General features: G+C 73.5%; 54 protein-coding genes, 1 tRNA gene and 1 pseudogene (2 of these 56 running past the window's edge). 30 read left to right on the top strand and 26 right to left on the bottom strand.

Annotation, left to right across the window (positions count from 1 at the left end):
- From tmk to B5D80_RS09695, 6 genes are all read left to right on the top strand, one after another.
- On the top strand, positions 1–116 hold the 3' portion of the coding sequence (gene tmk / locus B5D80_RS09670) for a dTMP kinase (protein ID WP_425437184.1). Its footprint begins 1,996 nt before the window's first position; the window shows 116 of its 2,112 coding nt (coding positions 1,997–2,112); its start codon lies off the left edge, out of view; the stop codon is at positions 114–116.
- Complete coding sequence (locus B5D80_RS09675) at positions 116–1,408, top strand: DNA polymerase III subunit delta' (RefSeq protein ID WP_088643475.1); 1,293 nt, start codon at positions 116–118, stop codon at positions 1,406–1,408. The genes tmk and B5D80_RS09675 overlap by 1 nt, the downstream gene beginning before the upstream one ends.
- A 108-nt stretch (positions 1,409–1,516) precedes the next feature.
- Positions 1,517–1,846, top strand: coding sequence for a YbaB/EbfC family nucleoid-associated protein (locus tag B5D80_RS09680; protein WP_088643476.1), 330 nt, complete (start codon positions 1,517–1,519; stop codon positions 1,844–1,846).
- A 1-nt stretch (position 1,847) separates the two neighbouring features.
- Positions 1,848–2,153: a hypothetical protein gene (locus B5D80_RS09685; protein ID WP_088643477.1), complete on the top strand. Its 306-nt coding sequence runs from the start codon at positions 1,848–1,850 to the stop codon at positions 2,151–2,153.
- Entirely contained in the window at positions 2,153–2,809 is a 657-nt protein-coding gene (locus B5D80_RS09690) for a hypothetical protein (protein ID WP_088643478.1), read from the top strand. The genes B5D80_RS09685 and B5D80_RS09690 overlap by 1 nt, the downstream gene beginning before the upstream one ends.
- A 75-nt stretch (positions 2,810–2,884) precedes the next feature.
- Positions 2,885–3,745 carry a PSP1 domain-containing protein gene (locus B5D80_RS09695; protein ID WP_088643479.1) on the top strand — a complete coding sequence of 287 codons (861 nt, stop codon included), beginning with the start codon at positions 2,885–2,887 and terminating at the stop codon, positions 3,743–3,745.
- Between the two features lie 157 nt (positions 3,746–3,902).
- On the opposite strand, the gene B5D80_RS09700 is transcribed toward B5D80_RS09695, so the two are convergent.
- On the bottom strand, positions 3,903–5,666 hold the full coding sequence (locus B5D80_RS09700) for a metallophosphoesterase family protein (protein ID WP_245854399.1): 1,764 nt from the start codon (positions 5,664–5,666) through the stop codon (positions 3,903–3,905).
- Positions 5,667–5,777: 111 nt separating this feature from the next.
- Between B5D80_RS09700 and B5D80_RS09705 the strand changes: the two genes are divergently transcribed.
- Positions 5,778–5,851: transfer RNA gene (locus B5D80_RS09705), tRNA-Thr, on the top strand.
- A gap of 131 nt (positions 5,852–5,982) precedes the next feature.
- On the opposite strand, the gene B5D80_RS09710 is transcribed toward B5D80_RS09705, so the two are convergent.
- Positions 5,983–6,186: a hypothetical protein gene (locus B5D80_RS09710; protein WP_088643480.1), complete on the bottom strand. Its 204-nt coding sequence runs from the start codon at positions 6,184–6,186 to the stop codon at positions 5,983–5,985.
- A gap of 252 nt (positions 6,187–6,438) precedes the next feature.
- On the opposite strand from B5D80_RS09710, the gene B5D80_RS09715 reads away from it, so the two are divergent.
- From B5D80_RS09715 to B5D80_RS09740, 6 genes are all read left to right on the top strand, one after another.
- Positions 6,439–6,765 (top strand): PadR family transcriptional regulator, encoded by a 327-nt coding sequence (locus B5D80_RS09715; protein ID WP_088643481.1) that lies wholly within the window; start codon positions 6,439–6,441, stop codon positions 6,763–6,765.
- Positions 6,762–7,118 (top strand): DUF1048 domain-containing protein, encoded by a 357-nt coding sequence (locus B5D80_RS09720; protein ID WP_088643482.1) that lies wholly within the window; start codon positions 6,762–6,764, stop codon positions 7,116–7,118. Before B5D80_RS09715 ends, B5D80_RS09720 begins: the two co-directional genes overlap by 4 nt.
- A gap of 1 nt (position 7,119) precedes the next feature.
- The gene (locus tag B5D80_RS09725) at positions 7,120–7,425 is read left to right on the top strand and encodes a DUF1048 domain-containing protein (protein WP_088643483.1); all 306 of its coding nucleotides are present in this window, start codon (positions 7,120–7,122) and stop codon (positions 7,423–7,425) included.
- 313 nt (positions 7,426–7,738) lie between these two features.
- Entirely contained in the window at positions 7,739–8,500 is a 762-nt protein-coding gene (locus B5D80_RS09730; RefSeq protein WP_088643484.1) for an ABC transporter ATP-binding protein, read from the top strand.
- A gap of 2 nt (positions 8,501–8,502) precedes the next feature.
- A complete protein-coding gene (locus B5D80_RS09735; RefSeq protein WP_281253449.1) occupies positions 8,503–9,264 on the top strand; it encodes an ABC transporter permease in 762 nt (253 codons plus the stop codon).
- Positions 9,265–9,509: 245 nt separating this feature from the next.
- Positions 9,510–10,097: an HAD family hydrolase gene (locus B5D80_RS09740; protein WP_281253450.1), complete on the top strand. Its 588-nt coding sequence runs from the start codon at positions 9,510–9,512 to the stop codon at positions 10,095–10,097.
- 30 nt (positions 10,098–10,127) lie between these two features.
- On the opposite strand, the gene B5D80_RS09745 is transcribed toward B5D80_RS09740, so the two are convergent.
- Entirely contained in the window at positions 10,128–10,748 is a 621-nt protein-coding gene (locus tag B5D80_RS09745) for a pyridoxamine 5'-phosphate oxidase family protein (protein WP_088643485.1), read from the bottom strand.
- A gap of 147 nt (positions 10,749–10,895) precedes the next feature.
- Here B5D80_RS09745 and B5D80_RS09750 point away from each other — a divergent pair, with 147 nt between their 5' ends.
- Genes B5D80_RS09750 through B5D80_RS09760 form a run of 3 tightly spaced genes read left to right on the top strand, consistent with a single transcriptional unit; the run spans position 10,896 to position 13,073 of the window.
- Positions 10,896–11,402, top strand: a complete 507-nt coding sequence (locus B5D80_RS09750) for a DUF2231 domain-containing protein (RefSeq protein WP_088643486.1) — start codon at positions 10,896–10,898, stop codon at positions 11,400–11,402.
- Between the two features lie 50 nt (positions 11,403–11,452).
- Complete coding sequence (locus B5D80_RS09755) at positions 11,453–11,938, top strand: Hsp20/alpha crystallin family protein (RefSeq protein WP_357757853.1); 486 nt, start codon at positions 11,453–11,455, stop codon at positions 11,936–11,938.
- Positions 11,939–11,945: 7 nt separating this feature from the next.
- Complete coding sequence (locus tag B5D80_RS09760) at positions 11,946–13,073, top strand: glycosyltransferase family 9 protein (RefSeq protein ID WP_088643564.1); 1,128 nt, start codon at positions 11,946–11,948, stop codon at positions 13,071–13,073.
- A 65-nt stretch (positions 13,074–13,138) separates the two neighbouring features.
- Here the strand turns inward: B5D80_RS09760 and B5D80_RS09765 are convergent, their stop codons facing one another.
- Both B5D80_RS09765 and rfaE2 read right to left on the bottom strand, forming a co-directional pair.
- Complete coding sequence (locus tag B5D80_RS09765) at positions 13,139–14,011, bottom strand: glycosyltransferase family 2 protein (RefSeq protein ID WP_088643488.1); 873 nt, start codon at positions 14,009–14,011, stop codon at positions 13,139–13,141.
- Positions 14,008–15,891 carry a D-glycero-beta-D-manno-heptose 1-phosphate adenylyltransferase gene (gene rfaE2 / locus B5D80_RS09770; RefSeq protein ID WP_088643565.1) on the bottom strand — a complete coding sequence of 628 codons (1,884 nt, stop codon included), beginning with the start codon at positions 15,889–15,891 and terminating at the stop codon, positions 14,008–14,010. The genes B5D80_RS09765 and rfaE2 overlap by 4 nt, the downstream gene beginning before the upstream one ends.
- A gap of 121 nt (positions 15,892–16,012) precedes the next feature.
- Here rfaE2 and B5D80_RS09775 point away from each other — a divergent pair, with 121 nt between their 5' ends.
- The gene (locus B5D80_RS09775) at positions 16,013–16,561 is read left to right on the top strand and encodes a type 1 glutamine amidotransferase domain-containing protein (protein WP_088643489.1); all 549 of its coding nucleotides are present in this window, start codon (positions 16,013–16,015) and stop codon (positions 16,559–16,561) included.
- 109 nt (positions 16,562–16,670) lie between these two features.
- Complete coding sequence (locus B5D80_RS09780; RefSeq protein WP_088643490.1) at positions 16,671–18,344, top strand: MDR family MFS transporter; 1,674 nt, start codon at positions 16,671–16,673, stop codon at positions 18,342–18,344.
- A gap of 189 nt (positions 18,345–18,533) precedes the next feature.
- Here the strand turns inward: B5D80_RS09780 and B5D80_RS09785 are convergent, their stop codons facing one another.
- On the bottom strand, positions 18,534–19,025 hold the full coding sequence (locus B5D80_RS09785) for an NUDIX domain-containing protein (protein WP_088643491.1): 492 nt from the start codon (positions 19,023–19,025) through the stop codon (positions 18,534–18,536).
- Between the two features lie 84 nt (positions 19,026–19,109).
- Between B5D80_RS09785 and B5D80_RS09790 the strand changes: the two genes are divergently transcribed.
- Positions 19,110–20,759: a fatty acid--CoA ligase gene (locus B5D80_RS09790; RefSeq protein ID WP_088643492.1), complete on the top strand. Its 1,650-nt coding sequence runs from the start codon at positions 19,110–19,112 to the stop codon at positions 20,757–20,759.
- Positions 20,760–20,939: 180 nt separating this feature from the next.
- Here B5D80_RS09790 and B5D80_RS09795 read toward each other — a convergent pair whose 3' ends face one another.
- From B5D80_RS09795 to B5D80_RS09810, 4 genes are read right to left on the bottom strand one after another with little or no spacing between them, the layout of a single operon-like run.
- Positions 20,940–21,953: an NADPH:quinone reductase gene (locus tag B5D80_RS09795; RefSeq protein WP_088643493.1), complete on the bottom strand. Its 1,014-nt coding sequence runs from the start codon at positions 21,951–21,953 to the stop codon at positions 20,940–20,942.
- Between the two features lie 9 nt (positions 21,954–21,962).
- A complete protein-coding gene (locus tag B5D80_RS09800) occupies positions 21,963–23,099 on the bottom strand; it encodes a glutathione-independent formaldehyde dehydrogenase (protein WP_088643494.1) in 1,137 nt (378 codons plus the stop codon).
- Positions 23,100–23,140: 41 nt separating this feature from the next.
- The gene (locus tag B5D80_RS09805) at positions 23,141–23,797 is read right to left on the bottom strand and encodes an HAD family hydrolase (RefSeq protein WP_088643495.1); all 657 of its coding nucleotides are present in this window, start codon (positions 23,795–23,797) and stop codon (positions 23,141–23,143) included.
- A gap of 52 nt (positions 23,798–23,849) precedes the next feature.
- Positions 23,850–24,041: a hypothetical protein gene (locus tag B5D80_RS09810; RefSeq protein WP_088643496.1), complete on the bottom strand. Its 192-nt coding sequence runs from the start codon at positions 24,039–24,041 to the stop codon at positions 23,850–23,852.
- Between the two features lie 423 nt (positions 24,042–24,464).
- On the opposite strand from B5D80_RS09810, the gene B5D80_RS09820 reads away from it, so the two are divergent.
- Complete coding sequence (locus B5D80_RS09820) at positions 24,465–24,749, top strand: hypothetical protein (protein WP_088643498.1); 285 nt, start codon at positions 24,465–24,467, stop codon at positions 24,747–24,749.
- Here B5D80_RS09820 and B5D80_RS09825 read toward each other — a convergent pair.
- The 7 genes from B5D80_RS09825 to B5D80_RS09850 form a co-directional block, all read right to left on the bottom strand.
- A complete protein-coding gene (locus tag B5D80_RS09825; protein ID WP_088643499.1) occupies positions 24,740–26,527 on the bottom strand; it encodes an ABC transporter ATP-binding protein in 1,788 nt (595 codons plus the stop codon). The two genes, B5D80_RS09820 and B5D80_RS09825, sit on opposite strands and share 10 nt — an antisense overlap.
- A 3-nt stretch (positions 26,528–26,530) precedes the next feature.
- On the bottom strand, positions 26,531–28,435 hold the full coding sequence (locus B5D80_RS09830; RefSeq protein ID WP_088643500.1) for an ABC transporter ATP-binding protein: 1,905 nt from the start codon (positions 28,433–28,435) through the stop codon (positions 26,531–26,533).
- Between the two features lie 5 nt (positions 28,436–28,440).
- Complete coding sequence (locus B5D80_RS09835; protein ID WP_088643501.1) at positions 28,441–29,415, bottom strand: sulfotransferase family protein; 975 nt, start codon at positions 29,413–29,415, stop codon at positions 28,441–28,443.
- Entirely contained in the window at positions 29,412–32,894 is a 3,483-nt protein-coding gene (locus B5D80_RS09840) for an AMP-binding protein (RefSeq protein ID WP_144081628.1), read from the bottom strand. The genes B5D80_RS09835 and B5D80_RS09840 overlap by 4 nt, the downstream gene beginning before the upstream one ends.
- On the bottom strand, positions 32,891–34,675 hold the full coding sequence (locus B5D80_RS32870) for a hypothetical protein (RefSeq protein WP_144081629.1): 1,785 nt from the start codon (positions 34,673–34,675) through the stop codon (positions 32,891–32,893). Before B5D80_RS32870 ends, B5D80_RS09840 begins: the two co-directional genes overlap by 4 nt.
- Positions 34,676–34,987: 312 nt before the next feature.
- Positions 34,988–35,812: an SCO6745 family protein gene (locus B5D80_RS09845; RefSeq protein WP_088643566.1), complete on the bottom strand. Its 825-nt coding sequence runs from the start codon at positions 35,810–35,812 to the stop codon at positions 34,988–34,990.
- 140 nt (positions 35,813–35,952) lie between these two features.
- Positions 35,953–36,600: an FKBP-type peptidyl-prolyl cis-trans isomerase gene (locus B5D80_RS09850; RefSeq protein ID WP_088643503.1), complete on the bottom strand. Its 648-nt coding sequence runs from the start codon at positions 36,598–36,600 to the stop codon at positions 35,953–35,955.
- Positions 36,601–36,789: 189 nt separating this feature from the next.
- Here B5D80_RS09850 and B5D80_RS09855 point away from each other — a divergent pair, with 189 nt between their 5' ends.
- Positions 36,790–37,182: a PPOX class F420-dependent oxidoreductase gene (locus B5D80_RS09855; RefSeq protein ID WP_088643504.1), complete on the top strand. Its 393-nt coding sequence runs from the start codon at positions 36,790–36,792 to the stop codon at positions 37,180–37,182.
- Between the two features lie 63 nt (positions 37,183–37,245).
- Here B5D80_RS09855 and ku read toward each other — a convergent pair whose 3' ends face one another.
- A complete protein-coding gene (gene ku / locus B5D80_RS09860; protein ID WP_088643505.1) occupies positions 37,246–38,274 on the bottom strand; it encodes a non-homologous end joining protein Ku in 1,029 nt (342 codons plus the stop codon).
- 86 nt (positions 38,275–38,360) lie between these two features.
- Between ku and ligD (B5D80_RS09865) the strand changes: the two genes are divergently transcribed.
- Positions 38,361–39,299 carry a non-homologous end-joining DNA ligase gene (gene ligD, locus B5D80_RS09865; protein ID WP_088643506.1) on the top strand — a complete coding sequence of 313 codons (939 nt, stop codon included), beginning with the start codon at positions 38,361–38,363 and terminating at the stop codon, positions 39,297–39,299.
- Positions 39,292–40,203 (top strand): non-homologous end-joining DNA ligase, encoded by a 912-nt coding sequence (gene ligD, locus B5D80_RS09870; RefSeq protein WP_088643507.1) that lies wholly within the window; start codon positions 39,292–39,294, stop codon positions 40,201–40,203. The genes ligD (B5D80_RS09865) and ligD (B5D80_RS09870) overlap by 8 nt, the downstream gene beginning before the upstream one ends.
- A 55-nt stretch (positions 40,204–40,258) precedes the next feature.
- Here ligD (B5D80_RS09870) and B5D80_RS09875 read toward each other — a convergent pair whose 3' ends face one another.
- Together B5D80_RS09875 and B5D80_RS09880 are read right to left on the bottom strand one after the other, a co-directional pair.
- Entirely contained in the window at positions 40,259–42,604 is a 2,346-nt protein-coding gene (locus B5D80_RS09875) for an esterase-like activity of phytase family protein (protein ID WP_169733048.1), read from the bottom strand.
- A gap of 168 nt (positions 42,605–42,772) precedes the next feature.
- Positions 42,773–43,054, bottom strand: coding sequence for an SCO0607 family lipoprotein (locus B5D80_RS09880; RefSeq protein ID WP_088643509.1), 282 nt, complete (start codon positions 43,052–43,054; stop codon positions 42,773–42,775).
- Between the two features lie 100 nt (positions 43,055–43,154).
- On the opposite strand from B5D80_RS09880, the gene B5D80_RS09885 reads away from it, so the two are divergent.
- Positions 43,155–43,910, top strand: coding sequence for a TIGR03089 family protein (locus B5D80_RS09885; RefSeq protein ID WP_088643510.1), 756 nt, complete (start codon positions 43,155–43,157; stop codon positions 43,908–43,910).
- 159 nt (positions 43,911–44,069) lie between these two features.
- Here B5D80_RS09885 and B5D80_RS09890 read toward each other — a convergent pair whose 3' ends face one another.
- Entirely contained in the window at positions 44,070–44,366 is a 297-nt protein-coding gene (locus B5D80_RS09890) for a hypothetical protein (RefSeq protein WP_088643511.1), read from the bottom strand.
- Positions 44,367–44,575: 209 nt separating this feature from the next.
- A complete protein-coding gene (locus tag B5D80_RS09895) occupies positions 44,576–46,255 on the bottom strand; it encodes a DNA repair helicase XPB (RefSeq protein ID WP_088643512.1) in 1,680 nt (559 codons plus the stop codon).
- Between the two features lie 173 nt (positions 46,256–46,428).
- Between B5D80_RS09895 and B5D80_RS09900 the strand changes: the two genes are divergently transcribed.
- Together B5D80_RS09900 and B5D80_RS09905 are read left to right on the top strand one after the other, a co-directional pair.
- Positions 46,429–47,316, top strand: a complete 888-nt coding sequence (locus B5D80_RS09900; RefSeq protein WP_088643513.1) for a L,D-transpeptidase family protein — start codon at positions 46,429–46,431, stop codon at positions 47,314–47,316.
- Between the two features lie 143 nt (positions 47,317–47,459).
- Positions 47,460–47,711, top strand: a complete 252-nt coding sequence (locus tag B5D80_RS09905; protein WP_088643514.1) for a hypothetical protein — start codon at positions 47,460–47,462, stop codon at positions 47,709–47,711.
- A 31-nt stretch (positions 47,712–47,742) separates the two neighbouring features.
- Here B5D80_RS09905 and B5D80_RS09910 read toward each other — a convergent pair whose 3' ends face one another.
- Complete coding sequence (locus B5D80_RS09910) at positions 47,743–50,208, bottom strand: helicase-associated domain-containing protein (RefSeq protein ID WP_088643515.1); 2,466 nt, start codon at positions 50,206–50,208, stop codon at positions 47,743–47,745.
- Positions 50,209–50,291: 83 nt separating this feature from the next.
- On the opposite strand from B5D80_RS09910, the gene B5D80_RS09915 reads away from it, so the two are divergent.
- A complete protein-coding gene (locus tag B5D80_RS09915; RefSeq protein ID WP_088643516.1) occupies positions 50,292–50,915 on the top strand; it encodes an HAD family hydrolase in 624 nt (207 codons plus the stop codon).
- A gap of 29 nt (positions 50,916–50,944) precedes the next feature.
- Positions 50,945–51,331 carry a cold-shock protein gene (locus tag B5D80_RS09920; protein ID WP_088643517.1) on the top strand — a complete coding sequence of 129 codons (387 nt, stop codon included), beginning with the start codon at positions 50,945–50,947 and terminating at the stop codon, positions 51,329–51,331.
- Here the strand turns inward: B5D80_RS09920 and B5D80_RS09925 are convergent.
- On the bottom strand, positions 51,292–52,128 hold the full coding sequence (locus B5D80_RS09925) for a 1,4-dihydroxy-6-naphtoate synthase (protein ID WP_088643518.1): 837 nt from the start codon (positions 52,126–52,128) through the stop codon (positions 51,292–51,294). The genes B5D80_RS09920 and B5D80_RS09925 overlap by 40 nt on opposite strands.
- A 479-nt stretch (positions 52,129–52,607) precedes the next feature.
- Between B5D80_RS09925 and B5D80_RS35085 the strand changes: the two are divergent.
- Both B5D80_RS35085 and B5D80_RS34250 read left to right on the top strand, forming a co-directional pair.
- Positions 52,608–52,796 (top strand): annotated as a pseudogene (locus B5D80_RS35085) (helix-turn-helix transcriptional regulator); the annotation flags it as partial.
- 577 nt (positions 52,797–53,373) lie between these two features.
- Positions 53,374–53,526, top strand: coding sequence for a hypothetical protein (locus B5D80_RS34250; RefSeq protein ID WP_169733047.1), 153 nt, complete (start codon positions 53,374–53,376; stop codon positions 53,524–53,526).
- 66 nt (positions 53,527–53,592) lie between these two features.
- On the opposite strand, the gene B5D80_RS09935 is transcribed toward B5D80_RS34250, so the two are convergent.
- Together B5D80_RS09935 and B5D80_RS09940 are read right to left on the bottom strand one after the other, a co-directional pair.
- Positions 53,593–54,243, bottom strand: coding sequence for a futalosine hydrolase (locus B5D80_RS09935; protein WP_088643519.1), 651 nt, complete (start codon positions 54,241–54,243; stop codon positions 53,593–53,595).
- On the bottom strand, positions 54,240–55,731 hold the 3' portion of the coding sequence (locus tag B5D80_RS09940) for an MFS transporter (RefSeq protein WP_245854401.1). The gene runs 266 nt beyond the window's last position; only the last 1,492 of its 1,758 coding nucleotides appear in the window; its start codon lies beyond the right edge, outside the window — the gene reads right to left on this strand; it ends in the stop codon at positions 54,240–54,242. The genes B5D80_RS09935 and B5D80_RS09940 overlap by 4 nt, the downstream gene beginning before the upstream one ends.

The raw sequence follows: 55,731 nt of genomic DNA on the forward strand, positions 1-55,731 counted from the left end.
AGCTTCTGGTGGACCCGGCCGGCATCGTGCACCCGCGCCCCGCGCACGGGCCGGACACCTCGGTCCAGCCCGAGTTATCCGACACGGAGCTGGTGGGGATGGAGCACCGGACCTGATGCCGGACGTCTTCGCCGATCTGGTCGGCCAGGACGACGCGGTCGACACCCTGCGCCGGGCCGCCGCGTCGGCCGCCGCCGTGCTGCGCGCCGCGCACCTCCCGGCACCCTCCGCCACCGCCGTCGACTCGGACGACGACCTGGCCGCCCTGGCCGAGGCCGACGAGGGTGCCGCCGACGGGGGGACCGCCACGGCCGTCGACCCGGGTGCCGGGATGACGCACGCCTGGATCTTCACCGGCCCGCCCGGTTCCGGTCGTTCGGTGGCCGCCCGCGCCTTCGCCGCCGCCCTCCAGTGCGTGCACGGCACCGGCTGCGGCACCTGCCCCGGCTGCCACACCACGCTCGCCGGCACGCACGCCGACGTCCGGCTGGTGGCCCCCGAGGGGCTCTCCATCGGCGTCGGCGAGATGCGCGCCCTGGTGCTGCGGGCGGCGAGCACCCCGTCCGGCGGACGCTGGCAGGTGGTGATCATCGAGGACGCCGACCGGCTCACCGAGGCGGCCGGCAACGCGCTGCTCAAGGCGGTCGAGGAGCCGCCACCGCGGACGGTCTTCCTGCTCTGCGCCCCGTCCACCCACCCGGAGGACGTGTCGGTGACGATCCGGTCGCGGTGTCGGGTCGTACCGCTGCGGCAGCCCTCGGCGGCGGCGGTCGCCGAGGTGCTGGCCGCGCGTGACGGCATCGCGCCCGACGTGGCGCAGTGGGCGGCCGCCGCCGCGCAGGGGCACGTGGGGCGGGCCCGGCGGCTGGCCCGCGACCCCGAGGCGCGTCAGCGCCGGGACGCGGTACTGGCGGTGCCGCGCCGGCTGACCGGGGTGGGCACCGCGCTGGACGCGGCGTCGGCGCTGATCGAGGCGGCCGAGGCGGAGGCGGCGGCCTCGGTCGCGGAGTCCGACGCGGCCGAGCGGGCCGCGTTGCAGACCGCGCTGGGCGCGGGCGGCACCGGCCGGGGCGCGGCGGGCGCGACGCGGGGCTCCGCCGGCCAGCTCAAGGACCTGGAGAAGCGGCAGAAGTCGCGGGCCACCCGGGCCCAGCGCGACGCCCTGGACCGGGCCCTGGTGGACCTGGCCGGCTTCTACCGGGACGCGCTCACCTCGGCGTTGCGCGCGCCGGTCGCACCGGTGCACACCGACACCGCCGCGCTGGCCGAGGCGGGCGGGCAGAAGTGGGCCCCGGAGGGTGCGCTGCGCCGGTTGGAGGCGGTGCTGGAGTGCCGGGCCGCGATCGAGGCGAACGTCAAACCCCGCATCGCCGTGGAGGCGATGATGCTCTCGCTCTGGCGCGGCTGACCCCCGATTCCCGCCCATCGACACGTGTTGACGGGGTGCGGTACGGTCCCGGTGGGCCGCGGTGATCGTGGTGGCACGCAGGGTGAGGTCTACCTGGGGGGAGATCGGATGCCGCGCGGCGAGATCGACGAGGCGTGGATCGAGGAGGCGGTGCGGCGGTACCGCCGGATCGAGTCCCTCCAGGCCGAGTTCGACCGGGCGGTGGAGACCGTCGAGGTGACCGTCCGTTCGCCCGACGGGCTGGTCGAGGTGGTGGTGACCGCCGGTGGGCGGATCACCGACGTGCGCTTCCTCGGGCCGCTGCACAACCGCCACCCCCGGGACGTGGCCGGCTCGGTGCAGGCCGCCGTCACGGCCGCCGCCGACGCCGCCCAGTGGGCCCGGGAGAAGCTGCACAACGAGACGTTCACCGCCTACCGTCCGCTCGCGGGGGCGTGAGATGGACCCACTGCGCGCCCTCGCCGACCGCCTCGACGAGGCGAGCGCCACCCTCACCGCGCTGTCCCGTACGGTCACCGCCACCGACCCGCCGCACCCGGCGTTCGGCGCGCACGCCGCCGGCCGTCCCGGCGAGGTCGGCCGGGCCCTGCACCGGCAGTGGACGACCGCGACCGACGGGCGGGCCCGCGAGGCGGGTGCCGCCGCCGCCCGGCTGGCCGCCGCCGCGTCGGCCGTCCGCAGCGCCGCCGACCGCTACACGTCCACGGACGAGGCGGCCCGCCGCCGGCTGGCCGGGGAGGCGTGATGGACCCGCTGGACCGGCTCGCCGAGCCCGGCCTGGACCTGCTCGCCCGGGTCGACACGCTGCTCGCCGCCGGTGCGCCCGAGGCGCATCCGGTCTGGCCGCTGCTGCGCCGGATGCAACTGCTGCCGGGGGAGGCCCTGCGCGCCTTCCTCGACCTGCATCCCGCGCCGCTGGCGACCGCCGGCCACGCCGTGCGCCGTCTCGTGCGGGGGTACGACGACGCGTGCGCCGCCCTCACCGACCCGGGCATCTGGTCGGGCCCGGCCGGTGCGTCCTACGACGAGGCCCGTACCGCCCTGCTGCGCCACCTGGACGAGGGCCCGGAGAGCCTGGTGGGCCGGCTGGAGTCCACCGCCGGTTACGCCGACGCGCTCGCCGACTGGGTGGAGGGCAGCCGGTTGGCGGTGGCCCGGGTGCTGGCCGAGGTGCTCGGCTCCACCGAGGCGGTCCGGGTCCGGGCGGCCGCCGGGGCGGGTGCCGGGCCCGCCGGGGCGGCTGCGGCGGCCGAGATCGCCACCCGGGTGCTCTCGGTGCTCGGGGTGGCCTACGACGGGGCGGAGACGTTGCTGCGTCAGTGGTCGCCCAGCCTCGCCGAGTCCACCTGGCGGCCGACCGGCGGGCCGTCGTACCACGGCGGCCCGGTGCGGATCGGCTGATGGACCGACCGCCCCGGCAGGGGGCCCGCCCGTCGCGCCCGGACCGGTTCCGTCGATCCGTCGTAGGCTGATGGCATGGGCATGCTCTGCGCGGTCAGCTTCAACCGGTACGGGCGGCTCTACTACCTCGACCCGGGGGAGTTCAGCCCGCAGGTCGGTGACCGGGTGCTCGTCCCCACCGACGACGGCCCCGAGGTGGCGGAGTGCGTCTGGGCGGCGCAGTGGGTCTCCGAGGAGACCGACGGCTTCCCGAAGCTGGCCGGGATGGCCGGCGACGACGACCTGCGCCGCGACGAACTGCTGCGGCGGCGCAAGGCCGAGGCGAAGGTGGCGGCGAAGCGGCTGATCCGGGAGCACGGCCTGCCGATGAAGGTGGTCGCGGTGGACCACGTCCTCGCCGCCGCCGAGGGTGCCGGGGACCGGACGACCGTCTACTTCACCGCCCCGCACCGGGTGGACTTCCGCTCGCTGGTCCGGGACCTGGGTGCGACCCTGCACTGCCGGGTGGAGCTGCGGCAGCTCTCCGCCCGGGACTCGGCGCGGGTGCAGGGTGGCATCGGTTCCTGTGGCCGGGACCTGTGCTGCGCCACCTTCCTCAACGACTTCGAGCCGGTGACCATCCGGATGGCCAAGGACCAGGACCTCCCGCTGAACCCGCTACGGATCTCGGGCGCCTGCGGCCGGCTGATGTGCTGCCTCAAGTACGAGCACCCGTTGTACGCCAGGTTCACCGAGTCCGCCCCGGCGATCGGCAGCCGGGTCAGCACGCCCGAGGGGGACGGTCGGGTGGTGGGCCACAGCGTCCCGAGGGACGCGGTGACCGTCCGCCTGGATGCCGACGGCTCGCGGTCGATGTGTTCCCGCGCGGATGTCTGTGGCTCCCGGAGCGCCTACGAGAGCCGTGAACCGACCGGCCCCGGAATTCCCACCCCCTGACCCTCCCGGGCGTCACTCACGACCCACCCACCCCCGCCCGTCCGGGTTGATCAAGAGGTTTGCGTCAATGTGGGCGCGGCACGTGACGCAAACCTCTTGATCAACATCGACGGGCGGGCGGGCGGGCGGCGGGTGGGGTGGGCTGTGGTGGGGGCGGTCAGGTGAGGGTTACCGGGGGTTCGGCGAGGCGGGGGGTCAGCGGGGTGCGGGGGGTCAGCCAGGAGGCGGTCGGGGACTGGTCGGGGTTGAGCTGCCAGTCGTGGCAGACCCGGTCGACGGCGATCGGATAGACGGTCAACGTGCCGTCCGGGTCGATGCGCATCCGCAGGAACGACTTCGAGTCCTCGATGCCCTGCCCGGCGAAGAGTTCGTTGACGTTGACCCCGAAGGCCCCCGCCACCAGCAGGTATCCGGCCACCAGTTGGGTGGCGACCAGCCCGATCACCGGACCGTAGACCACTGCGGCGGCGACCGCCGGCAGCGGCCACGGCCAGTGGTAGAACGGCAGGTGCAGCCAGGCCCAGGTGCCGGCGACCGCTAGTGCCACGTGCGCCAGGCCGTGGCCGATGCCGAGCAGCCAGTGCCGGACGTGCCGTTTCCCGCCCGCGCTGGGCGGCTTGGCGAAGAAGGCCGCGCCGAGCAGTGTCACCCCCAACATGATCACCAGCGGCACGCTGAACAGCCGCTGCTCGGTGCCGGTCCGGTTCGCCGCGACCCCGGCCATGGCGAGCATCAACAGCGTGTGCAGGGTGCCGAGCAGGGTCCCGAAACCCGGGTTGCGTCGGGGCAGCCGGTGGAAGATCCCCCAGCCGTAGCGCCGGGAGCGGGCCGCGTCCGGGAACCGGGCCACCAGGTCGTACGCGCGGGTGCGGCTGGCCCGGCGGGACAGGGTGTCCTTCGGCGGCACCTCGATCCGCTCGGGCAGGGTGTGCGTCGGATACAGGTACGCCCCGCCCCCGCCGCAGGTGATCAACTGCCGTTCCGGGCCGGCGTACCGGGCGTAGTGGTGCAGGTCGCCGGAGACCAGCAGCCGCACGTGCGCGCCGGTGGGCGCGATGATCGTCCGGACGAAGTAGTCGATCGAGTCGTACGCGGTGGGATGGTCGACGGACTTCACCCAGGTCGGCGCCGGCACCGCCAGGATCACCCGGGACTCCGGGCCGAGTCGGCGGGCGACCTCGTCGAAGTACGACAGTTGCGGGTCGTCCAGGTAGGACCCCGACTGGTCGTCCAGGCCGAGCAGCCACCACCCGGCCGGCAGTTCCACCGCGAAGTACGACCGGGACTGGCCGGTGCCCCAGCCGCCGAAGTTGCGGTCCCGGGAGCGGACGAACAGCCGCAGGAACGCGGTCAGCCCGTCGTACCAGTCATGGTTGCCGGGCACGGCGAACAGCATCGGCCGCTGCGGCGGGGCCACCGGCAGCGCCGCCTGGTACGGCCCCTTGCACCGGTCCTCGTACGCCTCGTAGGCCGCCGACGGGTAGACCTGGTCGCCGCCCATCACCAGGGTCTGCGCCCGGGGCAGCCGGTGCCCGTCCACGGTCAGCTCCGACTGGGCCAGCAGGTACGCCACCGAGTACGTGGCGTCGAAGCCGTCGCCCAGGTCGGCCACGTAGTCCAGCCAGAGCCCACCGTCCGGGCCGATCTGCGTGCCGATCCTGGCGTCGAGCGCGTTCTGCAGCTCCCGCTTGTCCAGGTACGCCCCGAACAGCATCGCCAGCAGGGTGCGGATGCCGGTGCTGATCAGCAGGATCGGTGCCAGCCAGGGGACCGGTTTGCGGGGCGTGAAACCCAGCTCCACCGGATCGGTGCCGCGTGGCCTGCGGACGGCCCGCTCACCGGGGGCGTGCTCGGCGTCCGGGTCGGTCTCGGGACCGTCGGGGGTGGCGGGGCGCTCGGGGGTGGCGGGGTCGTCGCTCACCCGGGCAGCCTAGCCGTCCCGCCCGACACGGATGTCCCTTGATGTCCGGGTCTTCCGGCGGGGAACCCCCTCGGTCCCGCCGGGGGTCGTACCGTACACTTGGCGGTCGTTGCCGCCTTAGCTCAGTCGGCTAGAGCGACGCACTCGTAATGCGTAGGTCGACGGTTCGATTCCGTCAGGCGGCTCGGGTAACCGAAAGGCCCCGTGACCAGGCGAAATGCCGGGGTTGCGGGGCCTTTGTGTTGCCGTCGACACCAGCGTGCCCGTTGCGGTGGATCCGACCCGGCCACGGCTGTAGCCGCCCGCCATCCGGGTCTCAGGAGCGCTTCTTCTTCGTCCAGACGACGTAGACGGCGCAGAGGATCAGCATGAGAACGGCGATGGTGGTCCATGCCCAGCGGGCGAAGGGCTCGTCGGCGACCAGAGCGCGGACGCCCGCCAGGACGGCAACCGCCAGCGGGCCCAGGCTGAACCACTCGGAGTGCTCGGAGTAGGTCAGATCCTTGATCGCCTGCCTCATGCGGCCAGTCTAGGTAGCGGTGGCCGGAGGGTGACTGCACGGGTGCCTGGTCCGCCGTTGCCCACACGTTCGAGAACTCCTGCTCAGGCTCGATTGCTCGGGAAGCGGCGGGCGGGCGTGGCCGAGGTGGTGTGCTCCGCCCCGCTCCCGGTCGGCGGAGATCCCCGGTACTCGGTACTACCGCCTACCGGTACTCGGTGCTACGGTATACCGGTACCCGGTGATACCGAATACCGGCTGGAGGGGGCTGCGGTGGAGGATCTGACAGAGATGCTGAAGGGCACGCTCGAAGGTTGCGTGCTCGAACTCATCAGCCGCGAGGAGACCTACGGGTACGCCATCACGCGCCGGCTCAACGAACTCGGCTTCACCGACGTCATCGACGGCACGGTGTACACCATCCTGCTGCGTCTGGAGCGCAACAGGCTCGTCCAGGTGGCGAAGCGGCCGTCCGAGGTGGGCCCGCCGCGCAAGTTCTACACGCTCAACGACGCCGGGCGCAGGGAGCTTGCGACGTTCTGGACGAAGTGGCAGTACGTCTCCTCACGGATCGACAAGCTCAGGGAGGATGGGGCATGAACTTCTGGGAGACCATCACGGGCAGTGATCTGACCCGGGAGTGGAAAGCGTTCGACGGTCGGGCGCGGGCGCTACCGGCCGATTATCGGGCCGCATGGAAACAGATCGTCGCTCATCTCTACCCGTACGGAAGCTTCACGGGTCGCAACCTGACCCCTCTCGCCGATGCCGCGCTCGGGCTGCTGGAGGAGGCGGCGGCCGACGGGCAGAGCATCGACGAGGTGCTCGGCGACGACGTCGCCGGCTTCGCGACGGCACTGGCCGGTGGAGCGGGAGCCGGCAACTACCGCGACCGGTGGCGGGAGCAGTTGAACCGGAACGTCGCACGCAAACTGGCCCGGCTGGGAGGCTGACGTGAGCATCAGGGACATCATCGAGGGCAAGAAGCAGTGGCGGGCGCACGCCGCCCGGGTCAAGGCCCTCCCGCCCGACTACCGGATCGTCTACCAGGAGATGCAGCGCTACCTGTTCAAGGTCGGGCCGACCGGTCTGCTCGACGGTGATCTGCTTCCGGGAATCGTCGACTTCTTCGAGGAGGGCGTCGCGGCCGGCAAGGGCGTCCTGGAGGTCACCGGCACCGACGTCGCGGCCTTCTGCGACGAACTGATCAAGGACTCGCGCACCTTCGCGGACCTTTACCAGGAGTCCCGCGACCGGTAACACCGAGATGGAGCGGACCGGCAACGCACGGCCGGAGCGCCGACCGGCCCCGGACCCGCATCCCCGCCGACTCCGGCCCGCGCATCGCCGACGACCTGGACGCGCTGCGCGAGATCGTCCCGGCCGAACTCCACACGCTGGTTCCCGACGCCGTGCCCGCACCGACGATCGAGGACCTCGACATCTGATCCACGCCTGACCAGCCACGGACGAGCCGCCGGCCCGTCCGTCGGTCACCCACGTACCCCCGTCACGGACGGCGTCGACGACGCCCGCCCGGTGATGACCCACGCTCACGTACAGGAGGCGGCACATGGCGACAGCCAGCCCGGCGATCCGGGTCAACGGACTGCGCAAGTCCTACCAGAAACGATCCGTGCTCAGGGGCGTCGACTTCGAGGTGGCGCGCGGCAGTATCTTCGCGCTGCTCGGCTCGAACGGCGCCGGCAAGACCACCGTCGTACGCATCCTGTCCACCCTGCTCAGACCGGACGCCGGTACGGCGAGCGTGCACGGCTTCGACGTCGGGTCCGAGCCGCTGCGGGTACGCGAATCGATCAGCCTGACCGGGCAGTTCGCCGCCGTCGACGAGATCCTGACCGGCCGGGAGAACCTGATCATGGTTGGCCGGCTGCGCCGGTTGGGCGACCCGCGCGGGACCGCGGACGACCTGCTCGACCGGTTCGGACTGGCCGACGCCGGCGGGCGTCGCGTCGGAAGCTACTCGGGGGGCATGCGCCGCCGGCTCGACATCGCGATGAGCCTCATCGGCGACCCTCCGGTCATCTTCCTCGACGAGCCGACCACCGGCCTCGATCCCGAGGGCCGGATCGAGGTGTGGCACGAGATCCGGAAGCTCGCCCGCGGCGGGACGACGGTGCTGCTGACCACGCAGTACCTGGAAGAGGCCGAGAAGCTCGCCGACCGGATCGCGATCCTGCACGAGGGCACGATCATCGTCTCCGGCACCCTGGCGGAGCTGCGAAAACTGCTGCCACCAGCCAGGGTCGAGCACGTCGAACAGCAGCCCACCCTCGAGGAAGTGTTCCTCTCCGTCGTCGGAAAGCAGGCCTGACCGTGACCAGACACGTCCTCGGTGACACCGCGGTGATGCTCGACCGCTCGATCAAGCACGTGACCCGCAGCCTCGACACCATCATCACCGTCACGATCATGCCGATCGCGTTCCTGCTGCTGTTCCGATTCGTGTTCGGTGGCGCGATCCAGGCCGACACCGACAACTACACCAACTACCTGATGCCCGGCATCCTGCTGATCGCGATCGCCAGCGGCATCTCGTACACGGGATTCCGGCTGTTCATGGACATGAAGAGCGGCATCTTCGAGCGGTTCCACTCGATGCCGATCGCCCGGTCGTCGGTGCTGTGGGGGCACGTGCTGACCTCGCTGGTGTCCAACGCGATCTCCGTGGCGGTCATCATCGGCGTCGGAGTGGTGATCGGCTTCCGCTCCTCCGCCGGGCTGCTGGCCTGGCTCGCCGTGGCGGGCGTGCTCACGTTGTTCACACTCGCGTTGACCTGGCTCGCGGTGATCCCCGGCCTGACCGCGTCCACCCCGGACGGGGCGTCCGCCTTCTCGTACCCGCTCGTCTTCCTGCCGTTCGTCAGTTCGGCGTTCGTCCCCACCGCGACGATGCCCGGCCCACTGCGGGCCTTCGCCGAGAACCAGCCGGTCACCGCGATCGTCGACGCCATCCGGGCACTGTTCGGGCAACAGCCGGTCGGCAACGACATCTGGCTCGCGCTCGCCTGGTGCTCGGCGATCCTCGTCGTCGCCTACGCGTTCGCGATGGCCGCCTACCGCCGCAGGATCGCCTGAACCCGGGTCCCGCCCGGTCGCACGCGTTCGACGGTCCGCCCCCGTCCGGCGGCCCGGTGGGAGAGCCCAGGTCACCCGACCTGGGCTCTCGTCCCGGTTGGGGTCACCGGGACGGGAGCCGCCGCCGAACCCCGGAGCCGGCGCAGCGTCGCCGACGACCCGCCCGGCGGGAGCGCCGCCCATCAGGCGGCCCGCAGGAGCGCCGGCCACCGGAGGCACGTTCCCGCCGTGGCTATCCTGGGCCCGTGCTGCCCCTGCCGCCCGGCGACTTCCGGGCCTACCTGTTCGACTGCGACGGCACCATCGTCGACTCCATGCCGGTGCACCACCTGGCCTGGCGGGCGGCGCTCGACGAGTGGGGCTGCGACCTGCCGGAGGACCTCTTCTACGCCTGGGGCGGCCGGCCGGTGGCCGACATCGTCGTCGACCTCAACGCGCGGCACGGGCTGGCGATGCCGGTCGACGTGGTGGCCCGTCGCCGGGAGGACGCCTACCAGAGCTTCCTGCCGCAGCTCACCGCCGTGCCGGGGGTGCTGGCGCACATCGAACGGGCACACCGGCAGGTGCCGTTCGCCGTGGTGTCCGGCAGCACCCGCGAGTCGGTGACCGCCTCGCTGACCGCGCTCGGCCTGCTCGACCGGTTCGACGTGCTGGTCTGCGCGGAGGACTACGCACGGGCCAAGCCGGACCCGGAGTGCTACCTGATGGCGGCCCGGCTGCTCGACGTACCGCCGGAGCGGTGCCTGGTGTTCGAGGACACCGACCTGGGGGTCGCGGCGGCGACGGCGGCGGGCATGGCCTCGGTCCGGGTCCCGCCACCCTGGCAACGCTGAACCCCGGCCGGGCGGGGGGCGCCCCGGTCGTCACCCCCGGTAGAGCTTCTCCGCGTACGTCGGGCCGTAGTAGTGCTCCAGGTCGGCCAGGCTCTCGGTCAGCGTCTCCACCTCCTTGGCCAGCCGGGCCCGCGACGGCAGCGCGTCCGGCTGCCAGGTCTCCGGCTGCCACAGCTCGGAGCGCATGAACGCCTTCCCGCAGTGGTAGAAGATCTGCTCGACGGCCACCTCGACGGCGAGCACCGGCCGGTGCCCCTTGACCAGCATGTCGTCGAAGTAGGGCGCGTCGCTCACCAGCTTCGCCCGGCCGTTGATCCGCAGGGTGTCCGTCCGGCCCGGGATCAGGAAGATCAGCCCGACGTGCGGGTTGTCGAGGATGTTGCGGTAGCCGTCGGCGCGCCGGTTGCCCGGCCGCTCCGGGATGGCGATCGTCCGGTCGTCGAGCACCAGCGCGAAGCCGGCCGGGTCGCCCTTGGGGGAGACGTCGCAGCTGCCGTCCACGCCGGCCGTGGCGACCAGGCAGAACGGCGAGGCGGCCAGCCACTGCCGGTCCCGTTCGTGCAGCACGGTGCGTTCCTTGGCCGCCGCCCGGGGCATCGGTGCCCCCAGCAGCGCGCGTAACTCCTCGTGCGAGGTGATCTCCGCCGTCACGTCCGCCTCCCCCGTCCGTTGGTCCCGGTGGCGGGCGGTGGCACACCGGCCGCCGTACGTCAGCCTAGGCGGGCGTGGCGAGCGGGTCCGCCCCGGACGGCGGGTACCGGCTCCGTCCGCCCGCGACGACGCAGTGGAGGGGCCGCCATGGAGAGCCGACTGAAGGTGCTCGGGCACCCGGTGCACCCGATGCTGGTGATGTTCCCGGTGGCGTTGCTGGTCACCGGCACCCTCTTCGACATCGTCGACACGGTCGGCGGGCCCGACTTCCTCGCCGAGGTGGCGTACTGGAACATCACCGTCGGCCTGGTCGGTGGCCTGCTGGCGGCGGGGGCCGGCGCGTTCGACCTGCTGGCCATCCCGGCCGGCACCCGGGCCAAGCGGGTGGCGCTCACCCACGCGGCGGCGAACGTCGCGGTGATCCTGCTCTTCGCCGCCGTCTGGGCGGTCCGGTTGAACGCCGACTCCCGGGCGGCCGGCGGCGCGCTGATCGCCATCGAGGTGGTCGGCCTGGCCATCCTCGGGGTCAGTGCCTGGCTCGGCGGGGAACTGGTCGACCGGCTGGGGGTGGGGGTCGACTCCGACGCCGGCCTGGACGCCCCCAGCTCGTTGCGGTCCGCCGCGGCCAGCCGGCCGGTGCGGGAGGTGCGGTGAGCGAGCAGTCGGGCCGGGGCTGGCGCGGCCGTCAGCAGGGTTGGGACCCGATGGGTGAACTCCAGGCGCTACGCGCCGAGCTGAGCCGGCTGGTCGGCGGCCGGGGCGCGTCGCCCGACGTCGAGCTGACCGAGGTCGCCGACGGCTGGCAGGTGGTCGTCCGGCTGCCCGGGGTGGCGCCGGAGGAGGTCGCCGTCGAACTGGACGACCGGGAACTCTGCGTCCGGGCCCGGTCCGAGGCCGAGGTCAACGCCGACCAGGGCATCCCCGGCGGGTTCGAGACCCGGGGCTTCGAATACCGGGTGGACCTGCCGTCCCGGGTAGACCCCGACGCCATCGACGCGGTGATGGACCACGGACTGCTCCGGGTGCACCTACCCCGGGCGGCACGGCCCGCGCCGCGCACCATCACCGTCGGCCGCACCGGCTACCCGCCCGGTCCCACCCGCACCGGTACGCCCACCGGCGTGGACCCGGCGGCGGACCGGGAACTGCACCATCCGGGTGCCGCCGTCGACCCCCTCGACCGGCCGTAGACCCCCGGTGACCAGCCCCGTCCTGGGGGGCCCGCTGGGGGAGCGGGTGCCCGACGTGACCCGGATCGCCGTGCTGCGGGCCAACGCGCTAGGCGACCTCATCTTCCTGCTGCCCGCCCTGGAGTCGCTGCGGGCGGCGTACCCGGCGGCGGAGATCGTGCTGTTCGGCGCGCCCTGGCACGCGGCGTTCTGGCGGGACCGGCCCGGCCCGGTCGACCGGGTGCTGGTCGTCCCGCCGGCCCCCGGCATCCGCGAGCCCGGCCCCGACGAGCCGCCCGGGTCGCTCGACGAGTTCCTGGCCGACGCCGCCCGGGAGGGCTACGACCTGGCGTTGCAGGTGCACGGCGGCGGGGCCAACTCGAATCCGGTGATGAGCCGGTTGGGGGCCCGGGTCACCGCCGGCCTGCGCGCCGAGGACGCCCCACCGCTGGACCGCTGGCTCCGCTACGTCTACTACCAGCCCGAGGTGACCCGCTACCTGGAGGTGGTGGGCCTGGTCGGGGCGGACGCGGTCACCGTCGTACCGACGCTCACGGTGACCGACGCGGACCGGGCGCAGGCGCGGGCGGTGCTGGGCGACCCGGAGCGGGCGCGGGTGGCGCTGCACCCGGGGGCGACCGACACCCGGCGGCGCTGGCCGGCGCGGCGGTTCGCCGAGGTGGCGCGGGCGCTGCACGACGACGGGTACGAGGTGCTGGTCACCGGCACCCCCGCCGAGCGGGCGGTGGTGGACGAGGTGGTCGCGGCGGCCGGGGTGCCGGTCCGTCCCCAGGTCGGCACGCTCAGCCTCGGCGGGCTGGCCGCCGCGTACGCCGGCTGTGCGCTGGTGGTCTCCAACGACACCGGCCCGCTGCACCTGGCCGGCGCGGTGGGGGCCCCGACGGTGGGCGTCTACTGGGTCGGCAACATGATCAACGGGGCGACACCGCTACGCGCCCGGCACCGCCCGATCGCCGCCTGGACGACGCGCTGCCCGGTCTGCGGGGTCGACTGCACGCCCGGGATCTATCCGCACCGGCCCGGCGACGGCAACTGCCCGCACCGGGACTCGTTCGTCGCCGACGTGCCGGTGGCCGAGGTGCTCGAAGCCGCCGCCGACCTGCTCCGCCCCGAACCGGGCAGCGCCGCCGGCTGACGGCCCGGCCGGGCGGTCACGCCGGTCCACGGACCCCGGCGGGTCGGTGGCCGGGACCGGCACGCTCAGGCCGGCTGCGGGGTGTCGGCGGCGACGACCTGCCACGCCTCGACGTCACGGTCGGTCACCGTGGTCGGCGACTCCAGGTGGTACGCGCCGCTGGGCAGCACACCCGCGCCGCCGTACCGGGCCAGCACCGCGAGCTGGGCGGCGACGTCCTCGCCCTGGTGGTTCGCCGGCACCCGCCGCCAGAACTCGAAGCCGCCCGCGTCGACCAGTGCCGCCCGGTCGTAGAGCACGCAACCGCCGATCCAGGAGACCTTGTACGCCCGCCACGCCCCCGCCGGCAGGCCCAGCTTCTGCTGGACGTGCAGCAGGTTCGCGGCCGGGTGGATGGCGGCCCGCTGCCACTGCGGGGTGTCGGGGCGGACCCGTTCCGGCACCACCGGCCCGTCCCACTCCTCGTAGTGCCGGTGCGTCTCCGGGCGGACGTCGTCGGCGTACGACAGGCCGTGCACGGCGTTGCCGACGAACCCGCAGCCCAGCTCCCCGATCGCGGTGACCAGCCGGTGCAGGGTGCCCGGTTCGAGCCAGACGTCGTCGTCGAGGCAGAGCACGTACCGGGCCACCGACCGGTCCAGCAGGTACGCCCGGTGTTCGGCCAGTCCGCGCCGGGGCAGCCGCCGGGTGAGCAGCACCGGGTGCCCCCGGTGGCGCAAGGCCCGGACCATGGTGGCCGCCGCCGGGTGCGCGTACGCCGGGTCGTGGTCGGACTGGTCGCTGACCACCACCCCGAAGTCGGGGACCTCGACCTGGGCGGCCAGCCCGGACAGGGTGACCGCCAGTTCGGCCGGCCGGTTGCGGGTGGGGATCAGCACGTCGAGCCGACGGGGTCGGCGGAACTCCCCGGCCGAGCCGAGGTCGAGCGGTCGGTTCACGTGGTCCTGCCCAGGTGTTCGGCGGTCGGGATCGGGGTGGCCGGGGTGGAAGCCGGGCCGGGTGCCGTCGGCGGACCGGCGGCGGGTCGTACCGGATCGGCCGGCGCGTCGGCGGTGGCCGGGGCGGCGTCGGCCTGGGCCCGGATCCGGTCGATGATCGCCGAGGTGGACCGGTCCGGCACGTAGCCGAGGGTGCGCACCTGACCGCCGAGCCGGCGCACCAGGGGCGCTTCCGGGACCATCTCCGGCGGGTAGTCGCCGCCCTTGACGTACACGTCGGGGCGCACCGCCTCGATCAGGTCGGCCGGCGAGTCCTCCTCGAAGACCACCACGTGGTCCACGCAGGACAGCGCGGCGAGCAGGGCGATTCGGTCCTCCACCGGGTTGACCGGCCGGTCGGCCCCCTTGAGCCGGCGGACGCTGGAGTCGGAGTTGACCGCCACCACCAGCAGGTCGCCGAGCGCGCGGGCCTGTTCCAGGTAGCGCACGTGCCCCGGGTGCAGCACGTCGAAGCAGCCGTTGGTGAACACCACGGACCGGCCGGACCGCCGGTGGTCGGCGACGATCGCGTCCAGCTCGCCGGTGCCGACCAGCGTCGGATGGGTGCCGCCGCCGGACGTGCCACCGAGCGCGCCGAGCAGGTCCTCCCGGCGGCACACGCAGGTGCCGGTGTCGGAGACGGTGATGGTGGCGGCGAGCTGGGCCAGTTGGGCGGCGGTCGGCAGCGGCGCCCCGGCGGCCAGCGCGAGGGTCATCGCCGCCAGGTACGCGTCGCCCGCTCCGACGGCGTGACTGGCCGGGACGGGGGTGCTGTGGCTGCGCCGGGGCGCGCCGTCCGGGCCGCCGACGATGGCGCCCTCGGTGTCCAGGGTCACCGCGACCACGTCCGCGCCGGTGTGCGCCCGCAACTCGGCCAGCCGCGCCTGCGCCAGCCCGGCCCGGTCGACCCCCTCGCCGACGGTGGCGTTGACGGTCACCCCGGCCCCGGTCACGCTCAGCCCGTCCCCGGTCATCGCGACCCGCCCCTCGCCCGGGGTCGGCTCCCCGGTCGGGCCGGTGGCCCGGCCGACGCCACCCGGGGCGGTGCCCACGACCAGCTCCGACGGCCCGTCCGCCGGATCGTTGGGCGGGTGGTCCAGGTGCAGGCCGGTGCCGCCGGTACGGGCCGGGGCGGGTGGCGCGCCGAAGCCGGCGGCGGCGCGGGCCAGCAGCCGGGTCGCCTCGGCGAAACTGGGGGTGACCACCGTCGGGTTCAGCCCCCGCCAGTCGGCGAGGTCGTGGGCGTCCAGGGCGACGGTGGCGTACCGGTGCCGGTGGGCGACCAGCCAGGCGCGTACCGGGGCGGGCAGCGCGCCGAGGCCGTAGTCGCAGACCACCAGCGTGGGCGCGAGCCCGCCGGCCACCGCCCGCAGTTCCTCGGTGGCGCAGCTCAGGGCGGTGAGCAGCCGCCCGACCCCGTCGTCGTCGAGCGGGTCGTCCGGGTCGCCGGAGTCCTCGCGGAGCAGGATCTGGTTGCCGGCGAGCATCCGGCGTTTCACCGGCGTCGGCCGGTGGGGTTCGCTGACCGTACGGTCCCAGACGCCGGCCCGGTCCAGGCAGTCGTGCAGCTCGTCGCCGGCCACGTCCGCGCCGACCGGGGCGACGAGCAGGGCCCGCCCGCCGAGGGTGGCGACGTTGACCGCGGTGTTCGCGGCCCCACCGGCGGCGGTGATCCGTCGGCGCAGGGTGAGGATCGGCGCGGGGGCCTCCCGGCACAGCCGCTCCGACTCGGCGAAGCGCCACTCGTCGAGCATGGCGTCGCCGACGACGAGGACGGCGCGTTCCCGCCAGCTCTCCACGACGGTGGCGAGCCGGCGCTGTTCCGCTGCTGCTCCTGCCATGCCCACCGGGGTCCCCCGCCCCGACCAGGCCAAACCCTCCGCCCTGGCCGGCGACCTGGGTCACGTTTCGCACCCCGCGCCCCGGGAACCGACAGAGGTATCCGGAGAGGGGAAAACCGACATGGCAGCCACGACATTGCAGGGCAAGCGGATCGCGTTCCTCGCCACCGACGGCGTGGAGGAGGTCGAGTACGTGCAGCCGCGTGAGGCGGTCGAGAAGGCGGGCGCGACCGCCGAGCTGGTGTCGCTCAAGCCTGGCAGCATCCAGGCCTTCAACCACCTCGACCAGGGCAAGACGTACGACGTGGCGGTGACGGCGGCCGACGCGGACGCCGACCGTTACGACGCGCTGGTGCTGCCCGGTGGGGTGGCCAACCCGGACTTCCTGCGTACCGACCCGGACGCGGTCCGGTTCGTGAAGGCGTTCTTCACCGCCGGGAAGCCGGTCGGGGTGATCTGTCACGGCCCGTGGACGCTGGTCGAGGCGGGTGTGGTGGCGGGCCGCCGGATCACCAGCTGGCCGAGCCTGCGTACCGACCTGACCAACGCCGGCGCGACCTGGGTCGACGAGCAGGTGGTGACCGACGGCAACCTGGTCAGCAGCCGTAAGCCCGACGACCTGCCGGCGTTCTGCGCCGCGATCGTCGACCGGTTCGCCGCCGGCGACTGAGCCGTCCCGCGACGGGCACGCGGGGTCCGCCCGCGTGCCCGTCGGTGGGTCCGGGGCAGGTTTCCCCGGCCCGCAGGCATGTTCGCGGGGGAGCGGGAAAGAAGGCGGGATGACCGCCCAGACCCACGGCCAGCCGGTGCTCCAGGCCCGCCAGCTCCGCCTGTTGATGTTCGGCCTGATGACCGGCATGCTGCTGGCCGCGCTCGACCAGACCATCGTCGGTACGGCGTTGCCCACCATCGTCGGCGAGTTGGGCGGGATCGACCACTACTCGTGGGTGGTGACCGCCTACCTGCTCGCCTCGACCGCCTCCACCCCGCTCTACGGCAAGATGGCCGACCTGTACGGCCGCCGCCCGGTCTTCCTCTTCTCGATCGGCACGTTCCTGCTCGGCTCGCTGCTGGCCGGCCTGTCGCAGGACATGACCCAGCTGATCGTCACCCGGGGGGTGCAGGGCATCGGTGCGGGTGGCCTGATGACGTTGGCGTTCACCATCATCTCGGACGTGGTGTCACCCCGGGAGCGTGGTCGCTACCAGGGGCTGTTCGGGGCGGTCTTCGGTGTCTCCTCGGTGGCCGGCCCGCTGGTCGGCGGCTACTTCGCCGAGACCAACTGGCGGTGGATCTTCTATCTGAACGTGCCGCTGGCGCTGCTGGCGATCGTGGTCTGCTACCACGTGCTGCGGTTGATCCCGTTCGAGCGGCGGGAGCACACCGTGGACTGGCTGGGCGCGGCGCTGCTGGTCGCCGGGGTGAGCGCGTTGCTGCTGGCGCTGAGCTGGGGCGGCAACTCGTACGCCTGGGGTTCGGCGACGATCGTCGGGCTGTTCGTGGCGGGCGCGGTGCTCGGGGTGGCGTTCGTGCTCCAGGAGGCCCGGGTCGGCGAGCCGATCCTGCCGCTGGGGCTGTTCCGCTCGGCGACGTTCGCGCTGGCCAACTCGGCGGGCTTCGTGCTCGGTCTGGTGATGTTCGGGTCGATCATCTTCATCCCGCTCTACCTCCAGATCGTCAAGGGCGCCTCGCCCACCCGCAGTGGTCTGCTGATGCTGCCGATGATGGCCGGCATCATCGTCACCTCGATCGTGACCGGTCGGGCGATGAGCCGGATCGGCAGGTACAAGTGGTTCCCGGTGGCCGGTTCGGTGGTGCTGGTCGCCGGCATGCTGCTGTTCACCCGGCTCCAGGTGGACAGCTCGCTCTGGGCGGCGTTCGGCTACATGGTGGTCATCGGCGTCGGGCTGGGCCTGTGCATGCAGTCGCTCATCCTCGGCGTGCAGAACGCGGTGGACGTACGGAACCTGGGCGCGGCGACCTCCTCGGCGACGTTCTTCCGGTCGCTGGGCGGCTCGTTCGGGGTGGCCATCCTGGGCGCGGTGCTCTCCTCCCGGCTCGCCGGTGGCCTGGCCGACCGGCTGCCCGGCGCGATCGCCCAGCTCCCGCCCGAGCAGCGGGCGGCGGTGGCGGGCAGCGGCACGAACATCTCGATCAACGACCCGGCGACGATCCTGGCCCTGCCCGGCCCGGTCCGGGCGGCCATCCAGGCGTCCTTCGTCGACGCGTTGCACCTGGTGTTCCTGACCACCGGCCTGATCGCGCTGCTCGCCGTGCTGGTCACCCTGGCCCTGCCGAACGACCAGCTCCGGGGTGCCGGCCCGCAGGGCGCGACCGGCGGCACCGACCCGCTCGGTGGTAGGGCTCCCGCCCCCGGCGGCAAGCCCCTGACCCGGGAGTCCAGGGAGGAAGCCGCCGCCGACCTCAACGCCAAGTCCCAAACCATGCTCTGACCGGCCCGGCCCGGCCCGGCCCGGCCCGCCCGGCCCTGCCCCGGTGATCAAGAGGTTTGCGTCAGCCTCCGCGCGATTTCTGACGCAAACCTCTTGATCACCGGAGGGAAAAGGGGCGAAAAGGGCGGCGGAGTCGGGTGGCGGCGGGAGGTGGGCACTCAGCGGGGAGGTCGGCCCGGGGTCGGGGGGCTACTTCAGGATGAGGCGGTTGGTCTGGGCGAAGACGTCGAGGTCGGCGAGGGTTTCCGGGACCGAGAGGGAGAGCGGGGCGGGGAACTCGTGCGGGTGCAGGAAGGCGGCGTCGGTCGTCTCGTCGGTGACCCGGGCCAGCTCGCCGTCCCACTCGTCGACCCGGAACGCGGTGGTGAAGATCTGGTAGGTGTGGCCGTACATGTTGGTGTGGGTGCGGTCCGGGCCGGTGTAGAGGGCGAAGGCGCTGACCCGCAGGGCGCGCAGGCCGGTCTCCTCGCGTACCTCCCGCACCGCGCAGTCGGCGATCGACTCGCCGAGTTCCATCGCGCCCGCCGGCAGCGCCCACTGGCCGTTGTCGGAGCGGCGGATCAGCAGCACCCGCCCGGCGTCGTCGCGCACCACGGCGCGGGCGCCGACGAACATCAGCGTCCGGTCACCGGCCAGGGCGCGTAGTTGTCCCACGTACGAGTCGGCCCAGGAGATACTCACCCGGACAATCTACGCAGCATCTCGGTAACGCTCGGACGTTCCGGGGGTTCCCAACGTGTGACCGGCGACACTAGCTTGTCACCCATGCGTAGCACGATGATGGACGCCCCGCTCCAGGTCGCCCGGATCCTCGAACACGGCGTCACCGTGCACGGCACGGCCGAGGTGGTCACCTGGACGGGTGCCGGGCCGCGCCGGATGTCGTACGCCGAGGTGGGGCGGACGGCGGCCCGGCTGGCCCACGCGCTGCGCGACGAGTGCGGGGTGACCGGCGACGAGCGGGTCGCCACCTTCATGTGGAACAACACCGAGCACCTGGTGGCGTACTTCGCCGTGCCGAGCATGGGCGCGGTGCTGCACACCCTGAACATCCGGCTCTTTCCCGACCAGGTCACCTACATCGCCAACCACGCGCAGGACCGGGTGGTGCTTGTCGACTCGACGCTCATCCCGCTGCTGGCCCGGGTGCTCGGCGAGCTGACCACGGTGCGGCACGTGGTGGTGGTCGGCGGGGGCGACCCCGGGCCGCTGCGGGCGGTCGCCGGTGACCTGGTCACCTTCCACCACTGGGACGACCTGCTGGCCGGCCGGCCCGAGCACTACGACTGGCCCGAGGTCGACGAGCGGGACGCCGCCGCGCTCTGCTACACCTCCGGCACCACCGGTCATCCCAAGGGCGTCGCCTACTCGCACCGGTCGATCTACCTGCACTCGTTGCAGGTGTGCCTGCCGGAGGGGTTCGGGCTCGGGCCGGGCGACCGGGAGTTGGCCATCGTGCCGATGTTCCACGCGATGTCCTGGGGGCTGCCGTACGCGGCGTTCCTCTCCGGCGCGTCGCTGATCATGCCGGACCGGTTCCTCCAGGCCGAGCCGATCGCCGAGATGATCGCCGCCGAGCGGCCCACCCTGGCCGGCGCGGTGCCGACCATCTGGAACGACCTGCTGGCCCACCTGGACGCCCACGACGTGGACACCTCGTCGCTCAAGGAGGTGATCGTCGGCGGTTCGGCCTGCCCGCCCGCGCTGATGCACGCGTTCGCCGAGCGGCACGGCATCGAGGTGATCCACGCCTGGGGGATGACCGAGATGTCCCCGCTGGGGTCGGTGTCCCGGGCGCCGGCCGGGGTGACCGGCGACGACGCCTGGCGGTACCGGTACACGCAGGGGCGGGTGCCGGCCGGCGTGGCCGCCCGGATCGTCGGGCCGCTGGGCGAGCCGCTGCCCGCCGACGGGGCGTCCGTGGGCGAGTTGGAGGTACGCGGCCCGTGGGTGACCGCCCGGTACGTCGGCGACGACGCCCCCGACCCGGAGAAGTTCCGCGACGGCTGGCTGCGTACGGGTGACGTCGGCACGCTTTCGCCGGACGGGTTCATCACCCTCACCGACCGGGCCAAGGACGTGATCAAATCCGGTGGGGAGTGGATCTCCTCGGTGGAGCTGGAGAACGCGTTGATGGCCCACCCGGACGTGCAGGAGGCCTGTGTGGTGGGGGTGCCGGACCAGCGCTGGGGTGAGCGTCCACTGGCCACCGTGGTGGTCCGCGAGGGCGCGTCGACCAGTGTGGAGCAGCTCCGTGCGTTCCTGGCCGGTTCGGTGGCACACTGGCAGCTACCGGAACGCTGGGCGGTCATCGACGCGGTGCCCAGGACCAGCGTCGGCAAGTTCGACAAGAAGGTGGTGCGTTCGCGGTACGCCGCCGGCGACCTGGAGGTACGGGAGCTGGCGGGGCCGTAACACTTTTCGGCGCTTCGTCGCCGATAGGGGTAGGGACGTTACTCCTGAAACATCCCTCCCCACGGGGCGGCCCCGGCGTTCGCACCGCGCCGGGGCCGCCCTTCCTCGCGGGTGACCCGCCATGTCATTGTTGCGAGAATTACTCGCTTCTGTCCGGGTGATTGCGAAATGTCCTCGGAATTACTGCCCGGTGGTGTCGATCAGCACCTTCCCCACCACCGCGTCCTCCACCGCCCGGTGCGCGTCGGCGGCCTGCGCCAAGCCGAAGCGGTGCAGCGGCAGGCCGGCCTCCGCGCCCACCCGTACCGCCCCCTGGGCGACCGCCGCCGCCACGTCGGTCACCGCCTGCGCCTTGGCCGCCTTCGGCGCGGTGTAGACCAGCACGAACTGCCAGCGGGCGTTCGGGGCCATCAACGGCCGGATCGGCAGGGTCACCTCGCCGCCACCGTCGTCGGCGTAGACGCAGACCGCCCCACCGGGCCGCAGCACCTGCACGTCGGTGGCCGCGTTACGGGCGGCGGAGACCTCCACGATCGTGTGCACCCCGTCGGGCGAGAGCTTGCGGACCTCGTCGACCACGTCCTGCTCCCGGTAGTCGACCACGAAGGACGCCCCGGCCGCCGCCGCCAACTGCGCCTTCTCCGGGCTGCTCACCGTCGCGATGACACAGGCGTCGGCCCAGCGGGCCAACTGGATCGCCGCGTTGCCCACCGCACCCGCCCCACCCTGCACCAGCACCACGTGGTCGCTGAGCGCCCCGGCGTGCAGGGTGTCCGGCATGTACTCCCCGACGGTCAGGCAGCGGTGTGCGGTGAGGAACGGGATGCCCAGGCACGCCCCCAGATCGAAGGAGGCGTCCCCCAGCGGCACCACCTGCCGGACCGGCACCACCGTGTACTCGGCGGCCGTACCCCACGGGCGCTGCCAGGCGGCCTCCCAGATCCACACCCGTTCCCCGGTCAGACCCTGGTCGACCCCCGCGCCGACCGCCTCCACCACGCCCGCCCCGTCCTGCCCCGGGGTCTGCCAGCCGACCGGTAGCGGCTGCTGCCGGCGGCTCTTCCAGTCGGTCGGGTTCACCCCGGCCACCGCCAGCCGGACCAGCACCTCCCCCGGCCCCGGCTCGGGCACCGGCCGGTCGACCAGCCGGAGCACCGACGGGTCACCGGTGCGTTCGTACACGATCGTCTGCATGCCGTCTCCTCAGGCCGCCGGTTTGAGCACCACCTTCGAGTAGCCCGCCTCGCGGCGGTCGAAACGCTGGTACGCGTCCGGTGCCGCGTCCAACGGCAACTCCTTGCTCACCACGAAGCTCGGCGTGGCCCGCCCCGCCATGATCAGGTTTCGCAGGTACTCGTTGTAGGTCTTCACGTTGGCCTGCCCGGTGCCCATCCGCAGGCCCTTCTCGAACAGCTTGCCCACCTTGAACAGCAGCTCACCCCTGCCGGAGTGCTCGTCCGGCGCACCCGGGTCGTTGGCCAGGTAGAGGCCGACCACGCCGATCGCACCGGTCGCCCGGACCACCTCGACCAGGCTGTTCAGCACCGCCGCCGGCTGCTCCGCGCCACCGGCCCCGGTGGCCTGGTAGCCGACCGCGTCCACCCCGTGGTCGGTGCCCACCCCGTCGGTCCGGTCGAGGATCTGGGCGACCGGGTCGCCGGCCGAGAAGTCGATCGGGGTCGCCCCGATCGACTCGGCCAGCCGCAGCCGGTCCGGCACCCGGTCCACCAGGAACACCTCGGCGGCACCCATCAGGATCGCCGAGTACGCCGCCATCAGCCCGACCGGCCCGCCACCCATCACGGTGATGTTCTCGCCCGGCCGTAGCCCGGTCATCGCCACCCCGTGGTAGCCGGTGGGGAAGATGTCGGCGAGCATCGCGTAGTCGTTCTCGTGCTCGGTGCCGGGCGGCAGCTTCAGGCAGTTGAAGTCGGCGAACGGCACCCGCAGGTACTCCGCCTGCCCACCCCGGTACGGCCCCATCGCCACGTAGCCGTACGCACCACCGGCGAAGCCGGGGTTGACGGTGAGGCAGAAGCCGGTCTTCTGCTCCCGGCAGTTGCGGCAGTACCCGCACGCCACGTTGAACGGCATCGACACCCGGTCGCCGACCCTGATCCCGCGTACCCCGGTGCCGGCCTCGACCACCGTGCCCATGTTCTCGTGGCCGAAGACGATGCCCGGCTCGGCGAGCGTGCGCCCCTCGTACATGTGCAGGTCCGAGCCACAGATCGCGGTCGTGGTGATCTGCACGACGACGTCGTCGGGGTGCTCGATGCGCGGGTCCTCGACCTGCTCGACCGTCACCTCGTGCGGCCCCTGGTAAACCACAGCTCTCATGGGTCCGACGCTAGGCGGCCCGGCCGGGTCGCGGAGGCGGTTCAGCCGAGCCGGTCGACCACCTCAGGGGTGAGGTCGTGCACCGAGGAGAGCACCGTCGCGGCCAGGTCCGCCGCGTCCGGGTCCAGCGGGTACAACCCGTGCGGCACCGCGATCACCCGCATCCCGGCGGCGGCGGCCGAGCGGACCCCGTTGGAGGAGTCCTCCACGGCGGCACACCGGGCCGGGTCGACCCCGAGCCGCTCGGCGACGGCCAGGTAGACGTCGGGCGCGGGCTTGCCCCGGGCGGTCCGCTCGGTCGACAGGGTCACCCGGAACTCGGCGGTGAGGTCCGCGGCGGTCAGCGCCGCCGCGATCAGCCGGGTCGGCGAGGAACTGGCCAGCCCCAGCGGCCAGCGCGCGGCCAGCCGGCGCACCACCAGGTCGGCGTCGTCGATCAGCGGTACGCGCACCGCGTACCGCCGGGCCATCTCCTCGACCACGTCCACGGCGACCTGCTCGGCGCTGCGGTCGACGCCCAGCTCACCGCTGAGGTACTCGGCCCATTCGCCGGTGCTCATCCCCATCAGCCGGCGCTGGGTGTCGGGCTGCCAGGTGCCGCCCCGCGCCGCCACGTACGCCCGGCGCACCTCCTCCCAGACCGGCTCCGAGTCCACGATCACGCCGTCCAGGTCGAACACCACCGCATCCACCGTCACCCCGCCATCCTCCCCGACCCCGCCCGGCGGTCGGGTGGTGGCCCCGGCGGGATCAGTCCTCGTCGGCGGGACTGGGGCGGTTCGTGGCGATCCACGCCCGGACGGCCTTGCCCTCCCAGACGCGCCCCATCTTCAGGGTGACCAGGGGATCGGGGAAGCCCTTGCGGCCCACGATGATCGTGGCGCGCTGCTTGCTGATCCCGCCAAGCAGGTCGCGGATCTCATCCAGCCCGAGCAACTCCACGACCTGACGCTATGGTCTGGCGGACTTGCATTAGGGGGTAGCGGGCAAGGCAATCCCCTTGGGGGTTGCCTATGTACAACTCCGTGTGATGTGGTGGACCGATGACGAGCCACGGACCTGTTCTGCCTGTCTGGATGTGTGCCGGCTGTAATTCGCCCTGGCCGTGTCCCACCCGCCGCCGGGAACTGCTCGCGGAGTACGACCGCGCTCCTGCGTCCCTCGCCCTCTACATGGGCGCGCATCTGGTGTCCGCCACACACGACATGGGCTGGGCTCCGGCCGGCGCTCTCCACCGCAGATTCCTCGGTTGGCTGCCCAGGACCAACCAGTCGAACCGCCGATTGGTGATCAACCGAAGGCGATGGCCGGGTGGTGGGTCGTGATCAGACCCGACGTGCTGAGGCGGCGGGTGAGGGACCTGCGATGACCACACTCCGCGCGGGTGACCTGATCCAGGTGGGCCGGGCTGCCAGCGTGCAGTTCGTCAAGCCCATCCGGTGCCGGGTCATCCGGGTGCTGGACTGGATCACCTACGACGGGTGGTGCTGGCTCGACGTCTACCAACTGGACGACAGGGGCGACGCGGTGGCCCGACGGTCGATCTTCGTGCAGCCGGCGGGTCTGGTCGTCCACCGCCGGACCGTCCCCGTTCCGGTCGGGCAGCAGCGGCGGTCCGGCTCGACCGTGCGGCCCCGAACTCAGCGGTAGGCCGCGGCCTGGGTGCCGTAGAGGGTGGCGTAGACGCCGCCGAGGCGGATCAGCTCGTCGTGGGTGCCCACCTCGCGTACCCCGCCGTCGCCGATCACGATGATCAGGTCGGCGGTGCGGACCGTCGAGAAGCGGTGCGAAACGAACACCGTCACCCCGCCGCTGTCGGCGGCGACCCGGGCCGCCCCGTCGGCGTACCTGGCGAACAACCGGTGCTCGGCCTCGGCGTCCAGCGCCGACGCCGGCTCGTCCAGCACCATCAGCAGCGGGGCGTCGCGCATCATCGCCCGGCCGAGCGCCAACTGCTGCCACTGCCCGCCGGAGGCGTCCACCCCGCCGTCGGCGTGACTGCGCCCCAGCCGGGTGTCCAGCCCGTACGGCAGCTTGTCGGCGACCTCGCTGTGCGCGCGGGCCAGGCCGGTGCGGACCGCGTCGTCGTCGGTGGCCCGGGGCAGGTCCCCGATGCCGACCGCCAGCCGGGCGGTCAGCTCCGGCCGCGCGTAGTCCTGGAACGCGGCGGTGGTCCGCGCCCGCCAGGCGGCCAGGTCCAGGTGCCGCAGGTCGACCCCGTCGACCAGGATCGCGCCCCGGTCGGGCTCGTAGAACCGGTTGAGCAGCTTGACCAGCGTGGTCTTGCCCGCGCCGTTCTCGCCCACGACCGCCACGGTGCTGCCGGCGGGCAGCAGCAGGTCGACGTCGCGCAGCACCGGTTCCGCCGCGCCCGGGTAGGTGAAGGTGACCTGCCGCAACCGGATGCCCTCCAGCAGGCGCGCGGGCGGGAGCAGCGGCGTGGCGGGCGCGTCGGGCGCGACGACCGGCTGCGGCACCAGCTCACGCACCTCGTCCAGGCGTTGCAGGGACCGGCCGCTGCGCGCCAACTGCTGGGTGATCGTCACGGCGGCGGCGACCTGGTGGTTGAGCTGCGAGGCGAGCATGATCGCCAACACCACGTCGCCGACGTCCGCCCGACCGCGTACGGCGTCGCGGACGACCAGGACCAGGGCGGCGACGTAGCCGAGGGCGAACACGGCCTGCCCGGCGGCGCGCCACAGGCCGGCGGCCAGCTCACCGCGCCACAGCCGGGCGGTGGCGCGCTGCCAGTGCGTGGCGTAGCGCTGCTGGAGATGCCCCACCAGGCCCAGCAGGCGCAGCTCCTTGGCCGAGGCCGCGGTGGTGGTCAGCTCGAACAGGTGCCGGGCCTGCCGGGTGTCGACGACGCTGTCCGCACGGGCCCGGTCGGCGGCGGCCTCGGCCCGGCGACCGGCCAGCACCGGCAGCGCGGCCAGCAGCGGCAGCAGCACCAGCGCCGGATGGGTCAGGGTGAGTAGCACGGTGGTCAGCAGCAGGCCGACCGCCAGCGACCCGCCGGTCAGCAGCGCCTGGAGGCCCTCGCCGATGCGTTGCAGCTCGTCCTGGGCCAACGCCATCCGGTCGGCGTGCTCGGGCCGCTCGTGGTGGTCCAGGTACGGGGTGCCGTTGCTGATCTCGATGAGCTGCTCGTCGGTGCTGAGCACGTTCAGCTCGGACACCTCGAAGTACCCGATGTGGGCGAAGTGCGCGCAGGTCAGCGCCGCGATCGCGGCCACCGCGACGGCCAGCCCCGCCCAGGCCGCCGCCCCGGCCCGGCCGGCCGCCGCCGCGTTGGTGAGGTGCTTGAGCGCCACCGCGCTCGCCGGCACCGCCACCGCGTTGCCCACCATCAACGCCAGCGCCACGGCCATCTTGCGCCGGTCCTGCCGCCACGACAGCCGCAGCAGCCCGGTGATCGCCCGCAGCATCGCTCAGCCCACCCGCTGCGCCAGCGGACCGGCGCCCTCGTCGGTCCCCCGGTCGGCCCCGTCCTCGGCGAACCGCTCCGCCTGGAGGGTGAACATCGCCGCGTACCGGCCGCCCGCCGCCATCAGCTCGTCGTGGCTGCCCTGCTCGACGACCCGCCCCCCGTCGAGCAGGACGATCCGGTCGGCCAGCCGGACGCTGGACAACCGGTGCGAGATGAGCACCGTCGTGCGGCCCCGGGTCAGCTCGGCGAACCGGGCGAAGAACTCGGCCTCGGCCCGCACGTCCAGCGCCGCCGTGGGCTCGTCCAACACCAGCACGGTGCTCCCGTGGTAGAGCGCGAACAGGGCACGGGCGATGGCGATGCGCTGCCACTGCCCACCGGACAGGTCGACCCCGCCGTCGTACGCTCGCGACAGCAGCGTGTCCAAGCCGTCCGGCAGCGCGTCGAGGGTGTCGAGCAGCCCCGCCGCCTCCGCCGCGCGGCGGATCCCGGCCCGGTCGTCGAGATGCTCCACCGCGCCGAACCCGATGTTGGCCGCCACCGACAGCTCGTAACGGACGAAGTCCTGGAACACCACGGCGATCCGCCGCTGCCAGTCCCGGGCCGGCAGATCGGCGAGGTCGACGCCGTCGGCGCGCACCGCACCGGCATCCGGCGAGTAGAGCCGGGCCAGCAGTTTCACCAGGGTCGTCTTGCCCGCGCCGTTCACCCCGACCAGGGCCGTGCAGCGTCCGGCGGGGATGTGCAGGTCCAAGCCGTCGACCACCGGCGCGGTCGCGCCCGGGTAGCCGAAGCGCACCCCGGTGAAGTCGATGGCCGGGGCGGCGGTGGCGGGCGGCCCGGCGCGGCCCCGGTCGGCGGGTTCCGGATAGCGGGCCATAGCCTGCTCGAACGCGGTGATGGCGGTCTCGGCGTTCATGCCGTACTGGGTCTGGGTGTCGGAGTCCGGGTAGAACTCGCCCAGCCGGATCAGGGCCAGCACCGCCTGCAACACCAGCGCCAGCGCGGCCAGGTCGTACGCCCCGTCGGCGGCGCGGACCCCGGCCAGCGCCAGCACGGCCGCGACGCCGACCAACCCCACCGCCGTGTACACCAGGTAGGGCCGCAGGTAGATCCGGCGGCGCTCGGCCCACACGGGGGCCAGGGCCCGGCGGTAGACCTGCCGGTAGCGCTCGGTCAGCCAGCCGGTGAGCCCGAAGACCCGCAGCTCCTTGGCGGCGGCCGGGCCCATCGCCAGCCCCCGCAGGTAACGGCTCTCCCGGCGTAGGGCCGCCACGTCGCGGATGACCCGGGCGTAGCGGCGCAACCCGCCACGCTGGCCGTGCCGGAACAGCAGCACCACCGCCAGCATGACCGCCGCCGCCCACGGCCCCAGCACCACCGCCACCACCACCGTGAACCCGGCGACCTGGGTGTACGGCCCGACGAGGGCGATCAGCCCGGCGTACGCCGCGCCCGGGGTGCGGAACGCGAACCGCAGCTCGTGCCCGGCCTCGCCCAGCTCGTCCAGCACCGCCGGGTCCTCCAGCGGGGTGATCTCCCGGGTCGACAGCGACGCCTGGATGAGCCGCCGGTACATGTGCCCGTCGACGCGGCGGCTGAGCTGCTCGGCGACGGCCTTCTGCGCCGCCTCCGCGAGTTGCGCCGCGATCAGCGCCGCCCCGGCGACGGCCAGCGGCCACCACACCCCGGCCGGTCGGGCGGTGCCGTGCAGCACCGGGCCGATCCGGCCGACGGTGGTGCTGACGGCGATCGCGAAGACCACCGGCAGCACCCCCCGGGACACGCTGAGTGCCAGCGCGACGGCACTCCAACCGGCTCCGGCGGCGGGCCACTGCCGGGCGATGCGCAGCCGGGCGGCGGCGGCCTCACGCCACTGCCCGAGGCCGGAGGGGGAGGCGGTCATCGCGGTCAGCCGAAGATCTCGTCCCGCAGGGGCGCGGGCAGGTCCAGCTCCTGCGCGCAGGACCGCACCGACACCTGGTAGGACTCCACCACCTCGGGGCTGTCGGCCACGGCCAGCTCCGCGTCGGTCAGCACCGTCACCGACCGGGGCCGGAAGCGGTACTCGTCGGCGTTGCCGTGCAGACCGGGTACGACGTAGGGCTCCGGCTCCACCGGGTTGTGGATCTTCGACTGGTCGGAGTTGAGGTCGCCGGCCGCACCCCACCCGGTGAGCATCTCCGGCCGGTACAGGTGGCCGATGCCGAGGCGGTCGAACAACCGGGACACCGTCTCCTGTGGGGCGCGACTGCACTCGTACGGGAAGTGCGTCACCGCCAGCCCCTCGGCGGCGGCCCAGGCGCGCATCCGCGCGTAGTTGAGCGTGCTGAGCACGAAGTTCTCCACCACCCGCTGCCGCCCGATCTTGCCCTCCCACTTGGCCATCCACGAGTCGAGCGAGGCACGCGGCTGCCGGTCCAGCACCAGCAGGCGCAGCCGGTCGACCGGCCAGCCGGCCTCGACCAGGCAGCGGGCCGGGTTGAACAGCGCCTCGAACGGCACGTAAGGCCCGGCCATCTCCTTGGCGAACAACACCGGCTCGCCGTCGGGCAGCTTCCACGGCGAACCCTCGCCACCGGTCAGCGCGAACCGGCCGATGGTCTTGACCGGCTGGTAGTAGGCCGCCGCCCGCGCCATGCCGAACAGGTTGGTCACGGCGGTCGAGCCGACCCGGCAGCGTCCCCAGCCGAGCACCAGCAGCGGGTAGTCGGCCGGGCCCCTGCCGGCGAACCCGTCGCGCAGGGTACCCACGATCTGGGCGGTGACCTCGTCGACGGTGGTGGTGACGACCTGGTAGCGGCCGTCGGGCGGGAGCGCGACGCTGGTGAGCGCGTCGTCGTCGGCGGCGGCCAGCCGGTGCAGCAGCGGATAGGGGTCGGTCATCGGGACTCCCGGTGGTCGGAGGGGCGGGTGCTGCCGAGGTCGAGCAGCGCGGCGACGTCCCGCAGGGCCACCGGGCGCAGCGCGGCCTCGCACAGTAGCGTCTCGACGCCCCGCAGCGCCCGCTCGCAGACGGGGCCGGGCACCCGCCGGGTGTCGGCCAGCAACTGCAGCGCGCAGCCACCGGCCAGGTGGGGCATGGCCAGGAAGAAGGTCATGTCGTGCCGGGCCACGGCGGTGACCTGCCGCACGGTGGTCCGCGCCGCCAGGGCGGTCAGCGTGGCCCGGTCGGGCGGTTCCGCCGGGACGTCGAAGTCGCGGCCCAGCCGGGCGTCGTTGAAGTACACCGACAGGTCGGCCTGCGCGCCCTCGGCCGCGATCAGCTCGTCCAGGGCGTCGGGCGGGTAGGTGGCGTGGAAGTAGGACTCCGTCGAGTCGCGGTAGCAGCGCCGCACGGCGTCGTCGACGTCACCGTCGCCGATCTCGAAGACCAGCAGCGCGTTCTGGGCGATACCGGTGACCAGTTGCCGCTGGCGGGGGGTGTTCCGGTTGCCGGCGATCAGCTTCACCACGGCCCGGTCCCGGCCGGTCAACGCCGCCTGGACCAGCAGCGCGGCGGTCAGCACCACGGTGGACGACGACGCCCCCGTCCGCTCGGCCAGCGCGCCGGCCGCCGCGGCCACGGCGGTGGACTCCATCCGCCAGGTGACGACCGGCAACCCACCGGCGTCCTGTTCCGGCCCGTCGAAGATCCGCTGCGGCACCAGGGGCAGCCGCTCCCGCCAGTACGCCAGGGACCGGTCGGCCCGACGCTGCCCGGCCGGTGACGCCTCGTAGCCGGCCTGGTCCAGCGGCTGCCAACCCGGTGCGGGCAGGGTCCGTTCGCCCTCGATCAGGGTGCGCAGCTCCGCCAGCAGCAGCTCCAGCGACCAGCCGTCCAGCGACACGTGCGAGGCGGCCACCGCCACGGCCTCGACCTGGCCGTCGACGCGCAGCAACGCCCACCGGACCGGCCAGTCCCGGTCCAGCCGGAACGCGGTGCCGGCCAGTTCGGCGGCGGCGGCGTCCGCCGCCTCCGGCAGTTCGGCGGCGGTGGTGTCCCGCACCAGCGGCGCGTACGACCCGTCGGCGACCAGGTGCTGTCGGGGCCCGTCGGCGTCCTCGGTCATCAGGGTGCGCAGCACCTGGTGCCGCAGCACCAGCTCCGACCAGGCCGTGGTGACCCGCTCGGTGGTGACCGGGGCGGCCAACCGCAGCACCCGCCGGATGTTGAAGTCCCGGCTGGCCTCGCCGAACCACTGCATCGGCCGGTACATGGCCGTCTGTCCCCAGGTCAGCGGCGCGGAACCGGTGGACGCCCCGGAGAACCGGGCCTGCACCGCCGCGTCCCCGACCGCCGGCCGGCCGGTGTCCGCACGCGGGGACCGGTCCGGCTGCTCCCCGGCGGGTTTCGCCGCGACCACGGGGGCCGGCAGTTGGTGGTCGGGCATCCCGGCGGCCAGGGCACGCACCGTGCGCCTGTCGAACAGGTCGGCGATGCCCACCGGCAGGCCCAGCTCCTCGTCCAGCCGGGTGACGACCTCGACCACCTGCATGGAGTCGCCGCCGAGTTCGAAGAAGTCGTCGTCGACACCGAGCCGGTCCACCCGCAGCACCGCGCCGACCACCCCGGCCACCGCCGTCTCCAGGTCACCTGCGGGCGCGACGTACGCGGTGCTCAGCGCGGGCCGCACCGTCGGCGTGGTGGGCAGCCGGCGGGTGTCGACCTTGCCGTTCGGGGTGAGCGGGTACTGCGCCACGTACAGGAACCGGCTCGGGACGGACGCCTCCGGCAGCAGACCGGCGGCGTGGGCGCGTAGCTGCGCCTCGGTCGGCCGGGGCTCGTCCTCGGACCGCAGGTAGGCGACCAGGTGCAGGTCGTGGCCGTCGGGTTCGGCGATCACCACCGCCTCGGCGACGCCGGGGCAGCGGCGCAACGCGTCCTCGACGGCGGGCGGTTCGACGCGCTGGCCCCGGATCTTCACCTGCCGGTCGGCGCGGCCGAGCACGTCCAGCACCCCGTCCGGGCCGAGTCGGCCCAGGTCACCGGTGCGCAGCAGCCGCCTCCCGTCGCCGCCGGGGTGCGGGATCCACCGCTGGGCGGTCAGCACCGGCTGGCCGTGGTAGCCCCGGCCGATCACCGCCCCGCCCAGGCAGATCTCGCCGGTCTGCCCCGGCGGTGCGGGCCGGCCCTGCTCGTCGAGGATGTGCACCTCGGCGTTGGGGATGGGGGCACCGACCGGCAGCCGCCGCCCGACCGTACGGTCCGCGCCGATCCAGTACCAGGTCGCGCCGACGGTCTCGCTCATGCCGTAGTGGTTGCCGAAGCCCGACTTGGGGCTGCCGCTGATCCACGCGTCGAACTCGGGGGTCAGGTACAGCGGCTCGCTGCCGATCATCACCTGGCGGGCGACGTCGTCGACGCCACCGAGGGCGGTCATCGCCCGCACGTGCGACGGGGTGAGCTTCAGGAACCCGCACGGGGCGGCGGCGGTCAACGCGATCAGGTCGTCGAACGCGACAGGTTCGGGCGCGACCTCCAGCTCCCAGTCCGCGACCAGCGCCGTGAACAGCGTCATCACCGACCCGACGAAGTACAGCGGGGCGTGCAGCACCGCCCGCTCCCCGGGTTGGAACGCGAACTCCCCGGCGCACCAGTGCACGTAGTTGACGAGCTGCCGGTGGGTGCCGAGCACCCCCTTGGGGGCGCCGCTGGTGCCGGAGGTGTACATGATGAACGCCAGGTTCTCGATCCGGCAGCCGCCGTCACCGTCGTCGCCGACCGGCTCCGGCAGGTCGGTCACGTCGAGCACGGTCGACGGGTAGCCGGCGGCCACGAGGCCCCGGTGCTCCGGCCCGGTCAGCAGGACCGGATCGCCCGCGTCGGCCAGGATCCGGGCCCGCCGGTCCGCCGGGTCGTGCACCGACAGCGGCAGGTACGCCGACCCGGCCGCCAGCACCGCGAGGATCGCCACCACCGCGTCCACCGAGCGGGGGAGCAGCACCGCGACTGGGGTCTCCGGCCCGGCGCCGTGACCCCGCAGCACCCGGGCGGCGTGCCGGACCCGGTCCCGCAGCTCCCCGGCGGTGACCGCGACCCCGGCGCAGCGCACCGCGACGCGCCCCGGATCGGCCGCCAGCGCCCGGTCGACGAGGACGTGCAGCGGGGTGTCCCCGAACGGGCGGCGGGGGCCGACGGCGACCGACGACGCGGCGTCCACCGTGGCCGGTGCCGGGCGGACGGCGGGGCCGGCGGCGGCACCCCCGGTGGTACGCAGCGACGCCGGCCGCAGGTCGGTCCAGTGTGCCGCGACGTGCTCCAGGCACTCCTCGACGGGCCCGGTGAACACCGTCGTCCAGCCGCCCGGCAGCGGCCGGTCCGCCGGCCACAGGGAGTACTGGTCCTCGCCGTTGACGACGACCTGCTGTGGTTCGACGCTCACGCGAGCCCTCCGACCGCCTGCGGTGCCACGTCGAGCCGCTCGACGGGCTCCCGCCAGGCTTCCTTGGTGTACCAGTCGCCGCCGAACGCGGTGATCGCCGGGGCCCAGCCGTCGTGCGCGTCGGCGTAGCCGGCGATCTCGCGCCAGAACACGTCCACCAGCGCCGAGTACCGGCAGGCGGTCCGCAGGTCGGCCAGGGTGAACGGCGGCCCGTCCATGCGGACCAGCCGGATGTCGAACGCCCCCCGGTACTGCCGGCCACCGACCGTGAACGGCTGCTTCCACATCGCGGCCCCGGGGGCCCGCAGGGTGTAGCGGACGCGGGAGGTGCTGTGCCCACCGTGGCGCAGGTCGCCCCACTCGGCGATGTCGGGCACCAGCGGCGGGAAGAAGTAGTGCCGCTGCCGGGGCACCTCGACCCGGTCGAAGTTGCCGGGCACGAAGTGCCAGCGGTTGTACATCATCCGCTGCGCGACCTGCCACAGGATGTCGGTGACGGCGGGTGCGGGCAGGTCGGCGGCCATCTGAGGGCTGGGCAGCACGCAGCAGAAGAAGTCCGGCTTCTTCAGCCCCGCCACCTCCTCGTCGTACCGCCCGGCGGGGCCGTCGAGGCGGGACAGGTCGCGGATGCCGCTGGACATGCCGTAGTCGGCGTGACTGTCGACGACCGCGCCCAGGACGATGCCCTCCAGGATGCCGGTCAGCTCGCGCTCGTCGCCGCCCGCGTGCACGTTGCGCAGGGCGGCGGTGGTGGCGCGGCGCACCCAGGAGGCGGCGTCCTCGCCGTCGGCCGGCTCGGGCCGGACGCCGGTGGACGTCCGCAGGGTCGGCGGCAGCTCGACCTGACTGCGCTGCTCCTCGTCCCAGGGCAGCAGGTACTCGTCCTTGGCGTAGGTCAGCCCGTTGATCCGCCGGTAGCGGATGTGACCGCTGCCGTCGACGAGTTCGACCAGCTCACCGGCGAGGGTGGCCAACTCGGCCAGGGTCGCGGTGCTCAGCTCCCCGGTGGGCTTCCCGTCGAGCGCGCGCAGGTACGTCGCGCAGCGGGTGGTCAACACCTTCCGGAGGCTGACCGCGCTGAGCTGGCGGCCGTTGAACTCCTCGAACCGGACCGCCCGGCCGGTGCGGAACAGCAACTGGATGGACGCGACGAAGAGCCGTTCCTCCGGGCTCCAGTCGGCCGGTGCACGGTCCCGCAACGCGGGCAGCACGCCGTCGCGGATGAGGGTGCTGGAGCCGGAGTCGGAGCGGGAGAACACCCGACGCTCGACGAAGATCAGGACGGTCTCGACCCGTTCGACCCAGTCGATGACCTCCTCCAGCCGTTCCGGCAGGCTGCCGTCGGCGTGCCAGTGGTGCAGCATCTGGTCGAGTTCGCGGCGCTGGTGCTCCTCCTCGACCTGGGCCGGCAGCCACTCCTCGTCGATCATCTCGACCATCCATCCGGGCAGGGCGAGTTCGGCCACCACCTCCTCGGTCGGCAGGTCGCCGCGCGCCGGTTCGTGGATGGTCAGCTTGCCCAGCGCCGAGTGGGCCAGCACGAACCGGGCGGTGGCGTCGGTGCCCGGCGCGGTCAGCCGGAGTTGCTGCCGGCCGAGCAGGTGCCGGACGATCGCCTGCTCACGCAGGGTCAGGCCGTCGAGGGCGGACCGGAAGGGCACCTTGCCGGCCATGGTGAGCAGTCGCAGCACGGCCGTCTGGGCGCTGCCGCCGAACAGCTCGACGGGGTCACGCACGTCGCGCAGTTCCTGGCTCCACTGGTCGAATTTCGTACGTCGCACGGTCCCGCCTTTCTCGACCAGGGCAGGCTGCGGCGTTCGCACGATGAGGCTCGTACGACGACGGCCACCGCCGTGCGGTGACGACAGGGCATGCAACGGCCGGCAGCCGACCTGGAGGGTGGAAGGCTCCCGTGGCAATGCCACGGCGAGAAGGAGACGACACTCCACCCCGGTGTGGGAGCGCTCCCGATCAGGAAGTCTTGCGGACGATGAAACATGTGTCAACAACGTGTGTCGAACACCGACGACCTGCTAGGACGTGTCTGCCCGGTACGACACCGATGGTCCGACTCGGGCGACGGGCCGCGGTGGTCAGGAGGAGAGCGCGGGGAGCCCGATCGGACTGTCCGTGGGAATGACCGTGTGGCAGGCGCGGGCGACCGGCACCAGCAGCTCACGGAGCCGTTCCGTGCCGTCCGGGCCGAGCGCCAGCCAGGGTCGGGCGGCGGCCCGGTCGGTCGCGTCCTCAACGGCCCGCAGACCGGCGTCGCCCACCTCGGTGGGGGCGCCCCCGTCGGTCAGCCACCCCCGGTCGACCAGCCGGGCCCTCGCCTGCGCCCACTCGTCCCCGGTCCAGCCCCGGCCGAGCAGGTGCTCCTCCGGCCGGTCCTGGGCGACCCGGAACGCCAACGTCTCGACCGGGTCGAGACCGGCGGCCACCAGGGCCGCCACGTGCCCGTCGCCGCGGTGCTCGCGCAGCGTGGTGGCCGCCTGCCAGAGCCGGGCCAGCGGGTAGTCGCCGCGCGGCAGGGCGGCGTTCGCCGCGCCGAGCACCCGGCCGGCGGTGTCCGCCCCGACCGCCGCGACCTCCAGCAGTTCGGCCGCCTCGGCCAGGTGCGCCTCGGGAAGTTCGTAGGTGAGTTCGGCGAGCGCCTGCACGGCCCCGGTGAGCCGGGCGCGCAACGCCTCCTCGGGGGCGGCGAGCTGCCACACCGCCGGCAGCGCCCGGCCCACCATCGGCGGGGCGAAGGTGAAGAAGACGGCGGTCACCGGGGCGGCGTCGACCGCCCCCAGCGGGGCGGCCCGGCCCGCGAAGTAACCCCGCCAGTAGCCGCGCAGCCCGATCGCCTCGGTGGCGGCGCGGGCCCGGGGATGGAAGTAGGTGATCGCGTGCACGGGTTCGACGTGCGTCCACATCGACCGGGCGGTCCGCCCGGGGTCGTCCAGCGGCGGCACGCGCACCTCCGGGTCGGTGGGGGTCACCGTGACGCGGACCGGCCGCCCACGGTGACCCCGAACCTACTGCCGGTAGGTGCCGGCCGGAAGACCCGTGTGGTCTACTGCACCGCCAGCACGTCGACGATGAACCGCAGCGGGCCGGCGGGCGCGCCGGGACGCTGCGGCTTGTCGCCGTACGCCAGGTCGGCGGGGATGTCGAGCTGGACCCGGCTGCCCACGGTCTGACCCTGCATGCCCTGGTCCCAACCGGGGATGACGTTGCCCTGGCCGAGGCCGAAGGTGAACGGCTCGGACCGCTTCCAGGAGGCGTCGAACTCCTCACCGGTCTTGTACGACACACCCACGTAGTTCACGGTGATCTGCTGGCCGGCCTGGGCGGCCGGGCCGGTGCCCCGGATCAGCGGGGTGGCCTTGAGCCCGGTCAGCTCGCCCTCGCCCTTGGTGGCCTGCGGCTTGGTGCACAGCGCCTGGTCGGCCCCGTCGGGCAGCTTGGGGAAGTCACCCGCGCAGCCGGCCGGAGCCGCCGCCGGCTTCGGGTCGTCCTTCTCGCCGTTGCGGACCACCACGAACACCCCGACGATCACCGCGATGACGGCCACGCCGGCGACGGCGCCCAGCCACGCCTGCCGGCGCTTGCGCTTCTCGGCGGCCTTCTGGGCCGCCAACTGGGCGGCGAGTCGCCGCTGTGCCTTCGTCTCCGGGGCCTGACCCTGGCCCGCCGAACGGTTCTCCGTACGCTCGCTCACGTCCTCGACTCCCTGCTGATGTGGGTGGCCGGCCCGGCGACCCGGTTCCGTGGCCAGCGCACACGGTACCCGGATCGATGCCGAGGGTGGGCCGTCGCCCGCCCGTCGTGTCCGGTGAACGGACCGGGCCTGCCGGTTCGTGCCCGTCTTTCCGGGTGGCGGGGGCCGTCCGGCGGTAGGTTCTCGACCATGGCGATCCTCACCGACGAAGACAAGGCCCTGCTCACCGAACCGCAACTCGCCCACGTGGCGACCATCGAGGCGGACGGCACCCCGCACGTCACCCCGGTCTGGGTGGACGTCGACGGCGAGCACATCCTGTTCAACACCGCCAAGGGGCGGCAGAAGTACCACAACATCGCCCGCAACCCGGTGGTCGCGGTCTCCGTGGTCGACCGGGCCGACGACTTCCGCACCCTCTGGGTGAAGGGCACCGCCGAGTTCGTCACCGAGGGCGCCGACGCGCACATCGACCGGCTGGCGAAGAAGTACCTCGGGCAGGACACCTACCCGTTCCGGCGGCCCGACGAGGAGCGGGTGATCGTCCGGATCACCCCCACCGAGAAGCTCGGCCGGGGCTGACCGACGCACGACCCCGGCGGGACGGCCCACCGTCGCGCCGGGGGACGGGGCGCGGGTCGCCGCTCAGGCGCTGCGCCGCGGGGCGGCCTTCTTCTCGGCGGTCTTCTTCGCCGGGGTCCTGGTGGCCTTCTTCTCCGTGGTCTTCTTCGCGGCGGTCTTCTTCGCCGGCTCCGCCTTCTTGGCCGGCTCCGTCTGCTTCGCCGTGGTCTTCTTCGCGGTGGCCCTGCCGGCGGTGGTCTTCTTCGCCGTCTGCTTGGCCGACCGGGCCGACGAGATCGGCGTCGGCTCGCCGGCACCGCCGGAGGGCGCCTCGCCCCTGGCCACCCGGGCCCGCTCCACTGACGCCTTCAGCGCCGCCATCAGGTCCACCGCGGCGGCCGGCGCGGCCTCCTCCTCCGCCGGCTGGACCACCTCACGGCCCTCCACCTTGGCGTCGATGACCTCCTGCAACGCCGCCCGGTAGTCGTCGGTGAAGGCGTCCGGCTGGAACTCCCCGGCCATCGAGTCGATCAGGGAGGCGGCCATCGCCAACTCCGGCGGGCGGACCTTCAGGTCCTCGTCGAGGAAACCGAAGTCGGGGGTACGCACCTCGTCGGGCCAGAGCATCGTGTTGAGCAGCAGCACCCCGTCGCGGACCCGCAGAGTGGCCAACTGTTCCCGCTGGCGCAGCGCCACCTTGACGATCGCCACCCGCTCCGAGTCGGCCAGCGCGTCGCGCAGCAGCACGTACGGCTTGGTGGCGGTCCCCTCCGGCTCCAGGAAGTACGCCTTGTTGTAGAGGATCGGGTCGACCTGCTCGGCGGGCACGAACTCCAGCACGTCGATCGCCCGGGAACTGGTCAGCGGCAGGTCGGCGAAGTCGGCGTCGGTGAGGATCACCATCTCGCCGCCACCCAGGTCGTAGCCCTTGGCGATGTCGTCGTAGCTGACCTCCTCGCCGCAGACCGAGCAGGTGCGCTTGTAGCGGATCCGGCCGCCGTCGTCGCGGTGCACCTGGTGGAACCGGATGTCCTTCTCCTCGGTGGCCGAGTAGAGCTTCACCCCGATCGAGACCAGCCCGAACGACACGGCTCCCTTCCAGATCGCCCGCATCCCGATGCTCCTCTCACCGCCCTGACCAGGATCGCAAACGATCGAAGCCCCCGCACGTGCTTCCGTACGCAACTACAGTCGGACAGGTGCCCGGCGCGCCGTTGAAGCCGATGCTCGCGACGACCGGGCCGCTCCCGGTGGGTGCCGGCTGGGCGTACGAGTTCAAGTGGGACGGGGTGCGCGCGCTCGCCGACCTGACCGGTGGCCACCCGCACCTGTTCGCCCGCTCCGGCGTGGAGATCACCGCCGCGTACCCGGAGCTGGTGACGCTGGCCGAGCAGGTCGACGACGCGCTGCTCGACGGTGAGGTGGTCCTGTTCGACCCGGCCGGGCAGCCCTCGTTCACCGCCCTCGCCGAGCGGATGCACGTCCGGGACCGGGCGAAGGCGGCCCGGCTGGCGGCGACCCTCCCGGTCACGTACATGATCTTCGACCTGTTGCGGTGGCGGGGTGAGGACCTCACCGGGTGGCCGTACCACGAGCGGCGGGCGGCGCTCGACGGCCTGGGGCTCGGCGCGGCCCGGTGGACGGTGCCCCCCTGCTTCAGCGACGGCGCGGCGACCTACCAGGCGGCCGGGGAACACGGCTTGGAGGGGGTGCTGGCCAAGCGGGCCGACTCGGTCTACCGGCCCGGGGTGCGCTCACCCGACTGGGTGAAGGTCAAGCTGGAGGTGACCGGGGACTTCGTGGTCGGCGGCTGGCGGCCCGGGGCCCGGAAGATCGGCGGCCTGCTGGTCGGGGTGCCCGGCCCGGACGGGCGGCTCACCTACCGGGGGCGGGTCGGCGGCGGGATCGGCGCGGCCCTGGAGCGGGAGTTGCTGCGCGAACTCGAACCGCTCCGTTCCGACGGGTCGCCGTTCGCCGGGGACGTGCCGCGCGAGGACGCCCGGGGCGCGATCTGGGTGACCCCCCGGATCGTGGTGGAGGTCAGGTACGGCCAGCGCACCCCGGACGGGCGGCTGCGCTTCCCCCGGGTGCTGCGGCTACGCCCCGACAAGCCACCAGGGGAGGTGGAGGATGCCTGAGCGGGTGAAGGTGGAGGTCGACGGCCGGGCGCTGGAGCTGTCCAACCTGGACAAGGTGCTCTACCCGGAGGCGGGGTTCACCAAGGGCGAGGTGATCGACTACTACACCCGGATCGCCCCGGTGCTGCTGCCGCACCTGGCCGACCGGGCGCTGACCCGGATCAGGTTCCCCAACGGCGTCACCGGCGGCTCGTTCTTCGAGAAGAACGCCCCCGCCGCCACCCCCGCCTGGGTACGCACCGAGACGCTGCCCGTGCCCGGGTCGAGCCGGGGACGGGAGACCATCGACTACGTGGTCGCCGACGACCTGCCCACCCTGGTCTGGCTGGCCAACCTCGCCGCCCTCGAACTGCACACCCCGCAGTGGCGGATCGGCACCCACCCGGACCTGATGGTCGTCGACCTCGATCCCGGCCCACCGGCGGGGTTGCCGCAGTGCTGCCAGGTGGCGCTCCTGCTGCGCGACCGCCTCGCCCGCGACGGGGTGGCGGCGTACCCGAAGACCTCCGGCAAGAAGGGCATGCAGCTCTGCTGCCCGGTCAGCGCCACCCAGGACGCCGAGGTCGTCTCCGGCTACGCCAGGCGGGTCGCCCAGGAACTGGAACGGGAACACCCGAAGCTGGTCGTGTCGAAGATGGCGAAGAACCTGCGGCCGGGGAAGGTCTTCATCGACTGGAGCCAGAACAACGCGGCGAAGACGACTGTCGCGCCGTACTCGCTGCGGGCGCAGCCGGTGCCGGCGGTGTCCACGCCGCTGACCTGGGACGAGGTCGAGGCGGGGGCGGCGGGGAAACGGCCTTCGGCGAAGCCGTACACCGCCGGGGAGGTGCTGCGGCGGGTGGAGAAGTCCGGCGACCTGCTCGCCCCGCTGCTCGACGGCGGCCCGGCGCTGCCGACGGCGTGAGCTGTGCGACGGCCCGGCCGACCCACAGCTGTGGCGGGTCGGCCGGGCCGTCGACTCAGCGCTGTCCGAAGACCTTCCGGTACGTGCCGAGGCGCAGCAGCACGGTCTCGCCGGTGGCGTCCAGCACGCCGTCGTTGTCGGTGATCGCGTACACCTGGCCGTCACCGCCGACGGTCAGCCCCTCCAGCTTCTCCTGGGTCCAGCCGTTGGTGGCCCGCAGCGCCGGCAGCACGTCGACGGCGAGGGTCTTGGGCAGCACGGTCAGCGGGCCGGCGGCGGCCGGACCGGTCGGCAGCGGCACCGTGTAGATCCGCTTGACGGTGGCGGCCGGACCGTTGAGCTTGTCCCGTTCGATCACGGCGAGCCGGTCACCGACCACGGTGATCTCGGAGAGCCCCATCCAGTCCCCGGGGACGGTGGTGCCCTCCAGCCGGTAGCCGAACCAGCTCCAACTGTCGGCGGTCACGTCGTACCTGCCGATCCGGACGACGCCGGCCGGGTCGGTGGCCACCTCCCGCTGGAGCACCGCCCAGACGATCTCCCGGCCGTGTCGGTCGGTGCTCGCGGTGACCCCCTCGAAGCCCTGCTTGCCCAGCCCGGCGGCGATGTCCGCCGGCAGTGGCACGGTCTGCTCGGTACGCCCGTCCCCGTTCAGCCGGACCAGCCTGTTCTCGCTGCCCTTCGCCCCCTCGACGGCCAGCCAGAAGCCGCCCTGTGGCCGGGCGAAGACCCCCTCCGCGTCGTACCCGACAGGGGTGCCGGCGGCGTCGGTCACGGTGGTCGCGTCGGTGATCACGGCAGGCGAGCGTCGGGTGTCGACGGTCAGGATCCGGGTCGGGGTGTACGCGGCGTCGGTGACGGTGTAGAGCTGCTGTGGCTGGCCCGGCACGGCGGACAGCGCGCCGAGCGCCCCCCAGCCGATCGGCGCGCCCGCGGCGTCGTCGGCCGAGACGATGCTCGGGAAGCCCGGGGTCTGCTCACCGAGCCGGTAGAGCGACACCGAGGCGCGGACACCCACCGAGGCGTCGTCGGTCTCGCTGGAGACTGCGAGCAGGTCCCGGGAGGGGATGGGGAGCAGCCCCTCCGGGCCGTTGGTGGCGGGCAGCACCTGGCGCAGCACCGGGGCGGTGGGCCGGGTGAGGTCGTAGACGGCGACGAAGTTGCTCCGCTCCGACCCGACGAACGCGTACCGCACGCCGTGGTACTCGGCGACGGCCACGCCCTCCGGCTCGGTGCCCTTCTTGGCGGCCCGGTCGTTGTTGTGCAGCCCGTAGCGGACGGCCAGCCGTTCGAACGTGTTGCCGGCGTCCCAGACCACCTGGCCGGTCCGGCTGTCGAAGACCGACCAGCCCCGGGTGCCGCCCCGCCAGTCGCCCTCGTTGGCGGTGGCCAGGTAACGGTCGTTGATCCAGGCGACCGCGTCCGGCTCGCGGGGGACGTCGGTGATCGACCCGGTCAGGTCGGTCCGGCCGTCCTTGACCGTGTCGATGCCGCTGACCGAGGCGGTGCCGGCGCTGAACGCCCGGGTGATCCGGCCGGTGGGCAGGTCGATCAGGACGACGCCGTTGTTTTCCTGGAGGGTGACCGCGAGCTGGTTGCGCTCGTTGATCGAGACGTACTCGGGTTCCGGGTCGGTGGGCTCGGTGATCCCGGCGGCGGCCAGCACCGGCAACGCCCGGCCGTCGGGCGCGGTCAATGCGACGGTACGCAGCTTCCACCGCTGCGGCGTCGTCTTCCCGTCGAGGTCGATGAGCTGGACAAAACCGGCGGGTGCCTGTGGCAGGTCACCCTTCTTGTGACCGGGTGGGGTGGCGTCCTCGTCCCGCTCGTTCTCGATGGCGATCGCCGCGTACCGCTCGTCGTGGCTGATCGCGATGGAATCGGGCTGCCCGCCGAGGTCGATGCTGCGCACCCGCTGCCGGGTGGCCAGCTCGATCACGTCGAGGCGGCCGGAGGGGGCGGTGTAGCTGGCGCTGGTGTTCACCACGACCAGCACGTACCGGCCGACGACCGCCACCGAGGTCGGCTCGTCCTCGGCGTCGCCGAGCTGCGCCAGGGAGAGGGTGCCGAGACCGCGCGGCTGGTCCGCCCGGCCGATGTCGAGGAAGCCGATCCGCCGGGCCGCCGCATCGGTGTAGACCAGGGTACGGCCGTTCGGGCTGACCGCGGAGATCTCGGCGACCGTGGCGGTGGCCGGGTCCTCACCGGCCGGCCGGTTCTGGAACACCGGGTAGGTGGCGGTGCGGTCGAAGTTGAGCTTCCGGTCCGGGTATCCCCGGCTGGCCGCCGTACTGCCCGGGGCGGGGTGGTCCGGGGCGGCGACCGCACTGCCCGGGGCGGTCAGGGTGGCCAGCGCCAGGCCGGCCACCACCGTTGAGGCGAACACTCTTCTCGCTGTCACTGCTCCTCCGAACGTTTCGATTCGGACGGAGGCTGGCAGGCGTGACCGAGCGCAGGTCGACCAGCGGGTTAACGGCCGGCGACGGGCCGGCGGTGAGCTGGCTCGCCGGCCTCGTCGTTTCGGCCGAACTTCCCTGGTCGAAACGGTGTCCGGGCAGGGCCGACCCGGTCACCGGTCGGTGATGACGCCGTTCGCGTCGATGCCGTGGTCCCGCCAGTAGACGTCCCACTCGTCGTCGACGTGCTGCGGGACCTTGCCCTGCGGGTACCGGACGTACGGCGCGGTCGGCTCCTGGCCGTCGGGGAAGCAGGCGCTGCCGCCCTGTCCACCCACCGCGATCGCCGGGTACTCGCCATCGCTGCAGATGCTCTCCCGGTAGCCGCAGCCGCTGGTCAACAGCAGGCCGCCCAGGCCCACCCCGGCAAGAACGATCATGATCCGCGTACGCATGGGTCGAGTCTCGTGGCGACGGGCGGCGCTGTCATGCGCACGCGTACTCAACTCTTCCCGGCTCGGTAGGGTGGGGCGTTCCGTCCGGACAGGAGGACCGATGGTTGCCCACCTCGCCGTCACCACGTCGACCGACCTGCCTGAGCAGGCAGAACAGCCACTGCTGACCTACTGCGACGACGCAACCGGGGAGCGGACGGAGCTGACCGCGAAGCAGCTCGGTGACTGGGCGGCGCGCACCGCCGGTCTGCTGCGCGACGGGTGCGGGCTGGGGCCGGGCAGCCGGGTCGCGGTGCTGCTGCCGCCGCACTGGCGTACCGCTGCGGTGTTGCTCGGGGCCTGGTCGGTGGGGATGGCGGTGTCGTTCCGGCCGCGCGCCACCGCCGGGTTGCCGGTCCTCGAACCGGGTGGCGAACGGCCGTACGACGCGGTCTTCGTCACCCCGGAACGCCTGGACGACTGGCTGGAGGACGTGCCGGACGGGGTGCACCGTTACCTCGTCGGCACCGCCCCCGGGCCGCTGACCGACGTGCCGGTGGGCTGGCTCGACTGGTCCGCCGAGGTGCTGCGGCACACCGACACCCCGCCCGACTACGCCGCCGTGCACCCGGCCGCCCCGGCGACCCCCGACGGCACGAGCTACGGTGCCTGGGGACGCCTCGCCAGGGAGATCGCCGACCAGCTCGGCCTGCGCCCCGGCGACCGGCTGCTGGTCAACGCCGCCGAACACGAGCAGCCGGTGAAGTGGCTGTTGGCCCCGCTGGCGGTCGGCGCGTCCGTGGTCATCTGCGCCAACCTCGACCCCGCCACCCTGCCCACCCGGATCGCCACCGAACGAACCACCCACACCCTCTGACCCACCCCGCCCCGCGCCCGCCTCGCCCCGCGCCCGCCTCGCCCCGTTGGGGGTGCGTGCGGTGATCAAGAGGTTTGCGTCAGTCTTGATCTTCAAGTTGACGCAAACCTCTTGATCACCGGGCTGGTGGTGGGGGTGGGGGTGTGTGTCGGTCAGGGGTCAGCAGGTGGTGTTGGTGGCGGGGACCCAGCCGTCCAGGGACGGGTCCTCCGCGCCGTGGCCGTAGATCCAGGTGTCGTTGTCCTCGGACCAGCCCTGACCGTGCCAGCGGAAGCCGCGACCGGCGGTCAGGGTGCGTAGCACCTGGCCGTGCGGTGCCGTGCGGAGCCAGGTGTTCTGCGTCAGGTTGCAGACGAAGCCGGGTGCGTCGCTGGCCGAGGCCGGCGTGGCGGCCACGACGGTGCCCGGGGCGACGACGAGCGCGATCGCCAGGGCGTGCAGAAGTCGGCGTTTCACTCGGAATCCCTTCGACGTGTCGGTGTCACTATCCACTATGGACACCGTACCGGCCGGGGGGCGTGGTTGCCGGGCGGGCGCGGCGTCTGGCGGCGGGACCGTCCACTGAGTCGTCGACGTCATCAGCTCGAAAGGACGCGCACCGACCATCCACACCCCCCGCCCGGGAACACCGGCCAGGCGGGGGGAGCAGCGGGGCCCGAGCCGGGTCAGTCGACCGTGGGCAGCTTCGGGCCGAGGACGTCGTCGGCGTCGACGATCGTGTACGCGTACCCCTGCTCGGCGAGGAAGCGCTGCCGGTGGGCCGCGTACTCGGTGTCGATGGTGTCCCGGGAGACCACCGTGTAGAAGTGCGCCTGCCGACCGTCGGCCTTCGGGCGGAGCACCCGGCCCAACCGCTGCGCCTCCTCCTGCCGGGAGCCGAACGTGCCGGACACCTGGATCGCCACCGCCGCCTCGGGCAGGTCGATGGAGAAGTTGCCGACCTTCGAGATGACCAGCGTGCGCAGCTCACCCGAGCGGAACGCGTCGAACAGCCGCTCGCGCTCCTTGTTGGTGGTGGAACCCTGGATGATCGGCGCGTCCAGGTACTCCCCGAGCTGGTGCAACTGATCGATGTACGCCCCGATCACCAGCACCTGGTCGTCGGGGTGCCGGCCGACCAGCGCCTTCACCACCGGCAGCTTCGTCCGGGCGGTCGCCGCCATCCGGTACCGCTCCTCAGCCTCCGCCGTCGCGTACGACATCCGCTCCGCGTCGGTCAGGGTGACCCGGACCTCGGTGCACTCGGCCGGGGCGATCCAGCCCTGCGACTCGATGTCCTTCCACGGCGCGTCGTACCGCTTGGGGCCGATCAGGCTGAACACGTCACCCTCCCGGCCGTCCTCGCGGACCAGGGTGGCGGTCAGGCCCAGCCGGCGGCGGGCCTGGAGGTCCGCGGTGAACCGGAAGATCGGCGCGGGCAGCAGGTGCACCTCGTCGTAGACGACCAGACCCCAGTCGCGGGCACCGAACAGGTCCAGGTGGGTGAACGCGCCACCGCGCCGCGAGGTGAGCACCTGGTACGTGGCGATGGTGACCGGACGGATCTCCTTGCGCTCGCCCGAGTACTCCCCGATCTCGTCCTCGGTGAGCGAGGTGCGGGCGATCAGCTCCCGCTTCCACTGCCGGCCCGCGACCGTGTTGGTGACCAGGATCAGCGTGGTCGCCTTCGCCTCGGCCATCGCCGCCGCGCCGACCATGGTCTTCCCCGCCCCGCAGGGCAGCACCACCACCCCGGACCCGCCGGCCCAGAACGCCTCCGCCGCCTCCCGCTGGTACGACCGCAGCGTCCACGGTTTGCCGCCGTCCTTGCCGGCCTCGGTCAGCTCGATCGGGTGCGCCTCACCGTCGACGTACCCGGCCAGGTCCTCCGCCGGCCAGCCCAGCTTGAGCAGCGCCTGCTTCAGCCGGCCCCGCTCCGACGGGTGCACCCGGATCGTGTCGTCGTCGATCTTGTCACCGAGCATCCCGGCGAGCTTCTTGCTCTTGGCGACCTCGATCAGCACCATCCGGTCCAGCCCCCGCAGCACCAGGCCGTGCGCCGGGTCGTTGGCGAGCTGGAGCCGGCCGTACCGGTCCATCGTGTCGGCCACGTCCACCAGCAGGGCGTGCGGCACCGGGTAGCGGGAGAACTTGAGCAGCGCGTCGACCACGGCCTCGGCGTCGTGCCCGGCGGCGCGGGCGTTCCACAACCCCAGCGGGGTGAGCCGGTAGGTGTGCACGTGCTCCGGGGAACGCTCCAGCTCGGCGAAGGGCGCGATCGCCATCCGACAGGACTGGGCGTCCGGGTGGTCGATCTCCAGCAGCAGCGTCTTGTCGGACTGCACGATCAGTGGTCCACCGCTCACGCCAGGTCCCCCTCCTCGGCCGGATTCCCCGACCGGCCGCGAAATCCCGCCGCAGGTCGACCATCCAGTGTTGCACGGGGGTGGGAGACTGCCAGAAAATCTTCGCAATGGGTGCAACGTTTCCCGGGGGACACACGTCTACCAGTGGGACGACCGATCCGGGGAGGCACACGATGCAGGTCCGCCACAGAGCCCGGGTCGTCGCCCTGGCCATGGTCATGCTGGTCGGCGCCGGTGGGTGTGCGTCCGTGCCGCAGGCCGACCCGGGTGGCACCGGAGGAGGGCTCGCCCCGGTCGGCAGTGCGGAACAGGTAACGGGGGCGGGTGCCTCCTCCCTGCCCGACCAGCTGACCGGGTCCGACACGAAGCCCCGGCACCGGGAGAAGCCGCAGCCGAAGGTCCGCGCCACCAAGACCCCGAAGGCGTCGACCGGGCGTCGCCCGCGCGTCCCGCAGAAGTCCAACCAGACCCGCTGCCAGCTGGGCGAGCACCAGCGTGAGGTGGAGACGTACCTGGCCCGGCTGGGCGGGTTCGGCACGGTCACCGTGGACGGCCGGCAGACCGACGCCGACTGCGCCGCGATCAAGAAGTTCCAGCAGCGGTACGACATCCGTCCCGCCGAGGGTCGGGCCGGCCCGTTGACGTTCGACGTGGCGAAGCGACTGGCCACCACCGACGTCAAGCGCTGCTCCGCAGGCTCCGGCACCACCTTCTGCGTCGACCTGACCCGGCAGACCACCTGGGTGATGCGCGACGGCAAGGTGGTCGCCAAGCCCACCGTCACCCGGACCGGGATGGCCGGGTACGCCACCCCCGCCGGCACGTACAAGGTGAACCTGCGCAACCTGAAGGAGTGGTCCAACCCGTACGAGGTGTGGCTGCCCTACTGGCAGCGCTTCAACGGCGGGATCGGCTTCCACGAGACCACCACCTACCTGCACAACGCGGGCATCGGCTCGCACGGCTGCGTCAACCTGCTGCACGCCGACGCGGTGCGCTGGTGGGAGCTGGGCAAGGTCGGCTCCCGGGTGGTCCTGGTCGGTCGCCGCCCCGGCACCTGAGCCCTCCGTCCACCCTGCCCGTCTCGCCTCCGGCCCCTCGGTAGTTCTCCATAGGGGCCGGATCGGGGGTATTTCCCCCTGTCCGTCCTGGCGACCGGGTGCCACCCTGGAAGCCGGGGGCCGGACGGGGTGGGAGGGCTGGGATGACCGTCGACCACGAGATGATCGCCGAGGACGCGGCGAACGGCGAGCAGGTGACACCGACCGACGAGGTGTCCACGGCCACCATGGTCGGATACGCCGTCGCCGGGATCGCCGTCGTCGGCTGGTTCCTCTTCGGGTGGCTGGTGCAACGGCAGGGCTTCATCGACTCGGTCGGTGAGGCCGCCGGCACCAGCTTCGCCCTGCTGCTCATCGTCTCCGTCATCGGCACCGTCCGTCGCAGCCGCCGTTGAGCGGCAGCGGCGGACGGCACCGCCGGGGCGGTCAGTTCTCCCGGACGGCCGCGGTGATCCGGTGCAGGGCGAAGGTGTGCAGCATCTCGGTCCGCTCGTCCTCGGCACGCAGGTAGCCGGCACCGATCGACACCGGCCGCAGCAGCCGGGACAGCGTCGCCCCGTGGGCGTCGACGTAGCCGACCCAGACCAGCGCCTTGTCCCGGACCGCCTGCTGGAGCACCGCCAGGGCCTCGGCGTGACCGTGTGCGGGCATCGGGCCGGCCGCCGCGCGGGCCGCACCGCCCCGGACCACCGCCGGGGCCCGCCGGGCCGCCCGCGCCGCCGCCTCGCCCCGCCGGATCTGCTCCACCACACCCAACAGCCGGGGCAGCGCCAACCGGGGCGTGGCCAGCGGGTCCACCGCCCGACCGGTCAGCGGCACCCGGGCCGGTGCCCGCCGTACCCGGGGCCGGGCCAGCACCGTCGTGCCGCTGGCGTCCTCCGGCACCGGGGAGTACCCGGCGTCCCGCAGCGCGGTCAACATCCGCCCCACCTGGTACGGCGTGCACAGCACCGTCGGGGCCAGCCGGCGGAACGCCAACGGCGTCAGCCGCCGGTCGGCCAGCACCTCCGCGAGCAGCGCCTCGTCGTCACTGCGCACGTACCCGCCGGCGGAGCCGACCCGCAGCCCGCCGTGCTGACGGGCCACGTCGTCCACCAGGTAGGTCAACCCCTGCGGGATCGGGGTACGCGACCGCCGCCGGAACAGGTCGTGCAGGTCGTCGGCCGTGTAACCGGAATCCAGGGCCCGCCGGACGCTGGCCGTGGTGACCCGGTGCACGCTGGCCCCACCCGCCGACTCCGGTTCGGTCACCGTCTCCAGTTCGGCGGCGAGCGTCGGGTCGGGTGGGCCGGGCACCACCACACTCAGGTCGGCCTGCACCAGGAAGTGGTCGACCGGTGCGGGAAGCAGGGCGTCCAGCGCCCGTACCGTGCCCGACGGGTCACCGCTGTCGACGTCGGAACGCAACCCCAGCGGGTCGTCCCCACCCCGCTCGTCGGTGTCCGTCACGTCGGCGAGCAGCAGCCGCCCGTACGAGGTGAGCGCGCCGAGGCCGGTCACCCCCAGCCGGGCCGCCTCGGTCAGCACCTCCCGGTGCGCGGCCTCCCGCCCCCGGCTGCGCCGGGGGGCCCGCCAGTCGAGCAGCGCCAGCACCTCCTCGGCGGTGGGTGAAGTGGCAGGTTCCAGTTCGGCCAGCACCCCGAGCACCGCCCGGCGGGCGGCCGGCGCACCGGCCCGCTCCGCCTCGGCGGAGAGCACACTGATCGGCCGGTCCCGGTCGTCGCGCTGCCCCACCAGGCCGGCCTGCCGGCTCATCGTCAACCACGCGCGGGCCAACTGCTCCCAGCGGTGGGCCAGCGACACCGCCCGCCACACCTCGTACGCCCCGGTGGGCAGCACCTGCTGTTCGCCGCCGTACCGGCTGGCGGCGGCGGGGAGGTCCAGCTCACCGAGGAGACCTGCCGCGTACGCCACCTCGACCAGCAGTGCTGTCGTCGGCTCGTCCAGGGCCACCGTGCGGGCCAGCCGACGCAGGTCGCGTACCCCGATCCCGCCGGAGCGCAGCACCGGTGCCGGCTCGGCGGTCAACGCCTCCAGCAGCGCCTCGGTGTGCCGTACCACCTCCATGGTCTGCCCGACCCCGGCGGAGTCGACGGCCTTGGGTTCCCGGGGCGGCGCGGCGACCGGCGGCGGGTCGATCCGCAGCGGTCCGAGCGGGCCGGTGTCCCGGCGCAGCAGCAGCCCCACCTCGCGGGGCAGCTCGACCGTCCCGGCGGAGACCGCCACCAGCAGCCGGGCCTCGACCAGCCAGCGCACCGGCGACCCGGTCGGGGCGCCACCGTTGGTCGGGTCGGGCGGCACGTCGCCCTCCGCGCCGAGCGCCGGTGCCTGCAACGATCCGGGCGGCACGCTGCCGACCGGTGGACCGGCGGCGAGCCGGTCCAGGACCGCCCGCGCCGACGGGGGCGCGGCGAGCAGCGTCCGGCGCAGTTTCGCGGCGTCCGCGCAGAGCGCCGCCGCCCGCAGGTCCAGCTCCTCCGCCGGCCGACCCAGCCCCGCCGGGTACGGGGCCAGCTCGTCCACGCTGCCGGTGACCCGCAGCGCCTGCTCCGGGCCGTACAGCAGGAACCGGGCGCGGAGCCGGTCGACCGCGCCGCGGACCGTGGCCGGGGCGGGTGGGCGCGGCCCGGCGGCGGCCAGGGCGAGGACCGCCTCGGTGGAGGTGGTGCCGTCCGACGGGTCGCGGGTGAGCCGGGCGGCGTCGAGGATCTGGAGGGTGAACTGGTCCAGCCCGTCGAGCGCGCGGGCGACCGACACCCGCGACTCGGCCCGCAGGGCGAGCGCGGAGACGTCGGCCGGCACCGGCACGACGAGGTCGGGCCGCAGTTGGAGCAGCGCGGCGAGCGCCTCGTCGGGCAGCGCGCGCAGCTGGTCGGCGAGTGAGGTGGTCATCGTCGTTCCACGCTAGCCCGCTGCCGCCCGATCGCGCCGCCCGGACGTCCGGCTCGGGCGACCTGTCCGGGTACCTTCGCAGAATGTCCGCGCTGATGGTCGGGTTCGACCTCGACATGACCCTGATCGACTCCCGCCCCGGCATCGCCGCCGCCTACCGGGCGCTCACCGCCCGTACGGGTGTGCCGGTCGACGCCGAGCTGGCCGTCTCCCGGCTCGGCCCACCGCTGCGCACCGAACTCGCCCACTGGTTCCCGGCCGAGCAGGTCGAGGAGGCGGTGACGCTCTACCGGGAGCTGTACCCCGCGTACGCGATCACCCCGTCGGTGCCGATGCCCGGGGCCCGGGAGGCGGTCGACGCGGTGCACGCGCACGGCGGCCGGGTGATGGTCGTCACCTCCAAGATCGGCCGGCTGGCCCGGCTGCACCTGGACCACCTCGGGCTGGCGGTCGACGAGTTGGCCGGCGACCTCTTCGCCGAGCAGAAGGCGACCTCGTTGCGGGAGCACGGTGCCGCGCTCTACGTCGGTGACCACGTGGCGGACATGGTGGCGGCCGGCGCTGCCGGCATCCCGGGCGTGGGCGTGGCGACCGGCCCCTGCCCGGCGGAGGACCTGCGCGCGGCCGGGGCGCAGGTGGTGCTCGACGACCTCACCGGATTCCCGGCGGCGCTCGACCGGATCATCGGGCTAGCCTTGGAGCAGTAGTCGTATCGAGTGAAGCAGGGGTCTCCAAGGTGCCGACGGGGCGAGTGAAGTGGTATGACGCGGCCAAGGGATACGGGTTCGTCACCAGCGACGAGGGTGGCGACGTGTTCCTGCCGAAGGGCGCGCTGCCCGCGGGCGTCACCGACCTCAAGGGTGGGCAACGGGTCGACTTCAGCGTGGTGGACAGCCGGCGCGGCGCCCAGGCGATGGGGGTCAAGCTGCTGGACGCGCCGCCGTCCATGGCCGAGCTGCGCCGTCGGCCGGCCGAGGAGCTGCACGGCCTGGTCGAGGACATGATCAAGGTGCTGGAGGCGAAGGTCCAGCCGGATCTGCGCCGGGGCCGGTTTCCCGACAAGAAGACCGCGCAGAAGATCGCTCAGCTGGTCCACGCGGTGGCCCGCGAGCTGGAGGTCTGAGGCACCAGCCCGGCGTCGGCGGCCCGGCCCAGCAGCGCCTCCACGGCGGCGAACCCCGCGTCCCCCAGGTCGGCGGTGAATTCGTTGACATAGAGGTCGATATGCCGGTCCACCACGTCGGGCTCCATCTCCTGCGCGTGCGCGAGCACGTACTCCCGGCTGGCCGACGGGTCGGCCCACGCCTGGCGTACCGACTCGCGGACCCAGCCGGTGGCGGCCACCGGGTCCACCGCGCCCTTGCGGGCCAGGATCGCCCCGAGCGGGATGGGCAGGCCGGTGTCGGCCTCCCACCACTCGCCCAGGTCCACCAGCGCGGTCAGCCCGTGCCGGTGGTAGGTGAAACGGGCCTCGTGGATCACCAGCCCGGCGTCGTACCGGCCGGCCGCGACGCCCGGCATGATCTCGTGGAACGGCACGATCTCGATCCGGGCCGGCGGCTGTCCGGCCGACCAGAGCCGGAACAGCAGGTACGCCGTGGTCCGGTCACCGGGCACCGCCACCGTGGCTCCGCTCAGGTCGGCCCGGTCGGCCCCCGCACGGGTGAGCACGAGGGGGCCGCAGCCACGGCCGAGCGCACCGCCGCAGGGCAGCAGGTGGTAGTCGTCGAGCAGCCAGGGGAGCGCGGCGTAGCTGACCTTCACCAGGTCGAAGGCGCCCCGTTCGGCGGCCGTGTTGGTGACGTCGACGTCGGCGAAGGTCACCTCGACCGGCGGCGCGCCCGGCACCCGGCCGTGCACCAGCGCGTCGAAGACGAAGGTGTCGTTGGGGCAGGGCGAGATCGCCAGGGAGAGCGCCACGTCCCCACCGTAACCCCCTCCCGACCTTCCTCCTGCCCAGCCCCGCCCCGATGTGACCCCGCCCCCGCCGACGACATTCGTCCCGTCCGCGGTCCTCTGCCGGCCGGTCCTCTGCCGGCCCGTCCGCCGTGGATCGGGCCGCTGACCGCACGTTCCGGCCGTCCCACCGGGGGTCGGTCGGGTCCGGATTCGGGCGGACCCGGGCGGGGCGAGGAGTCCTCCTGCGCGTCCTTTCGATCTGACGACGTCAGCGATTCAGGAACGGCTCCGGCCGCCAGGCATCTACCCCGCCGGGTGGTTGGCTGCCCGGTGGTGCGGTGGTGCGGTGGCCCGGTGGTGCGGATGATTCGGTGAGGTCATCAGCTCGAAAGGACGCGACCCCGACACCTTGTCCCCAGCTCCAGCGGGTTTCCACAGGGTTATCCACAGCCGGGGGTGGGGCTGTTGAAACCGCGCCGAGGCGGCGGGAGCATGGCGGGGTGACGACGGAGGATGCCCCGCTGGCCGACCTGGGCCGGACGGTTCGGGCGCTGCGCCGGGAGGCCGACCTGAGCCAGCGGGAGCTGGCCCGGTGCTCAGGGGTGCCCCAGGCGACCATCGCCCGGATCGAGTCCGGCAGGGCGACCGACCCACGGTTCCACACGGTCGAGCGACTGGTGCGGGCGGTCGGCGGGACCCTGACGGTCGCACTGCCGGTCGGGCCGGCTTCCGCAGCGGCCCCGCCCGCGATCCCGACCACCGCTGCGATTACCGCATCGGCCGCCGAGGTGACCTGCGCGCTTCCGCCGGTCCCGCACGACGACCTGCGGGACACCGCCGGGCGGCGCTACCCGGCCCACCTCGACGTCTGGCCGGTGCGGGAGCCGAAGGACTGGCCGGGTGCCTGGTGGGCGGACTGGTACAACCTGCCACCCGCGCTGTGGCCGCTGCGGTTGCCGCCGGCGGCGTACGAACGGAATCGGGGTCACCGGGACCGGCGGCGGGCGGCGGAGCGGGTACGTCGGGACGCCAGGGTCCGGTGGGTGGAGGGCGACGGGCGGCCGGCGACGGCCTGGCGGTTCGTGGCCGAACTGCCCGACGGCACCCTCCTGGGGGAACTGCGCGCCCACGAGCGTGCCCCGCACCTGGTCTACGGTGACGACTACGGGGACCGGCCGCGCGAACTCGTGCTCGACGGAGTGCTGGTCGCGGTCGGGCACCGCCGGATCGGCACCGGTGAGCGGCTGGTGGCGGCCATGGCGGCGGATGGACGACACGGGCATCGGCCTGGTCCGCACTGTGGTCGAGGACCACATCGCCATCCGCTTCCTGGCTGCCTGCGGGTTCCGGGTCGCGCCCGGACGTCCCCTCGCCATGACCCTGGAACGCCCGGCCGGTCCCGCGCCCCGCCCGGCATGACCGCCCGGCATGAAACCCGGCCGTCAACCCGCGGTGCCCCGCCGGCACGGGGCCGGTGGGTACCGCTCAGGACAGCGCGCTGGCCGCCTCGGTCAGGGCGGTGAACGCCTCCCGCATCCGCCAGCCGTCGCGGTCCCGGGGGCCGACCGGGTTCGAGACGGTACGCAGCTCGGCGAAGGGGATGCCGGCCTGCGCGGCGGCGACCGCCACCGCGTACCCCTCCATGGCCTCGGCCACCGCGTCGGGGTGCCGGTCGGCCAGGGTGGTGGTGCTCGCGGCCGTGCCGGTGACCGTGCTTACCGTCAGCACCGTCCCGACGACCGCCTGCGGGAGGGCGGCGCGCAGCGCGCCCAGCAGCGCCGGGTCTACGTCGATGGTGGGGCCGCCACCGAGCAGTTCCGGGGGCATGCCCAGTTCGTCGACGGGGATGAAGCCCGTCGGGGACTCGGCACCGAGGTCCGCGGCGACGCTGCGGGAGGCGAGCACCGTGGCGCCGACCGGGGCGCGGCCGGCGAAACCGCCGGCGATCCCGGCGCTGACCACCGCACGGTACGGGCGGCCGGCGGCCTCGGCCAGGGCCAGCATCCGGGCCGTGGTGGCACCGGCGACGGCCGGGCCCACGCCGACCGCCCGGACGGTCACCGTCGGATCGGTCAGCCCCGCCCGGACGGCCTCCGCCTCGGCCGGTACGGCGGTCAGCACCAGCAGGCCCGTCACGACACCGGCCCCGGCGACTGCCGTCGCTGGTCGTCGTCGGCACCGCTGCCGCTGCCCGTCACGGCCGAGGACGGCCGGTAGATGTGGTAGCCCGGCGGGGCCAGCCCGTCACCGGAACGGCCGGAGCCACCCGCCCCGCTCGGTGCCGGTGAGGTGGGTGCGGCGCGGGCCGCCGCCTCGGCCGCGGCGTCGTCCGCGCTGTCGGCAAGCTGATCGGTGGTCAGGTCGGCGCGGTCGCCACCCGGTCGGTCGGCGGCGTCCCCGCCGGCTCGGGCCGCCGGGTCGTCGGTGACGCCACGGGCGCGGCGGGCGCGGCGGGCCTCGTCGTCGGCGGCGTCGGCCTGGTCCTGCGCGGCCAGTTCCTCGTCGGTGAGCGGCCGGCCGAGCAGCCGCTGGGCGCGCAGCCGACCGGCCACGACGACCCCCCGGACGGCAGCGAGGACCCCCACCCCGGCGGCCACCGCGATGCCGATCCGACCCTCGAACGGGACGAGACCGAGCCCACCCCCGGCGACGAAGGCGAGCATCAGGACGGTCTCCGAGTGGGCGAAGGAGCTGGCCCGCAGCCGTTCGGGAATCCGCTCCTGGATCGAGGCGTCGACGGCGAGCTTGGCGATCCCGCTGGACAGGGCGGCGACCAGGCAGAACAACGCCACCATCGGCAGCGAGAACTTCAACACGGTCAGGATGCCCACCCCGGCCACGATGATCATCGTGCTGGACTGGATGGCCGCCGGCCGGTGGATGCGCAGCCGGGTACCGACCGCGGTGGCCAGGAAACCGCCCACCGCCAGCGCCCCGCCGATCAGGCCCAGCGCCGCCTGGTCGTTGAGTTCCCGGCCGAACAGGTCGTTGGTCAGGTCCCCCTTCTTCAGCGCGAACGCCAGGAAGAGCAGGAGGAAGCCGTAGAGCGCGCGGAGCCCCGCCGCCCCGATCAGGGTGGCGATCACCAGCCGGCCCGCCGGTCGTCCCCGGCCCAGTGGACGGTCGCCCTTGCGGCGCAGCGCCCGCAGCGGTCGGGGCACCCGCTCGGGCGGCTCGGAGTCCGCCCGGGGTGGCAGCCGCAGCGCGATCACCATGCCGACCAGGAAGATGACCGAGGCGACCCGCAGCGGCCACTGCGGCCCGAACCAGAACGCCGCCAGCCCCAGCGGGGCCACTAGCGCCCCGGCCACCGTGCCGTAGACGCTGGCCCGCGCCCCCACCTGGGACAACCCGAGCCCCTCCGGCAGCAACCGGGGTACGGCGGCGGACCGGGCCACCCCGTACGCCCGGGAGAGCGCCAGCACGCCGAACGCGGCCGGGTAGAGCCCGAGGCTGCCGAGGTAGTCGGAGATCAGCCAGGCGAGGAAGGCCCGGCCGAGCATGGTGGTGGCGAGCGCGTACCGGCGGCCGTGCCGGAAGTGGTCGAGCAGCGGGCCGACCACGGGGGCCAGCATCGCGAACGGCACCATCGTGACCAGCAGGTAGAGCGCGACCTTGCTGCGG

It is taken from the genome of Micromonospora wenchangensis, assembly GCF_002210435.1.
Classification (GTDB): Bacteria; Actinomycetota; Actinomycetes; order Mycobacteriales; family Micromonosporaceae; genus Micromonospora; species Micromonospora wenchangensis.

What these genes read in the sequence shown, in the direction of transcription:
- B5D80_RS09885 (WP_088643510.1), top strand. Translation starts at nt 43,155, where the DNA reads ATGGTTGCCCACCTCGCCGTCACCACGTCGACCGACCTGCCTGAGCAG.
- B5D80_RS09790 (WP_088643492.1), top strand. Translation starts at nt 19,110, where the DNA reads ATGCGTAGCACGATGATGGACGCCCCGCTCCAGGTCGCCCGGATCCTC.
- B5D80_RS09905 (WP_088643514.1), top strand. Translation starts at nt 47,460, where the DNA reads ATGACCGTCGACCACGAGATGATCGCCGAGGACGCGGCGAACGGCGAG.
- B5D80_RS09680 (WP_088643476.1), top strand. Translation starts at nt 1,517, where the DNA reads ATGCCGCGCGGCGAGATCGACGAGGCGTGGATCGAGGAGGCGGTGCGG.
- B5D80_RS34250 (WP_169733047.1), top strand. Translation starts at nt 53,374, where the DNA reads ATGGACGACACGGGCATCGGCCTGGTCCGCACTGTGGTCGAGGACCAC.
- B5D80_RS09915 (WP_088643516.1), top strand. Translation starts at nt 50,292, where the DNA reads ATGTCCGCGCTGATGGTCGGGTTCGACCTCGACATGACCCTGATCGAC.
- B5D80_RS09900 (WP_088643513.1), top strand. Translation starts at nt 46,429, where the DNA reads ATGCAGGTCCGCCACAGAGCCCGGGTCGTCGCCCTGGCCATGGTCATG.
- B5D80_RS09775 (WP_088643489.1), top strand. Translation starts at nt 16,013, where the DNA reads ATGGCAGCCACGACATTGCAGGGCAAGCGGATCGCGTTCCTCGCCACC.
- B5D80_RS09685 (WP_088643477.1), top strand. Translation starts at nt 1,848, where the DNA reads ATGGACCCACTGCGCGCCCTCGCCGACCGCCTCGACGAGGCGAGCGCC.
- B5D80_RS09835 (WP_088643501.1), bottom strand. Translation starts at nt 29,415, where the DNA reads ATGACCGACCCCTATCCGCTGCTGCACCGGCTGGCCGCCGCCGACGAC.
- B5D80_RS09830 (WP_088643500.1), bottom strand. Translation starts at nt 28,435, where the DNA reads ATGACCGCCTCCCCCTCCGGCCTCGGGCAGTGGCGTGAGGCCGCCGCC.
- ligD (WP_088643507.1), top strand. Translation starts at nt 39,292, where the DNA reads ATGCCTGAGCGGGTGAAGGTGGAGGTCGACGGCCGGGCGCTGGAGCTG.
- B5D80_RS09720 (WP_088643482.1), top strand. Translation starts at nt 6,762, where the DNA reads ATGAACTTCTGGGAGACCATCACGGGCAGTGATCTGACCCGGGAGTGG.
- B5D80_RS09780 (WP_088643490.1), top strand. Translation starts at nt 16,671, where the DNA reads ATGACCGCCCAGACCCACGGCCAGCCGGTGCTCCAGGCCCGCCAGCTC.
- rfaE2 (WP_088643565.1), bottom strand. Translation starts at nt 15,891, where the DNA reads ATGGCAGGAGCAGCAGCGGAACAGCGCCGGCTCGCCACCGTCGTGGAG.
- B5D80_RS09795 (WP_088643493.1), bottom strand. Translation starts at nt 21,953, where the DNA reads ATGCAGACGATCGTGTACGAACGCACCGGTGACCCGTCGGTGCTCCGG.
- B5D80_RS09710 (WP_088643480.1), bottom strand. Translation starts at nt 6,186, where the DNA reads ATGAGGCAGGCGATCAAGGATCTGACCTACTCCGAGCACTCCGAGTGG.
- B5D80_RS09675 (WP_088643475.1), top strand. Translation starts at nt 116, where the DNA reads ATGCCGGACGTCTTCGCCGATCTGGTCGGCCAGGACGACGCGGTCGAC.
- B5D80_RS09755 (WP_357757853.1), top strand. Translation starts at nt 11,453, where the DNA reads ATGGGTGAACTCCAGGCGCTACGCGCCGAGCTGAGCCGGCTGGTCGGC.
- B5D80_RS09880 (WP_088643509.1), bottom strand. Translation starts at nt 43,054, where the DNA reads ATGCGTACGCGGATCATGATCGTTCTTGCCGGGGTGGGCCTGGGCGGC.
- B5D80_RS09730 (WP_088643484.1), top strand. Translation starts at nt 7,739, where the DNA reads ATGGCGACAGCCAGCCCGGCGATCCGGGTCAACGGACTGCGCAAGTCC.
- B5D80_RS09695 (WP_088643479.1), top strand. Translation starts at nt 2,885, where the DNA reads ATGGGCATGCTCTGCGCGGTCAGCTTCAACCGGTACGGGCGGCTCTAC.
- B5D80_RS09820 (WP_088643498.1), top strand. Translation starts at nt 24,465, where the DNA reads ATGACCACACTCCGCGCGGGTGACCTGATCCAGGTGGGCCGGGCTGCC.
- B5D80_RS09855 (WP_088643504.1), top strand. Translation starts at nt 36,790, where the DNA reads ATGGCGATCCTCACCGACGAAGACAAGGCCCTGCTCACCGAACCGCAA.
- B5D80_RS09800 (WP_088643494.1), bottom strand. Translation starts at nt 23,099, where the DNA reads ATGAGAGCTGTGGTTTACCAGGGGCCGCACGAGGTGACGGTCGAGCAG.
- ku (WP_088643505.1), bottom strand. Translation starts at nt 38,274, where the DNA reads ATGCGGGCGATCTGGAAGGGAGCCGTGTCGTTCGGGCTGGTCTCGATC.
- B5D80_RS09690 (WP_088643478.1), top strand. Translation starts at nt 2,153, where the DNA reads ATGGACCCGCTGGACCGGCTCGCCGAGCCCGGCCTGGACCTGCTCGCC.
- B5D80_RS09845 (WP_088643566.1), bottom strand. Translation starts at nt 35,812, where the DNA reads ATGTGGACGCACGTCGAACCCGTGCACGCGATCACCTACTTCCATCCC.
- B5D80_RS09910 (WP_088643515.1), bottom strand. Translation starts at nt 50,208, where the DNA reads ATGACCACCTCACTCGCCGACCAGCTGCGCGCGCTGCCCGACGAGGCG.
- B5D80_RS09825 (WP_088643499.1), bottom strand. Translation starts at nt 26,527, where the DNA reads ATGCTGCGGGCGATCACCGGGCTGCTGCGGCTGTCGTGGCGGCAGGAC.
- B5D80_RS09750 (WP_088643486.1), top strand. Translation starts at nt 10,896, where the DNA reads ATGGAGAGCCGACTGAAGGTGCTCGGGCACCCGGTGCACCCGATGCTG.